The organism is Psychrobacter cibarius, from assembly GCF_016107535.1.
Taxonomy (GTDB): domain Bacteria; phylum Pseudomonadota; class Gammaproteobacteria; order Pseudomonadales; family Moraxellaceae; genus Psychrobacter; species Psychrobacter cibarius.
Genome location: NZ_JABASQ010000019.1, coordinates 1 through 57671, shown reverse-complemented (window position 1 = coordinate 57671; position 57671 = coordinate 1). Strand labels below are relative to the sequence as shown.

Here is a 57671-nt window from a genome sequence, read left to right as displayed (position 1 = left end):
CGACCGTGATACAGGCAATGCTTATAACAGCCTAGCGGATCTACCAAAGCAGCTAATCAACCAGTTAGAGTTCCATTTCAGTCACTATAAAGATCTGAAAAAACCAGGCACTACGGTCGTTGAATCTTGGGGCGATGTTGCAGAAGCAAAAGAAGTCATCAAAGAGTCTATCCAACGCTGGAAAGACCTATAGGCCATCAAAAATTGGTAGAAATACTAATAAATGATAACTATTAAAATACCGCAGTCATTATCGTGATTGCGGTATTTTTTTGATTGAATATTACTGCTGTAAAATGGTTATAATAATCAACACTATCGATGCCTATTTTTCATATCGCCATAAGGACAGTCATGTTTAACCCCGACCCTAGCTCAAAATCAGTCAACCCAAAGCTGCCAAGAGACGTCATCATGATGATCGAAAAAAACAATTTAGTGATGGCGATCAAAACTTTGGCGGCAGATGAAGGCATTAGTATGGATGACGCCAAGAATAGGATTGATGCCTATGAGACACAATTAAAGGTGAAGCAGCAGCAAAAACTCAACACTATCGCCAGCAAGCAAGGCATTCCTAACCATGCTATTAGCTTTGATAGAGAGCAAGGTGCTGAGGATGAAACTGGACAGCTGATAAAAAATCGCGTCAAAACGACTAAGCAAAGTCGAGGATTCAAGAGCCTACAAAATGGTGTGGACAGCCAGCTTAATGATTTAGGCTATAAAAAACCGCTGATGCCCTATTGGCTGAAACGGCTATTGGTGATTGCCATCATTATGGCTGGATTATTTTGGATATTATGGCGGGTATTTGGTTAAATAGGACAGGATGTTGTCGTGTTAAATTTTATATAGTCTGTTATAAGTGGTTTCATTATACCAGTCTATTTTAAGTGGTCTGTTAATAGATTTGAAGGGTGAAACGTCTGGTTCTGTTGGGGTATATGTTGCTTAAACAGTATTTATTTATTTTCTAAAAATATTTAAAATGTATATCACCTAATTCCAGCTAGTATCTGGCTAGGGCAAAGTGTCAACTCGATCTTCCCAACGTCTTGCTTGTTCAGCATAATCTAGATCAATGGTCTTTAACCGCCCGTATAATTCTGTTAATTCATTTGTAGCAACATAACTTCCTTGCTTGGAAAGATCTTCAAGCTTCTTAAGCTTTGGGTCTAATAGTTGGTGAATCACATCTACCGTGGAATCATCAAGCTTTCTATTCATTCGACTGATGCAACTCTTTACTAATATAGCCTTCGTATCTAAATGCCCTGCTTTGGATAGCAAATAAGCAGTCACAGCTTCAACACTACTCTCAGTCTCATGCTGTAAATTAATAGGGTTGTTATCACTGATATGTCTTTGTTTTTCTGTGATTGCTACCGCAACCATATAATTTAGTAATGGTGACACATCGTTAGGGCTAAAGGATTGATGGTAGTCAACCACATAGCTCATATACTGCACGGCTTTAGCATCATCTTTAGGTGTAAATTCGCCTAGATAACTATAAACCGCCATATAGATGTATATGTTTATGAACTTGTCTGGATCGTGCTTTTTCTGTTTTACTGGTTCTACGTTTTTAATTATTTGGTCAAGTTCTTCATTATCTAAACCTTTATATTTAGAGAAGCCTTCTGGTACATCACGAATAATTATCTCCGCTATCTTGTCTAAATCGTGTTCAAGTTGCTGATACAGCGCCATAGCCTCTTTGTCACTACTGAATGGCTTACTGGCTTTGCATGGTTGAAAGTCTTCCACTTGAAGATCTAAGTCATTTGAATGAACTTCAATACCATTTGGCGTTTGTGTGAGATTATTCAGATCAATGGGCGTATCAGACTGTTCAATGTGCTTGTAGATGTTACAACTTGATGAGCTGTCAGTAACGCTTGATACGTTAAAAGACTGGTTAGGTGTGCTTTGAGCGATTGCCATTGATGACAGCGTAGAAAGCACAGCAGCTGAGAATATAGATAAAATTGGGTTTAGATAATTATTAATATCTACTTTTTTGTTGTACATAGTGCACTTTCCAATATATTCGATAAAGTGAGTTGTGACCATATCTTATACTTTGCAGGTTAATAACTTAAATTTACAAAACAGGGAACATACCGCACTTTCTTGTTTACGTCTGATACATGACTAGCAATAATAGCGGAAAACTCAGCGTTATAGTTTCAGAATAAAGTGGTTCGCAAGATTTGTTCATTTCTAGCCCAATCTATGACTTTTATGAGCGGTCTACGGTCTAACTGCTGTACGGCTAGAAAGTAACAAAAAGCTAATTATAGTTATTTTATGCAAACAACTACCATGGTCAACTGTTCAATAAAATAATATTTAGTTGAGGAGCCAAGAAAAAGCTTTTAGACAGTGCTAAAAATCTTATTTTGTTATAATTGAGGAATATTAAAATTGGAATACACACGCACAAAGAGCAAAAATCGACTACTTGTGAATCCAGAAAATTGGGAAGTTAGTGAGAATACTTATGGAATAGCACCTAAATACTACTATGATTAAGATTATATCTAATTTACTTTATTTGCCCTGTTCAAGATCTTTTAGTATGGCACAATCGGCGTTTGCATCACCTGAGCAATGATCAGCAGAAACCTGTAATAAGCTCACCATATCTTGCAATTGAGCTATTTTTTGATTTAAAGTTGCGATATGTTGCAGTGTCAATTGTTTGACATCAGCACTCTGCCGATCTGTATTTTTCCGCAAATCAAGCAACTCTTTCATCTGTTTGGACGAAAAACCTAAATCACGAGCCTGTCTCAAAAAGCATAAGTCTTTTATATCTTGTTTAGAATATATTCGATACCCTGAATTTGAACGTTTTGCGGCAGCAAGCAACCCGATTTGTTCATAATAGCGGATCATTTTGGGAGAGATTCCCGATTGCTCTGACGCTTGACCGATATTCATAACTTTCCTCCTGATATAAAAAGGGTTAAAGCCAAACGGCTACTTTAACCCTATATTAACAGTATCTAAGCTTTAATCACGGGCACCTGAAAGTACTCTAAGCGTAAGGCATTACCTAATACGAAAAAAGAGGATAGTGCCATTGCCCCTGCTGCAAAAATAGGTGACAACAAAATTCCAAATGCTGGATATAAAACCCCTGCGGCAATTGGAATTAAAGCAATGTTATAGAAAAATGCCCAAAATAGATTTTGTCGAATATTTTTGATGGTAGCCTGACTTAAAGCAATCGCATTAGGAACCCCTTGTAAACTACCTGACATCAACACTACATCTGCGGCTTCAATTGCCACATCTGTTCCTGTGCCAATTGCCAGTCCGACATCAGCTTGAGCGAGAGCGGGCGCATCATTGATACCATCACCAACAAAAGCCACTCGTCCATATTGTTGCTGCAGTTGACGTATCGCATCTACTTTTCCATCAGGCAACACTTCTGCGATCACTTGATCAATATGTAATTTTGCGGCAATCGCTTGCGCAGTATGGCGATTGTCGCCTGTAATCATTGCTACTTTTAAGCCCAGTTGATGTAAACCTGCAATAGCGGCATAAGTGGTGTCTTTAATAGGATCTGCAACGGCAATAATAGCAGCCAATTTCTGATCAATCGCGACATATATGGGGGTTTTAGCTTCTTGTCCTAAGTGCGCGGCTTCGTCTTTAAAGGGAGTAACATCAAGTCCTAATTGCTGCATATAACGATCAGCACCAATATGAACGGCTTGACCTTCAACTTCTGCTTTGATTCCAAATCCCGTCACAGAATCAAAAGTGGTAATCGGTAATAAGCTAATATTCTGTTGCTCTGCGGCCTGAACAATGGCTAGGGCAATGGGATGTTCAGATTTTGCTTCAACCGATGCCACAATGCGCAAGACTTGGTTCTGTTCGAACCCTTGTTGGACATGAAAATCTGTTAAGGTTGGTTTGCCTTCAGTCAATGTACCAGTTTTATCGACCGCAATGACTTTCACTTCCTGTAAAGCTTGTAATGCTTCACCTTTGCGGAATAAGACGCCCATTTCTGCACCGCGACCTGTGCCAACCATAATGGAGGTAGGTGTTGCCAATCCCATTGCACAGGGACAAGCAATGATTAGGACGGCAACGGCGTTGACGAGACTAAACGTCAAAGCAGGGTCAGGACCAAAAATAAACCACACAGCAAAAGTCAGAGTGGCTAAGAGCATGACCATGGGGACAAACCACATAGTGACTTTATCGACCAATGCCTGGATCGGTAATTTAGACCCTTGAGCCTGTTCAACCATGCGAATGATTTGTGCCAATACTGACGATTCCCCGATAGCAGTCGCCCGAAAATTCAAGGTCCCATTCTGATTGACCGTGCCTCCGACCACTTGATCACCCACTTGTTTTTTGACAGGCACGGGTTCACCTGTAATCATGGATTCATCAATATAACTTTGACCTTCAACGACTTCACCATCGACTGGAACACGCTCACCGGGACGAATCTCAACAATCGTTTCTGTGGTCACTTCTGCAATCGGCACTTCAATCACTTGCCCATTGTGGTGAACACGTGCTGTTTTTGCTTGCATACCCACTAGGTGTTGAATGGCTTGAGAGGTACGTCCTTTGGCTTTTGCCTCAAAATAACGCCCCAATAAAATTAAGCTTACAATCACAGCGGCCGCTTCGTAATAAACATTCACAGTGCCTTCAGGTAGAACTTGTGGAATAAATGTTGCGACTAGCGAAAAACTATAAGCTGCCAGTGTTCCAACAGCCACCAATGAATTCATATCTGGAGCAAAACGCCATAATGCTGGAATACCTTTTTGATAAAAACGTCGCCCTGGAAAGATGAGTACCAGCGTGGTCAAAACAAATTGAATCAGCCAGCTTTGTTGCGTGCCGATATTATCCATGACCCACATATGAAAAGCTGGAATCATATGTGACCCCATTTCTAGAATAAAAACAGGCACGGCTAGAATTAAAGAGATCGCTAAATCTCGTTTCAGCTGCTGCTGTTCCGTGGCTTTTTTATCCTGTTGAACACTCACACTCTGCTCAATCTGCTTAGCCGTGTACCCCGCTTTTTTAACGGCTTGAATCAAATCGCTGCTCTGTACTTGAGCGTTGCCTTGTACCCATGCGCGTTCAGTAGCAAGGTTGACGTTTGCTTGTTGTACGCCCTCGACTTTTTTTAATGCTTTTTCTACCCGTCCAACGCAGGAAGCACAGGTCATACCTTCTATCGACAGCTCAATCGGCTGAGATGCCAAGATCTTATAACCGGCTCGTTCTACTGATTTGGTTGCTGCGATAAGATCTAAAGGTTGAGACGAGGAAATCATGGCTTTTTCAGTCGCAAGATTCACCTCAGCATTTTCAACACCTTCAACTTTTTTTAATACTTTTTCCACTCGTCCCACACAGGAAGCACAGGTCATACCCCCAATGGGTAATGTTTCATTGTAAAGATAAGACTTACTATTTTCTGAGTTCATAACACCCTCTATCATGTTCAATCTGTTATCAACAGCATAGAGGTTGACATAATGGTAAGGTCAAGCGTTTTTTTAAAATGTGTTTGACCTTACCATCATGACAAGGCTTAAGCTTAGTGATGAAATAAAAACTTATTTGGAGAAAGGCTATGAAACTATGGATTGTAAATATGAAATGTGGCGGCTGTGCTCGTGGTGTGACAGCAACCATTCACGATATCGACTCAAACGCCAAGATTGACATTGATTTAGTAGCCAAAGTGGTCAGTATCGAAACCATCGCAAGCGTTGAGCAGATGACGGCTGCTTTAGCAAAGGCTGGCTTTCCTGCACAAGTGCAATGAGTCAGTCTGATAGACGCGCAGTCTATACGATTAACAGAAAGGATTATGGGCTGAATCATTTTGAATTTATTGACCACGCGCGTTTGGTGATAGGTCTACTTTTACGTATGAAAAGTGGATAATGTTACCAAAATGAATACTTTACTTATGACAGGAGTTATCGGCAAGCGCATGCAATATTCCGCAGGATTCAGCTAGCGCTTCACTTGCGCATTTTTGCCGCAACGCTAGTAGATGTTGCTTTAATTGTACCAGCTCTTCCATACGTGTTTCTACCGCATCGATATGCTCATCCAATAGCACATTGACCTCACCGCAGTTTTCATCAGGTTTATCTCTATACTGAAGCAGGGTTCGTACTTCATCCAAAGTCATATCGAGCGTACGGCAGTGCAGGATAAATTGTAGACGCTCAAAATGCGCCTCATTGTACAAACGATAATTGCCTTGGCTACGCGCAGGCTCTGGTAATAACCTCTCTTTCTCATAATAGCGAATGGTTTCGACCGTCGCACCGGTGCGCGTAGCAAGCTCACCAATCTTGATAAGCATGTGTATCTCCTTAAATAGTATTTTCTATTATCTAAAACAATAAAGTAACTATAAGGTTTGCTGATAAAAAATCAAACCCCTTTGTCGTTAAAAGCCTTGACCCTAAAGCTACTATAGGGTCCATAATGTCTTCAATAAGAGGATAAATAACTATGCAATATCATATTGAAGGTATGGACTGTGCCAGTTGTGTTGGCAAAATTGAGCGGGCACTAACACGTATGCCTGGTGTCTCTGAGGTTCAGCTAAACTTTTCGACTCAAAAGCTAGAGTTAACCCTAGAACCTGATACAAGTACTAACGTTAAAGATATCGAAAAGACTATTAAGCGCTTAGGGTTTGGTGTATCAGCGTTAACAAGTCAACAAAATGAGATGGGTATTGATGGTGGTCAAGCAGCGGTAAACGATCAGCGCTGGTGGCAAACCATAAAAGGCAAACAGGTCGTTGGTAATGGGCTTTTGATGAGTGCCGCATATATGTTGTCTTTAATTTTCCCTGAATATGGCGCATGGGTTTTTATTGCCGCTGTGGCTATCGGTGTCCTACCATTTGCCCGTAAAGCTTTTGCACTGGCGTTAGTAGGTTCGCCTTTTTCAATTGAAATGCTCATGTCTGTTGCGGCTATCGGCGCCCTTATCATTGGAGAGGCAGAAGAAGCTGCTGCCGTGGTGTTCCTATTTTCGGTTGGTGAGCTATTAGAAAGCGTCGCAGCTGATCGTGCGCGCGCTGGCATCAGAGCGTTATCATCACTAGTGCCAAAGACGGCTATTTTATTGGACGCGCAAGGACAACAACGTCAGGTGGCAGCGACTGCATTACAGATTAACGATAAGGTGCTTGTGCGTCCCGGTGATAGAGTTTCTGCTGATGGGGTGATTATTCAAGGGATATCTAGCCTTGATGAGTCACCTGTGACAGGAGAATCTGTTCCTGTTGCCAAAACCATAGGCGATGAGGTCTTTGCTGGATCTATCAACGTTGATGGAGTACTACAAATACGCGTAGAAAAAACAGCGGCAGATAATACAATTGCGCGTATTATTGAACTTGTGGAGCAGGCGCAAGCGTCCAAAGCACCGACTGCACGCTTTATTGAGACATTCAGCCGCTACTATACGCCTATCGTGATGGCGATTGCGGCGCTGGTCATTATTATCCCACCTCTACTGATGGGAGCAGAATGGGGAATATGGTTATATCGTGGTTTGGCGCTATTACTGATCGCCTGTCCTTGTGCTCTTGTGCTGTCAACACCTGCCGCTATTGCCTCAGGTTTGGCTGTCGGCACGCGCCATGGACTGCTTATCAAAGGCGGGAATGTCATGGAGTTGGTGGGTCAGGTCAGTACTGTCGCTTTTGATAAAACGGGTACTTTGACTGAAGGAAAACCACGGGTAACCGATGTTATTGGTTTTAAAACAGCGCATACCGCTGCTGAGGGTCACGATAAACTACTGTCACTATTTGCAAGCGTCGATGCTGCTTCTAGTCATCCACTTGCTAGGGCTATTGTGGATCATGCCAAAGCCGCTAACGTAGTCATACCTGAATCCTCCAACGCCTTTGCTACGGCAGGCAAAGCCGTTCATGCCACTGTCGCTGGACGCTCTTTGGCCATCGGCTCACCAGTCTACGTCGCTGAGAACGTTATGTTGTCAGCTGAGCAGCAGATTCAAATTGAGATGCTACAAAATGATGGTAAAACGGTTTCTATTTTGTTTGATGAGCACACGAGGGAGGCGCTCGGATTGGTCGCTCTACGTGATGAGTTACGAGAAGATGCACAGCAAGCCATTGCACAGCTCAATAAGATGAACGTGCGCTCTGTCATGCTCACAGGTGACAATAGCCGTACGGCAAAAGCGCTAGCCAGTCAGTTAGACATAGAGTGGCAAGCTGAGCTGTTACCTGAAGATAAGCTACGTCTACTCAGTGAGATGCAAAGCAATAGTAAAATAGCGATGATTGGTGATGGTATCAATGATGCACCCGCTTTGGCAGCGGCAGATATTGGCATTGCGATGGGCAGTGGCACGGATGTGGCTATCGAAACGGCTGATATTGCCCTATTAAAAAGCCGCGTGATAGACGTTGCTAACCTTATTGCCTTATCCCGCGCCACCATGAGAAATATCCATCAAAATGTCATATTTGCACTTGGGTTAAAAGGCATATTTCTGATAACCACTGTGCTCGGCGTGACAGGACTGTGGATTGCTGTGCTAGCGGATACTGGTGCTACGGTACTGGTGACGCTGAATGCATTGCGTTTACTGCGTTTTAAAGGAGTGTCTTCCCGTTAATGACAGTTCAAAAATAAAACGGTTATGGCTACATCAGTGGCCGTTTTATTACATCTAACTCTTACCTATAAGCAGTCAATGTGCCTACCTTTAAAAAAATCATTACCTAAACCTATCACGCCTTATTCGTATTAAATCTACGTCGATACTCACTTGGTGTCAACCCAACAATGCGCTTAAATATTTTACGAAATGCACTGACATCACTATAACCCACTTTCCACGCTATTTGCTCAACAGGAGACGACGAGAACTGTAGAAAGTCTTTGGCACTGCCGATGCGTAACCGCTGATAATATTCCGTTGATGTCATGCCTGTTGCCTTATGAAAACGACGCAGAAAAGTACGCTCTTCTAACTGCGCGCAATTGGCGAGGGTGGATAAATCAATATCTTGTGCATTGGTTCTTTGTAGCCAATGCTGCACTTTTAATATGGCTGTGTCTCCATGGGTGAGGTTGGGTGAGAAAGCACTGTAATAACATTGTTCACGCCTTGAGGGGTCAATTAACAACATACGAGCGGTTTCATTCATCACCTGAGAACCAAGAAAGCGATCAACCATTCTTAATCCTAAATCTGTCCAGGCCATCGCGCCACCAGCGGTCACAATATCACCGTCTTCGATAATAATGCGATCGACATCAAGCTTCACATCAGGGAAACGCTGCTTAAAATCCTCTGCATAACCCCAATGCGTGGTTGTCTTGCGCTTAGATAGTAGTCCTGTTTCACCCAGTAAAAAAGCACCTGCACAGACGGATGACAATACCACACCTGTCGAATGCTGCTCTTTTAGCCATTCTAGCCAAGGTTCTGCCGCTTGCTTTGCAATCGGTGCTTCTAACGTGGGTGGAATGATGACGGCTGTTAATTTTCCTACGCTATCAAGATTGCTCGAAAAAGTGCGCTTAGGCTGCTGCTTAGCGCCGCTAATCTCCCAGTGACTTACTTGTAGAGGCAGATCGGTTGTATCTTGACGTTTGGCGGCGAGTTTACTGGCAACCGTCAGTAAATCAGTCAGTCCAAGGACAGCCGCCATTTGTGCTTTCTCATAGACGACCAACCCAATTTCAATCGTATCTTTATGACTCATATGTCGTTATTAACCTCTTATGTGTCGATGTAGCCACTCGTTAGTGTAGCACAGTGCTTGTAAAATATACGCCTATACAGTCACTTCCATAAATAAAGAGGCATTATTATGAACACACAAGCATTGATCGTTGTCGACATTCAAAATGAATATTTCCCACAAGGTAAACTCGCACTCGTAGGTATTAACGAAGCCGCTGATAATGCCGCTTTGGTGATTGCGTCTGCCAGAGAAAAAGGTCATACCGTCATTCATATCCGTCATGAGATGCCATCTGCTGACGCACCAATCTTTACGCCTGGTAGCGATGGTGTGGTGATCAATGAGAAGGTAAAACCTGTAGAGGGTGAAGCCGTCATCACTAAGCATTATCCCAATTCGTTCCGCGAGACCAATCTGAAAGAGCTATTAGATAAAGAAGGTATCAAAGAAGTGACTGTGATTGGCGCCATGAGCCATATGTGTGTTGATGCAACGGTTCGTGCTGCAGTGGACTTTGGTTATACAACCACTACCGTCCATGATGCCTGTGCCACGCTTGATCTTGAATTTAATGGTACGAAAGTACCTGCTGCTCAGGCTCATGCCACTATCATGGCAGCGATTGAGTTTCTATATGGCGAAGTGATTGATACTCAAACGTGGATTGCCCGTTAATCCAGAGTTGTTAATCAAATCATGATTTAGTCATGAAATAGACTCTTAAACCATATTCCCATTAAGAAGAATTTCCTCAATAAGGTAACTATTATGAATATCGCAAAATCGCTGACCGGCACCACACTGTTAAGTGGCATGATGTTGTTAACGGCATGTACCACCTTTGCCAGTCCAGCAGCAAATTCTAACGCTGTAAAACAGACAGCGACCAATACCGTTCAATTTCAGCAAATCCGTAATGCCACGATCAAGCTTAATTATGACGGGACTACATTTTTAGTGGATCCGATGCTAGCGGCTAAAAACGCTTATCCAGGGTTTGATGGCACAGTAAATAGCCAAATACGCTATCCAATGGTCGATCTGCCAATGTCTGTTGACGAAGTGCTTAAGGCTGATGCCATTATTTTGACCCACTTACATGATGATCATTGGGATGAAGCTGCACGTAACCTTGTGCCTCGTGACATGCCAATTTTTACCCAAGATGCAGCCGATGCGGCAATCGTACGTAAAGATGGTTTTACCGATGTCAGAGTATTAACCGAACAAGGCGTTGTGTTTAAAGGCACTAAGATCAATAAAACCATCGGACAGCATGGTACTGATGAGATGTACAAAGTGGCGCCATTAGCTGAAGTGCTGGGCAAAACGATGGGGATTGTATTCCAGAAACCAAACTACAAGACCGTCTATGTCGCAGGGGATACCATTTGGAATAAGGAAGTAGAGAGTACACTTACTCACTACAAACCTGATGCCGTCATCCTTAATGCAGGCTATGCCAAGCTGACTACCTTTGTGGATGACTCGATCATTATGGGGAAAGACGATGTATACCGTGCCTATAAATTCTCTCCTAATGCGCAGATTGTTAGCGTGCACATGGATACGGTCAATCATGCCACTCTCACCAAGGCAGAGCTGCGCCGCTTTATCGAGGAAAAACATCTGGATAAACAACGAGCGCTTGTTCCTGATGATGGGCAGCTCTATAAATTCTAGTACTTGATAGCTGGGTTTTTAAATCTTCCCTGTGTGGCAATACCCAAAGTGTGTTGTCATGCATCGTTAATACGGTAAAAATGAGATCGCTTATGAATATGCCAAATCATTCAGGTAGCGCCCCTTTCGTTCTTTCGGTGCTCGACAATGCCTTCACCGGCGTTGGTCACACGGCAGAGGACACCTTTCAAGAGATGATTGCGCTTGCAAAACTGGCGGATAAAAGGGGTTTTCAACGGTTTTGGATGTCTGAACACCATGCCATGCCTGGTGTTTCGGTGCCTTCACCGCAGATGATGGTGGCTCGGCTTACTGGGGAAACTGAGAACTTTAGACTTGGTGCAGGTGGCATCATGCTACCCAATCATGTGCCTTTGGTCATCGCTTAACAATTTGGTATGCTTGATGCGATGGCACCAAGGCGAATTGATCTTGGTTTGGGACAGGCACCGGGTACGGATGTCGTAACGGCTTCAGCTTTGCGTCGGCATCAGGCGGCGAACAATGAATTTCCTCAGCAAGTTGCAGAGTTGTTGGGCTTTTTAGAAGCTTCCCAAAAGACCATTTTTATAATGAGGTTCATGCGGTGCCAGGCTCATGGAAAGCCGAGTACCCCCATCGAAGACCGCTGCTGATGTTTGGATCTTAGGGTCATCGACTTACTCCGCGCATCTGGCAGGGGTAGACCTTATGCATTTGCTCTACAGTTTGGCAATGCTGATGTATTAAGTGCCATGCGCATTTACCGAGAGAATTTCCGTCCTTCAAAAATTCTAGCCAAGCCATATAGTTTGGTCAGTATTGGTGCGATTGCAGATGAAGATCCTGTAGAGGCACGTCGCCAATCAACATCGTCTGCCATGGCAATGTTAAGAATGTTCCAGCGCAAACCTTTTGCTTTGCTGCCTCCTGATGAAGTGGCGGCTTTTCAAGGCAATATGCAAGAGCGCCAGATTATTGAACAGTATACCGATCAAACCCTTCATGGTACTGCTGATGAGGTCGCAAAAGGTTTAGAGGATCTTCAGGAGCAGACAGGGGTGGATGAGGTCATGATGGTGGTTCAGGGCTATTCGCGCCGCGCCCAATCGCGCACTGTTGAGCTAATCGCAGATCACTATCGTATGCCAAGTCACTAGATCCTGTTGGGAATAACGATATTAAAAAGTTAGCAAAGCGCTTAATGCCTAACCATTAGGCTTGATTGGGCTCGTAAGCTACCCTTGATTCTTAGCTCAGATCAAGGTGCGATTGATCTGCTCATGCACATCTACCCAAATGCATTGCACCGATGTAATGACAGCGACACTCAAAAGACACCGATTCTCATCCAAATAGTAGTCCCTGTGTAGATAATGGCTTTTGAAGAAGTAGCGCATACAAGTGAAGTTAGCAACCAAGATAAGCCGTGATATAATGCCCCGATAATCGATATTTTATAAAAGGTTTACATTATGGCTCGTACAGCTAGCGCATTACACATTTTAGTAAAACACAAAGAACAGGCTGAAGATATTATTGCCAAGCTTCAAAAAGGCGCTAAGTTCGATGTGCTGGCGAAACGACATTCAACCTGCCCTTCAGGTAAAAAAGGCGGTAGCTTAGGTGAGTTTCAACAAGGCGACATGGTACCAGCATTTGATAAAATCTGCTTCAGCGGCAAACTCTTCACCCCACATTTAGTAAAAACCAAATTTGGCTGGCATGTGGTTAAAGTACTTTACAGGACATAAGTGTTAGAGGCGGAGCTTTCATTGTAAGCCGACTGATATATGCCTTAAAAATTATTCTGACTCATACAGGATCTAACATCATGGCAATCACGATTTGAGCTGCCATGATTGACTCATTTATGACCCGAAACGACTTATGACTTAATGTGAGTGCTAAATCTAAATTTGAGTTGAAGACACGTTAGTTCCCATAAGAGTGATTATGATAGACAGTTATAAATAGGTTTTGATCATAATAAAGCGTTAAGAACAAAAGGCTGCTACTGCCCTCTCTCCTATTTTGTATCAACATTAATAATTTTAAGGCATTAAAAAAGGACACCGCAGCGTCCTTTTTTATCCTAAATCAAGGCTCATACACAGCCTATTCTAATGATGCTCACCAGGAAGTATTCTGGCAAAGGCGCGCTGAGCAAGGTTTGGCTTCTTATCGGTAGTCAGTCCAGCGCGGGTGCTTGGAAAAATACGATAACCCATCGATTGAATACCAACGTTGATTGCTGGTGCCAGTGAATAAGTAGCTGACGCAAATTTACCCATGTTGCTGGCAATACTGTTTGGTTTATGGACAATCGCTTTGGCAACCATCATCGCTGCTTCATCAGGCATAAGCGCAGGCATGTAGCGGTACAACTTAGTAGGCTCAATCATAGGCGTACGCACCAATGGCATAAAAATATTGGTGATCGTCACATTATCGCCCTTCACTTCAGCAGCTAAGCAGCGGCTAAAGGCATCCAATGCCGATTTTGAGGCGACATAAGCGGCAAAACGCGGACTGTTTGCCAATACGCCAATAGAGGAAATATTCACAATTTGACCAGTTTGACGTTCAATCATCGTCGGCAAAAACCCAAGAACTATTTTAACCGCGCCAAAGTAATTGATATCCATAGTACGCTCAAAATCATGGAAACGATCAATAGACTCGTGAACCGAGCGCCGAATTGAACGACCAGCGTTATTGACCAAGACATCAACATGTCCGAAATCTGCCAAAATTTGCGTGCTAACTTTTTCGATATCATCCATATTGGTTAAATCACAAGGGTAATAACTGGCATTGCCACCAAGCTCCTCGATACTTTCTTTAACGGCTTTTAGTTTGTCTTCGGTACGTGCTAATAAGATAACATGCGCACCGCATTCACTGAGTAAATACGCTGTACGCTCACCAATACCGCTTGATGCCCCTGTGATAATGATATGCTTATCTTTGACCGCTTTGTTGATTTCTTTTTTTGAGGGATTGGCCATAAAAAATCCTTTTTGTTGTTTCTATGCCTATGAATGTTCGATTACAGCATAGCAAAAAATTATGGCTTAAAGTGAACAAAACCGCCGTCTCAGCCAGATAATTTGACGATTATAAGGATTGATAAACGTATAATCGCAGTATTGCTTAGACTTACGATTTCCACCGAACATCGATAAGGAGTATCTGTTTTGATTGCAACTCTAGCTCATTACATTGATTTAATTGCTAAGATAGTCGAGATCATTGGCGTACTTATTATGTTTTTTGGACTGTTTTTTGCTTTTTATCGAGGGATTCGCCTAACCAGTGGGTTTAATCACGAGACCTATATCGAAATCAGACAAACTGTGGGTAAATCTATTTTGTTAGGATTAGAAGGCAAATTTCCTTGGCAAAAAGAAAATACAGTGCTCAAAAAAGAACCACATACCGCTAAAGTGGACGAGCTTTAAAGCTTTTTTTGTCATTTAACAAACGCTTAGCATGAGCCGTTTGCTCACTTACTATTCGTGCGCCTGCAAAAAATCTTCGACCACGCGAAACTGTCCAGCGGTACTTTCTTCGCCATACATCGCTTGGCGAAAAGCATTAGAATTAGGAATGCCTGTGGTATACCAAGCAATGTGCTTGCGAGCGATACGGCAGCCAGAGTACTCACCATAAAAGTCATATAGCTCTTGCAAATGCGCCAGTACGATCTCTTTTATCTCACTGACGCTCGGTGCATCAAGACTCTCACCAGTGCGTAAGAAGTGCTCGATATCACGGAATATCCACGGTTGTCCTTGGGCAGCACGCCCAATCATCACAGCATCACAACCTGTCAACTCATAGACACGCTGGGCTTTTTGCGCGCTATCGATATCGCCATTGGCAATGACGGGAATATTGATGCTTTCTTTGACTTCGCGTATCAGCTCATAACGCGCCTCGCCAGTATACATATCCTCGCGCGTGCGCCCATGAATGGCAATCGCTGCAATACCTGCTTGCTCAGCACGCTTTGCCACACGCAAGATATTCTCACGACCATTTTCATAACCCAATCGCGTTTTTAAGGTCACGGGTGCATCGACAGCATTTACCGCCGCATCTAACAAGCGCGCAACCAAATCTTCGTCTTGCAACAGTGCAGAACCTGCCAGCCTACGGCAGACTTTTTTGGCAGGGCAGCCCATATTGATATCAATAATTTGTGCGCCATTATCAATCTGATAGCGTGCCGCTTCTGCCAATTTATCAGGTTCAGCCCCTGCAATTTGCGCTGAAATAGGTGCAATTTCATTGTCAAAATTGGCACGATACAAGGACTTTTTGCGCGCGTAAAGCGCCGTGTCAGCGATAATCATTTCACTCACTGCATGACCGGCACCAAATGATTTACACAATCGCCGAAAAGGATTGTCCGTAACGCCCGCCATAGGAGCAACCATGAGGCGGTTTTCAATCGTCAAGCCGCCGATATTCAATGGCTGCAATAATGGATGGCCAGATACTGGCAAAGACGACGGTAAAGCAGGAGAATCAGTAGACATAAAAAACGGCTTGCCATTAATTAAAATAAGATAATAAAAACAAGCCGTTATTCTAAGGAATCGTACGCATATTGCAAGCTATTAACGTGAATAACTTGCATTAAGAAACACGACTTTTTTAACAGTACACCCTTACTTATCAAACACACTGCCCTGCTCCAGTGTGATGTCCTCATCATGCTCCTGCATACGCCACGGCAAACTATCTGGCGACACATTTAAGAAGTGTAGGTATTTTTCGAACTGATCAATAATATCGTTAATCACCGACTCTGATTGATAGCCATATAAATCATAGGTTTGACCACCACGGCGCAAATACACCTCAGCACGATGATGGTGCTCTTGTGGTAATTCATTGGCCATATCTTCCGTATAATAATCAGGAATTTCATGCTCTGACAAACGAACTTCATACCAGAACTCTACATTGTCACCGCGTCTTAATTCCAATACAGCACGGTTATTGACCTCATCATAATTCACATCAGGCAACCAGCCTGTTTCGGCAAATTTCTCTGCCACCTCATGCATCGATGATAAAACCGTACCTTTGATATAACCCAGCACTTTTTCGCGCGTTGGTTGATTGGTGATATAGTCAATACGATCACGCCATGCGTCAAGCTTAAGTAGATGCGGCGGCAAATGATTGTCATTGGCTAGGCTTTGATTGCGATGTCCTTCAATACGTAGTGCACGCCACATACCAAATGTCGAAATTAATATAATGATTGCAAACGGTAAAGCACTAACGATAGCTGCTGTTTGTAGTGCACTCAGACCGCCTGCGATAAGTAAAACCGCTGCGACCGCCCCCTCGGTGACCACCCAAAACGAGCGCTGCCACCAAGGCGTATCACTACGCCCACCCGCAGCGAGCGAGTCAATCACTAATGACCCTGAATCCGATGACGTCACAAAAAAAGTAATAATTAACAGTACTGTCAATGATGAGACAATCTGCGTAAATGGTAAATTCTCTAGCAATTTAAATAACGCAATCGCTTGGTTGTTTTGCACTTCGCTAATCAGCGCGTCGTAACCATCGACCATAATCATATGCAGTGCCGTATCGCCAAACACTGAAAACCAAAAGAAGGTAAATAGCGTTGGCACTAACATGACGCCCAATACAAACTCACGAATGGTGCGACCGCGACTGATTTTGGCAATAAACAGACCCACAAAAGGCGCCCAAGCAATCGTCCATGCAAAAATAAATAGTGTCCAACTACCGATCCAATCACTCGATTGATACGCTTGCAAGCTAAAAGTACGCTCAACGATATTGCCCAGATAGCTGCCCGTGTTTTCCATAAAAGCATTGAGAATAAAGATCGACGGACCAACGATAAAGACAAATAACATGAGTGCCGTTGCCAATACCATATTTAAAATAGACAAGCGCTTGACGCCTTTGTCCATACCTGCCAACACGGACACCAAGGCAGCTGCTGTTACTAAGGAGATGATAATAACCTGCACCGTCGTATTAACTGGTACCATCTCTGGTAGCAAATAATTTAGTCCTGCATTAATTTGCGCCACCGATAGACCCAAACTGGTGGCGATACCAAACATCGTGCCCACGATCGCAAACACATCAACGGTATGTCCGATAGGGCCATAGATTTTGTCACCGATTAATGGATATAGCGTTGAGCGTACCGACAATGGCAAGCCATGACGAAAAGAGAAATACGCCAGCGACAAACCTACTACGCCATAAATCGCCCAAATATGGAAACCCCAATGGAAATAGGCAATTTGCATGGCTTCTTTGGCAGCTTCAATCGTCTGCGGCGTGGAAAGTGGCGGACTGGCAAAATGCAATACAGGCTCTGCTACGCCATAAAACAGCAAGGCTATGCCGTAGCCTGCGGAAAAAAGCATGGCGAACCATTCCAGAAACTTATACTCAGCCTCCGCATGGTCAGGGCCTAATTTAATACTGCCATAAGGCGAAAATGCCAAGGCGATGATAAACATCAAAAATATGGCGACTGCCAACATATAAAACCAGCCGAAAGTGTCGGTGGTAAATGCCAGCACTTTGCTGAACAGCTCGCCAGCAGCGTCAGGGTTGATGGCTGTACCGATCACCAATAACAGCATAATCGCTGCTGCCGGTACAAAAACTGGCAACAAAATAGTGGAGCGAGGTAATTTACTCATAGAAAGTGATATCCCCAAAAAGTAGCAATGAAAAATAATCTTCGATATCAAGATTAATAATCAAAAGGAGCAGTGCCTTTTTTATAAAAATTGACTCACAAAGGCGAAAATGCATCAGTTATTGTTAAACAAATATAATTTTTATCACACTATGTTCAAAAACCCCAGACAAGCGCCCAACTTGTAACATGACTTTAACGATTGTTACATGACTATTACCAAGTAATAAAAAAGGCCGCTTGTTAGCGACCTTTTTATTTTATTCTGGAACAATTTATGTTTTGCTTGTTAATTCGATAAACATCTCGGTTTTTTATTATTAAACAGTAATGGCAGCAGCAAGTTGCTTTGCCGTTTCAGCCAGTTCTGTGTGATCAGCTTGGGTCACTGCATGTCGACCGAGCTGATGAATACTCGATGGAATGAGATGCACGTGATAATGAAAAACGGTTTGACCCGCCTCGCTACCATTTAATTGCATCTGAATAATGCCTTCACGCGCAAATACTTGACGCTGTGCTTGCATGACTTTTTTAGCGGTCATTAACACCGCTGCGGCATACTCTGGTTCAAGATCCGCCAAATCAACGGCTTTTTGCTTAGGAATCACCAGCACATGCCCCTCTGCTTGTGGCATGATATCCATAAAAGCAAGGGTTTTATCATCTTCATAAACTTTGTGATAGGGAATGTCACCATTTAGCATTTTGGCAAAGATATTGTTATCGTCATACGCGGCTTGCTCATTGGCTTGGGTCATTATTTTTTCCTTTACTTGTTTGATTATTGGTTACTCGACAGCTTTTAGAAGGGATGGAATAGCCTGTAATATAGTGGACGAAATGTCGTTTAAGCACAAGTTGCTATAGCACTCGTTATTAAGAATTAGCAATACATAAGCTAATCGCGGTAGCTCACCAATTTGGTTGGCGAGTCAGGCGCTTTAAATGTTATATTAACCCTCTACTTTAACAACACTACGTTTATGGATTCGTCTACTTTGCCGACTCAATCAAATATGAGTAACATTTATACAGAACCTGCTCAAACAGCGCAAACGTCTGTCACAGCTGGCTCTGTATTCAATAATGAAAAAGAACCAAGCAGCGCTGAGACTGAAAATGAGACTCAAGCCCCCATTCAAAGCATTGAGCCTAGCGCGCTCATTCTGGCCGAAGCACTGAGCGACAAGACGATTGGTTGGAAAATACACAATTGCAAAATCACTAAAAAGACAGTGACACAGGATTTACCACTACCGTTTTTATATCATTACGACAGTTTAAATGATGCGATTAAGCAAGCAAATCCGCTCACACCTGCCCTACTGTCACAGTTCAATACGCCCATGAGCGCTCGTGAAGCAGCCAAGCTGATTGGTATTAGCGAAGCACTAATCACCAGCCCTTGGCATGTCAAAATCATCGGGTCATTGGTGGTGTTTAGCGAAGCGTTGCAGTTAGCCGTACGCTTGCATTGGACCAATACAGGCAAAGACACCCAACAACTTTATACCCAGAATGAAGCAGACGCTATTACAGCCGCTTTTAAAGATTGGCAGTTTTTTGGTCGCATCGATGTACTCTACAAAAATAATAAGCAAACCTTAATCAGTATAGATGAACAAGCTGAAGGCAATGAGCAACTACTTCGTATTGAAGCAAACGCTGATTATCAATGCTTGCCAGCGACTCATGCGTTAGTGGTTATCGCTAAATTGGAAGCGGACAAAACAGAGCTACCTTGGTTTGAGACGGCGATAGTAGAGCGCGTCGAATAACATCTTGTCTTCCAATTATTTACGATGTTATGACTACTATTGACTTGGCATTATCAATGAATAGTTTTCAGTGATTCATATCTAATGGTATGGTAACGACCTAGTATTATTCACTAGTCCTCGCATTTTATAAAAAGCACACTATCAATATTAAAATTGAGGATGCACATTTTCACAAACCTCGCCTATTTGTAAGGAATATCACATGGATTATCGCTCAAAAACCTCTACTGGCGGCCGTAATATGGCAGGCGCGCGCGCATTATGGCGTGCGACTGGCATGACTGATGGCGACTTTGGTAAACCAATCATTGCCATTGCCAACTCGTTTACCCAGTTCGTACCCGGCCATGTGCATTTAAAAGACTTGGGGCAACTGGTCGCACGTGAGATTGAACAAGCAGGCGGCGTGGCTAAAGAGTTCAATACCATTGCGGTCGATGATGGTATTGCCATGGGTCATAGCGGTATGTTGTACTCACTGCCAAGTCGCGATTTGATTGCCGACTCTGTAGAATACATGGTCAATGCCCATTGCGCAGATGCCTTAGTTTGTATCTCCAACTGCGATAAAATAACGCCGGGTATGTTGATGGCAGCCATGCGCCTCAATATTCCAGTAGTGTTTATTTCAGGTGGTCCAATGGAAGCGGGCAAAATCTTAGCCAGTACCGTTGGTAAAAGCCATAATACCGATGGTAGTGACAGTAGTGCCATTCGCAAACTTGACCTCGTTGATGCGATGATGGATGCCGCTGATGACAGCATTAGTGATGAAGATGTAGCCGCTATTGAAGCCTCTGCCTGCCCAACTTGTGGTTCGTGCTCTGGTATGTTTACGGCCAACTCAATGAACTGCTTAACCGAAGCGTTGGGCTTGGCATTACCGGGTAATGGCTCGTTACTCGCCACCCACTCGCTACGTCGCGAGTTGTTTTTAGAAGCAGGACGCACCATTGTCTCACTTGCCAAACGTCGCTATGAGCAAGATGATGATTCAGTATTGCCACGCTCCATCGCTAGCAAAGCAGCTTTTGAAAACGCGATGACCTTAGATATCGCAATGGGCGGCTCAACCAATACTATTTTGCATCTGTTAGCGGCTGCTAACGAAGCAGAAGTCGATTTCAAAATGTCAGATATCGATCGTCTAAGTCGCGGTGTACCTTGCCTTGCAAAAGTCGCCCCTGCCTCGCAGAAATACCATATGGAAGATGTGCATCGTGCTGGCGGGGTCTTTGCGTTATTGGCCGAGCTTGATCGTGCTGGATTACTGAAGACTGACGTACCGACCATCCATAGTCCAACGATGAAAGCCGCGATTGATAAGTGGGACATCATGAATCCTGATAATCAAGAGGCACGCGCGCGCTTCCTTGCAGCACCGGGTGGCGTACGTACCACTGAGGCATTTTCGCAATCAAAAGAATGGTCAAACCTCGACGTCAACCGCGAGTCAGGTTGCATCCGTAGTGCCCAACATGCCTATTCTACAGATGGTGGTTTGGCCGTATTGTATGGCAATATCGCTGAGCGTGGCTGTGTAGTCAAAACCGCAGGTGTGGATGACAGCATCCTAGTATTTACTGGTCGTGCTCGTCTATTTGAGTCACAAGATGATGCTGTCGCTGCGGTATTGGCCGACGAGATCGTGGCAGGTGATGTGGTCATTATCCGTTATGAAGGCCCTAAAGGCGGTCCTGGTATGCAAGAGATGCTCTACCCAACGACTTACCTCAAGTCAAAAGGCTTAGGCAAAGAATGCGCCCTACTCACCGATGGTCGTTTCTCTGGTGGTACCTCAGGCCTATCAATCGGTCATGCCAGCCCAGAAGCAGCTGAAGGCGGCGCAATTGGTCTGGTTGAAGAAGGCGATACCATCCATATCGACATTCCTAATCGTACGATTAACATGCAAGTCAGTGATGCCGATTTGGCCACTCGCCGCGAAGCGATGGAAGCTCGTGGCCGCGATGCGTGGAAGCCTGTAAGCCGTGACCGTCATGTGACCCCTGCGCTACGTGCCTATGCTGCCATGACGACCAGTGCCGATACCGGTGCGGTACGTGACGTGAGTCAAGTTGAGCGCTGAGCCTTCAATTATTAATTGTTAAAGTATATTGGTAAAAATCTATTAAGCCTGCGCTATGCAGGCTTTTTTTTCACCAAAAAACAACGCATATGTCGTTTTGATAACGATTTTTTGCGGTAATCATTATTTTTTAGCGTCATTATAATGGACTAGTAAATATGGTCTTATTCTAACTTTTTAAGATAAACATAACAGCGTGCACCTACCTTATGATTGAAAACTACAATTTATTTTTATTGGTCTGCGGTATCGCTTTTTTACTGGGGGCGTTGTTCCCCATTATATTTAAGCGCACGCCTATCTCTTTGCCTATGTTGCAAGTCAGCTTTGGGCTGCTGATGGGCTACTGGTGGACGACCTTATCATTCTTAGACCCTATGAATAACGGCTTAATTATCGAAAAATTAACCGAAATTGTGGTGCTCGTATCCTTGGTTGGTGCTGGTATTAAAATTGATACGAAGCTGTCTTGGCAATTGTGGCGACCGACCGTACGTCTGTTACTTATTACCATGCCGATTGGCATCTTTGCGATGGCGGTGCTAGGCTACTATGCATTTGGTCTCAGTCTGGGAGCTGCTATATTGCTGGGCGCAGTACTGGCTCCAACCGATCCCGTATTGGCTTCTAGTATTCAAGTAGGGCCACCCAACACAGGTCGCGAAGACACACCGCGCTTTACTTTGACGTCAGAAGCAGGATTGAATGACGGACTGGCTTTCCCATTTGTTTATTTGGCCATAAAAATAGCGGAAGCTTTTAGCCAAGGCAATTCCTTTACCCTCGAGATGCTCTGGTCATGGTTCACTCATGATGTCTTATGGAAAATTGGTGCTGGGCTGGTGGTTGGGATTGTCGTTGGTAAAATTATGGCTAAGCTGGTATTTTCAAAATACAGCCAAAACACCACTATTTCTCAAGGCTATGTGGTCATTGCGCTAACGTTAATGGCTTATGGACTTGCCGAATTTGTACATAGTTATGGCTTTATCGCTGTATTTATCGCAGCATTTGCCTTTCGCCGCTCAGAACATGAGCACAGCTATCACCACAAGCTCCATGATTTTGCAGAACAATCAGAAGGCTTACTCATGTCTCTAGTGCTGGTCACTTTCGGCATGTTTCTTGGTCAAGGATTACAGTCGGGCGTTGAGCTCACATGGCGTGTTTACATCGTCAGCTTCACTTTCCTCTTGTTGATACGTCCCATTGGCGGGTTTATTGCTTTATCAGGACTAAACATGCCACACACTGAAAAGTATGCCATCTCTGCTTTGGGCATCCGTGGCATTGGTACGCTATATTATTTATCTTATGCGCTCAACCAAGGTTTTTTCGGTGATGAAGATGCGCTTAAGCTGTGGGTCGTCTGTTCGATTGTCATTTTGGCGTCAATCTTTATCCATGGTCTTAGCGCCACAAGGTTGCTTAAAATGACGCCGAATAAATCACATTAACCTTATCGATAGAGCTATTTAGCGCTTTCAAAGCTCTGAATCGACTAAGTTAAGTACCGCTTCCGTTAGTGCAAACTGACGGACATCATTCAGCATCGTGGTGTCAAAATTATGGATAAAGGCAAATGACAATTGACGCTCTGGGTCACACCAAGCAACCGAACCGTTATAGCCCATATGCCCAAACCCTTGCTTGTTTGCATCCACTTTTTCACTGTCTGTATGCTGACAAAGACTAAATAACCGATGATAACCCAAGCGCCAATCCATGTTTGCTGGCATGACGGCATCTATCCCTGTGACTTGCGGTTTGGATAGTTGCTCAAAAGTGGCGCTATTAATAAATGTGTGTCCTTGCCATGTTCCGCCGTTGGCTAACATGGCATAGATGGTGGCCAATGCCTGAGCTGAAGCGACACCATTTGCTGCTGGAATAATGGCCTGTAATGTCTCACGACTGTGATAATCGATCGCTTGTTTGCCAGCAGGTATGAGTGCCGCCTTATAATTTTTTAGATTAAGCTGACTGCTATTGAAATACAAACGATTAATATGAGCCGTGTCTAGTATCGGTAAAGTGTTCTGCTCATCATCTGAACTTAGGTCTGCCGCTTGTATATCGACTAAGGCGAGCTGCTGCCAACAAGTGTAGCTAGGCAGATTGGCATAAGTACGTAAAGTACTTTGTGAGTCGGCTTTTAGGGTTGGCTTATGACGTTTATTACGCAGTTGTGAGCCAGCCTCATTTGATGCTTCGAAGTCTTTGGCCAGTCTTGCGACTTGGTTGACTTTATTTTCTGGTACACCAAAATAGCAACTATCAGCAATACCTAAAGGCTCAGTGAGATAATGGCGCAATGCCTCAGCTAAAGACATTTCAGTAACGGCTTCTATCAGACCGCCCAACACCCAACCATAGACCAGAGCACTATAAGCGCTGTCATATAGCTCGCCATGGTCTGGTGCTGTGATTGGCATGGCAGCAACTTGATTGAGCATTTGAGCCCAATCAAGCAAAGTTTCGCTATCCGCATCGATACTCTGAATTGAGAATAAGTTGGCTTGATGTGACATCACGCTACGTAATGTAATATTCCCTTTATTCTGTGCAGAAAATGCGGGCCAATAATGGGCAATAGGTTGGTCATAATCAAGCATCTGCTGCGAAACCAATATATGTACAAGCGTCGCCAATATACCTTTACCCGTCGAAAAGTTAATCGCCAAAGTATCAGGCTGCCATGGCATCTCTGGACGTGCCATCCCCACACTCGCCTGTGCAATGCATTCTCCTGCCTGATAAACAACCACGGCACCCCCTGCTGGTGCAGCATCAAGCTGTAAGTCGGTGAGTATTTGTTGCAAACGTTGTTGCAACGTTATATTTATCTGATGATCAAAAATCTGCGTGGTTTTATTATTATTGTCGATCATGGCTACCCTGCTCCATTTCTATAAAACAGCTAAACGGTAAAAAACTATTTAGCCCCCAATATTAAGTATTCATATGATAAAAAATACATTATTTGCTAAGGCGTAACTGTTCAATATCTCAATATTAGCAATTTATCTTTTCGTTTGCTTAGGGCGTGTCCTCATTTTTAAAAATAACAACGCACCTTAATAAAAAAGGCAACCTAGTGGTCGCCTCTCAGTCATTCAATGCTGCCCAATAATACGTTGTCATCCTTATGGTCTTAACGCGGTACCAACAGACGATTATGAACTTCTTGCTCAAGCTTCGTTAAACCATGACTGCGCCCACGTTCCATAGCGGTGTCCATTTTACGTCCCCGTAGCCATCCTGCGCGTAGCGCCATTGCGGCACCCACTCTATTGCCTGAGCCACAATGCACTGCCGTTTTTTTGCCATGATGTTGGCGCAATATGTTATCAAATGCCAATATATTGAGCTGCTTTAAGTCTGCAGCACCATTAATAGGCAGATGCTCATAGTCCATGCCAGCTCGCTCGACCGCTGCAGCTTCATCAAAGCTCAATTCATCATCTGGCTGTAAGTTAATCACTAACTCAACCCCAGCGTTCGCTAAGGCAACCACTTTTTCGTCATTGAGTGCACCGCATACAATGGTAGTGTCATCAGGACGAAAATAAGGCTCAAGAACAGTACTAAGATCAACGCCATTGTCTAAAACGTTATTGCCAGCATTCGATACTGTGTCAATAGCTACTGAATGATTCAGTTGATCTGGGTTTGGTACGGCGGTATGTGAAGTCATAATTATAAATTTGTTCGTTATATTTACTATGGTCAATTCCAGTTAAAATAAGTACAAAGCAACCGCGTGTCGATGTATAAGCAATACTTCAAGCGAGGTTAACGCTATTACTTTTCTATCACGAATCGACCATATTGAGATATTTTTTAGTTAAATGACAGTCGTTCTACTGGCTTTTACTCATTGCCACTCTGTAATTTAACCGTACCTGCCAAATGCGGCTTGTCATTTTTAGAGCTAAATAAACCAAACTCACAGGTATCGTCTGTGTCTTCAAGTGCAGCCACCGGATCAGCGATAAGCTCTACTTCGGCTGGCAAAAAGATAGGCAGTTTAAATGACACATCAACCGTACAAGCATCTGGCAACTCGTCCATCATAGCAAGGCATTTGGCCTTTGACCACATACCGTGAGCAATCGCTTTAGGAAAGCCAAACGCACGCGCAGATAATGGATGGAGATGAATGAGGTTAAAGTCACCTGAAACAAAAGCATAACGACGACCGATATCTTCTGGCACTTCAAAGATACTATGCACGCCTTCTGGGTTGACTGATGGCTTGACCGTTATTGGACGTGGAGTGCTTTTTTTGTCTTTGCTGCTGATTGGTTTTTTGCTGCGTGACAGATACGTCGAAGTACCTTCCCAAATCACCTTATCTTCTGACTTGACCGTCGTCACAAAATCAAACTGCTGACCCTGAGCATGGTCACGCAAATTATCAAAGGTAACTGACATAGCAACCGTTTCACGCTCACCGATAGGACGATACTGAGTCACACTATTATCGACGTGCACTAGACCCAACATAGCAAATGGAAATGGCTCTTTGACCATCATATTCATTTGCAGCGTCTGAGACAGCACTGAAAAGTAAGTAATAGGTACTTTGCCATTATCTGCAAAACCACAAATTTTACGATAATCGTTTAAGTTACTTTGGTCAATGTGCAAATCGTCCACATAGTAAGTCGCTTGCGGCAATTGGTCTTTACTGATTTTGCCGTTATTACCAATAGGCAATAAACTTTTAACAATATTGGCATAGGTCGTATGCGCTTTCGGCAACGCATCATAATGTTTGTCTGACATAATAAATCCTAAGTGGGGCTTGAGCAAATTTTCTTGGTGTATCTAAAGATGCTATGACATTATTGGTTACAGCCTATCATTGAGCAATGCCACCAGTATTATGCCTAAATTAGGCACAATTCATAGGCGTGGTTTTAGACAATGTAAGCAACTCTCACAGCAAAAAACAATTTGGCTACTGGTTCTCTGTGTTTTTATCATAAAAAAGCCACCCTTGGGCAGCTTTATTACGATTTATAAGCAATTTTTTCGTAAGCATATGTGAGGAAAATTAAAAATAATGATTAATATCAGCTATTTATCATTATCTAAATCATCATTTATACTTACTTATAATTGACACTGACTTATAAAGTGATATTAAGCACCCAATAAGCTTTGACCACAAACGCGAACGATGTTGCCATTTAAGCCACCAGAAGCAGGTGATGCAAACCATGCGATGGTCTCAGCCACGTCTACTGGCAAGCCGCCTTGGCTCATAGAGTTCATACGGCGACCCGCTTCACGAATAGCAAATGGAATGGCTTCGGTCATTTGCGTTTCAATAAACCCTGGAGCAACGGCGTTGATCGTCATGCCTTTGGCGTTGTCTTCTAACTGCTTGGCAGTGACATTCACCAATCCAATCACCCCTGCTTTAGAGGTGGCATAGTTGGTTTGACCCAAGTTGCCAGCGATACCTGAAATCGATGACACACAAACGATACGTGCATTGTCTTTTAATACGTCGTTGTCTAGTAAATAGCGGTTCAGCCTAGCAATACTACCTAGGTTAATATCGATAACCATGTCCCACTTTTTCTCGTCCATGTTTGCCAATGTCTTATCACGAGTGACGCCAGCATTATGGATGATTGAATCTAATCCGCCACGCTTTTGTGCAGCTTCGGCGATTTGCTTACCAGCGTCATCACTGGTGATGTCGACGGTCAATACTGAGCCACTAATTTCGCTAGCGACTTTTTGTAGGTCTGCTTGCTGCTGCGGTACATCAAGGCAGATAACGTGAGCGCCTTCGCGAGCCAATACACGAGCAATTGCTTCACCAATACCGCGGCTTGCGCCAGTCACCAGCATGGTTTTACCGCCAAGAGGCTGTGTCCAATCGACATCAACATTGCTACCTTTACTAACGCGTACCACTTGTCCTGAGACATAAGCTGAACGAGCTGAGGTGAAAAAGCGCAAAGTCGAATCTAAGTTTTGCTCTGCGCCGTCTTCCACATAGATAAGCTGTGCCGTAATACCTCGTTTGAACTCTTTACCAACAGACTTCACAAAGCCTTCAAGCGCGCGCTGAGCCAAAGCTGTATCAATGTCAGTGATATTTTCTGGTGGGCGACCAATGATAATGACGCGACCAGACTTTTCTACACGACGAGCGACAGTATGGAAGAACTCATACACTTCTTTTAATTGATCGGCATTGCTAATATTGCTGGCATCAAACAACAAAACTTTAAATTTATCATCGCCGCCCGTATTGGCTTTTGCTTCCACGCCTGCATCAGCAAGGGCATCTTTGATATCATCACTGCTGTTTACATAAACATCAGCATGTACGTCTGACAAAATTCGCGCCACAGACTCACTGACGCTTTTATCCTCGCCATTAGCACGACCAACCAATACGCTACCACGTACTAAAGGCTCACCGCTTTCGAAGCGATCAAGGGTAACAGGTAACGGTAAACCCAAATTTTTGGCCACTTTTTTGCCAATAGAAGACTGAACAAAATCACCATAACGGTCTGACATAATATAATCCCTATAACTAACGGTTAGAATAATAGTAATAAATGTAATGTGCCTATTATATAGACTCAATAACCTCATAATTATTGATATTTAGTAAATGAGTCTAAAGCTCGCCTAACTATACACTGCCATCTTAAACAAGTCCAAAAACCGATAATGTCTACAACAATCTGTAAACAACTCAGTATACAAGACGGTCACTTTTTCTGGATTTAAAAATCACCACATTGTGCTAAAATCAGACCTATAAGTTATAGCAAATGAAATTATCGATAACAATATATTATCAAATCTATCGTTATGCAATGCCAATAATCGATACTAGCCAGTATACGAAAGTCATATTGATGTCTTTCAAAGCTGATACCGACCTTAGATAAGCGTCACATAGTTTGCCAAAGATATACAGTAAGGTCGTAAAAACGTCTTATCATAAACAGTTATGCTGCGTAATAAGTGATAATATTTGCTTCTTGTTTATTTTCGATTATTGATTTTTTAATGTAATCATTTTTATTATTAGCTTTACTATTGTTACCCTCTTTTCTTCTGCCCATATTTTTTAAGGATAATATTATGAGTAATAAAAACAATCACCCTGATAGCCCTGTTGTTGAAAGTACAGTGGTAAAAGCCAGTGCGTCAAGATCTACTGATAATAAATCAGACAGCGCCAAAACAGAAACGGCTGTTAAAAAAGCTAAAAGCACGACAGCTACAGACACGTCTAATAAAGAGTCTTCTAGTAATAAAGAGTCTTCTAGCACCACAGAAGCAAATGATAAATCACCAGCTTCTACTACGAAAAAGCCAGCATCTGCTGCCAAAAAAACTAGCAAAACCAAAGCCGTTGCTGGTCAAAATCGTGTGGCTATCTTAGGTGGCAACCGTATTCCGTTTGCACGCTCGAACGGTTCATACGCTGACGTTAGCAACACCGACATGTTGACAGCTGCATTAGATGGCTTGATTGAACGCTATAACCTACAAGACGAAGTGTTGGGTGAAGTGGTGTCTGGTGCCGTCATGAAACTAAGCCGTGACATCAACCTAACTCGCGAAGCCACGCTTAACACAGCGCTCAACCCACATACGCCAACTTATGATATCTCACAAGCTTGCGGTACTGGCTTGCAAGCGACTTTTGCTTCTGCCAATAAAATCGCACTGGGTCTTATCGATTCAGCGATTACTGGCGGCGTAGACACGACCTCTGATGCACCGATCGCGATTGGTGATGGTCTACGTAAAGTACTGATCAAACTGGGTGCGGCTAAAGACAACAAACAACGCCTAAAAGCGCTAATGGGTCTAAATCCAAAAGACTTAATCGATTCGCCACAAAACGGTGAACCACGCACTGGTCTATCAATGGGCGACCATCAAGCCATCACCACACTTGAGTGGAATATCAGCCGCGAAGCACAAGATGAGCTTGCTTTTAACAGTCATCAAAACCTAGCGCGCGCTTATGATGAAGGATTCTTTGACGACCTAATCACTCCATACAAAGGTCTGACGCGCGATAACAACTTGCGTCCTGATACCACTTTGGAAAAACTGGCTAAATTAAAGCCTGTGTTTGGTAAAAAGAACGCCAATCCAACGATGACAGCAGCCAACTCTACCCCATTAACTGATGGTGCCTCTTGTGTCCTATTAGGAACCGATGAGTGGGCAAAAGAGCGTGGTCTTAAGCCATTGGCGTATATCGTTCATCAAGAAACGGCCGCCGTTGATTTCATTGGTAAATCTGGCACCACAGAAGGCCTATTAATGGCACCTGCTTATGCCGTACCGCGTATGCTTGAGCGTGCAGGTCTAACACTACAAGATTTCGATTTTTATGAAATCCATGAAGCCTTTGCATCACAAGTGTTATCAACACTAGCTGCTTGGGAAGATGAAAAATTCTGTGAAGAGCGTCTAGGACTAGATGCACCACTAGGCTCTATCGATCGTAGCAAGCTAAACGTGAATGGCTCGTCGTTAGCTGCCGGTCATCCATTTGCCGCAACGGGTGGTCGTATCCTAGCCACTGCAGCGAAGCTATTGGATCAAAAAGGCTCAGGTCGTGCACTAATCTCTATCTGTGCAGCTGGTGGTCAGGGCGTGACTTGTATCTTAGAGAAATAACTCTTTGACTGCTATTATTTAATTGCTATTACCAGTCAATAGTTAGCATGAATACTTTAAAGCACTCTTTAATCGATGGATTAGAGGGTGCTTTTTTATGCCCATTCACTACTCAAAACTGGATGTTAGTCATGGTCTTGCTAACAACACAATAATGAAACGTAGCCAACGCATAGCTCTATCGGTAGTTATGCTAAAGTAAGAGAATAACCAATAAAAATCATAACAACACTGATTAGGAGTTTTTTATGGGTAAGATACCTTCGTCCATCAATCCCAAATCCCTCACGCCACAAGAGCGTCAGGAACTTAGCTCACCTGAGCAACACAGTTTTATCGAGCGTATGGATAAAGAGGTTTTTAATGATCAGTTGCGTCGTAAGATGCACGAAGACCTCATCGATACTTATGATGAAGAGCTAGAAAATGAGATAGATGATTATGTGCGTGACTTTCGTTTTGATGGGCGCGAAATGAGTGAGCAAGAAAGACTTGATCGGCGTATGTACTTTCAAGAGTTGGTAAGGCTACAGCGCGAGCTTATTAAGTTGCAAGACTGGGTCGTTGATCGCGGTGAGCGTATCGTCGTCATATTTGAGGGTCGTGACTCAGCGGGTAAAGGTGGCGCTATCAAGCGTATCACGCAGCGCTTAAACCCTCGTGTGTGTCGAGTGGCTGCCCTACCTGCACCGACGGAACGTGAGCAATCACAATGGTATTTTCAGCGTTATGTCGCCCATTTGCCTGCTGCTGGTGAGATTGTTCTGTTTGACCGCAGTTGGTATAACCGTGTGGGGGTTGAGCGTGTGATGGGTTTTTGTACCGATGCACAGTATGAAGAATTTTTTCAGTCAGTACCTGAGTTTGAACGTATGCTAGTGCGCTCAGGTATTCGCTTGGTGAAGTATTGGTTTTCGATCACTGATGATGAGCAGCATTCTCGCTTTATGAGCCGTATTCATGACCCGCTCAAGCAATGGAAGCTCTCAGCCATGGACTTACAATCACGCCGCCGTTGGGAAGACTATACCAAGGCTAAAGAGACCATGTTTGAGCGAACGCATATCCCTGAAGCACCTTGGTGGGTGGTTGAAGGTAACAATAAAAAACGCGCAAGGCTAAACTGTATTGCTCATCTACTTGAACAAATTCCTTATAAGGAAGTGCCACGTGATGAGGTCGAATTACCCGATCGTAAACGTGATGACGAATACTACCGTGAGCCTATTCCAGATGATATGTATGTGCCACCGCGCTATTAAAAGATATGCTGGTTTTACGTAAGCCGTGTCCTCAATTCAATCGATTGTCCTCTAAATTGGCTAATAATGGCTACATTTTGCCAAGGATAGTCAAACAGCTTATTGATATCTCGATATTATTGGCATTACCTTCATTGTTTGACGGCAATTTTTATCACCATTTTTAAAATGAAGACACGCCCTAGTCTTATGCTCATAAAAAAAGCCGCCTTATCGATATATAAGGTGGCTTTTTTTATACTGTTTGTTGAATAATATTAGTCTAACATTCATCAAAACCATTACAAGTACAATAAATAATTACATGGTATAGGTGGACTGCAAACCATCTATTTTACCCGCCAATAATCGCTCAACTTCGTTTTTAATTCTTTGACCTGCAATATCAGTTCCAATCTGTACCGCAAAACCTGCCGGTCGACCACCTTGAGTTTTGGCGTTAATCCAAACCACTTTGCCATTCATAGGCAAACGCTCGCTAGAATTGGGTAAAGTGATGGCGATAAATACCTCGTTACCTAGCTGCTGAGCGTCATTGGATGGCACAAATAATGCGCCATTACTGACAAAGGACAAGTAGCTGGCATATAACATTTCGATATTTTCAATGTGGCAGGTTAATATCCCGCCGCGTCCTGGCATGGCCATAGTCAGCTTCCTTCATTAAGTTTGGTATTTTTATTTGCTATCAAGGCAGATTTTCTTATAAACAAGCCAATTCTTGCATTAGCTTATCATAGGCAAATTTTTCTTGCACATTTTGTTGCAGAGCGATTTTTTTCTGCTGTAAGCTATTAGAAAAAAGTGCGAGGCCATTATTATCAGGTGGATATTTTTCTAAGGCAGCGGATAGATTGACATCTTTTTGAAGCTCATTAAGCCCTAAGTAAAGACGGCGCATATCAAGTAGCATCAGCTCAGAAAGCTGAATAAATTCCGTGATACTCAGTTGGTTTTGCCAATAGTCACTGGCTGCCACACTACTACGTTTACCACTACGCAATGCCTGCCACGTCGTCAACCATAGCGCACGTTTGCTATACCATGGCGCTTGTGCCATGGCTATCGCTGCCAAAGGTGCGCCATTTGCCAATTGGATAAGCTGCTCAATCGCAGCCGTTCCGACCGCTTCACGATTGACCGTAGAGCCAAGTGCCTGTGTCACATAGTCAACGGCGATCATAGGCTGAATGGTCTGTAATGGCAACTGCTGCACCCGACTTTTAATGGTGGGCAGTAGTTGTGCTGGAGTATCGCTGATCAAAAACAAATGGACTTTAGCTTGTGGTTCTTCCAAGGTTTTGAGTAGCGCGTTGGCCGCAGCAATCGTCATTTGCTCTGCATGGTCTAACACACAGATACGCATCCCTTGACCACCTTGGTAGATAAAAGGCTGCAAGTTGCGGATATCATCCACTTTAATCTTAAGAGCACTGTTATTGGCTGTTTTGGATGATTTTTTATCCTTTGCAGCGTTACTTAATTTTTCTTGATTATCAGCACTATCTGCACTATCTGCACTGATCGGCATACTGATCAGTGGCAATACCTGTAAGCTTGGATGCGTGCCAGATCTTAGCCATTGGCAACTTTCACACGCGCCGCAAGCCCCTGTGGGATGGCTATCACGCTTACGGCATAATAGCCAAGCGACCAAACGCCATACAAAAGCCCGCTTGCCCATACCCTGCATACCAGCAGCTAATAGCGCATGTGGCAAAGATTGCTGTGATGTCAAAACTCGCTTGGTCAATTGCGACCACAGATTTTTCTGCCATGGCAATAACGCGGCGAAATAAATGTGGTCTGTAGTATCCATTGTGCCTGTATTTTGCGTCTTATCACTCATAGCTAACGTCCTATCACTTCGCTTGATTATTCAGGATATAGCGTGTTCATGACGCTTTAGATGAAATATTTTTGCTTAGGCTATCTATCCAATGGGGCTCTGAAATTCAGTCAAACTCATGGCATTTAAGCGGTCTAAATCTTCTTGGGTATCGACCCCTGCAGGTAGATGACAAGCGGCAACTGCAATAGCAATCTGCGCTCCATTTTCTAAAACGCGTAACTGCTCTAGGCTTTCAAGTGTCTCAAGTGGCGTTTGCGGCCAATGCACAAACTGCTGTAATAAACGGACGCGATAAGCATATAACCCTAAATGACGATAAGCATTTTTTGGTGGGTTTCTATGATTATCATTGGACAATACGACATCACGATCACAAGGAATGGGCGCTCGGCTAAAATAAAGCGCACGTTGCAAGTCATTAGCGTGTTGACTGACAACCTTGACCACTGATGGACGCATAAAGGTCTCATAGTCATCGATAGACTCACACAAAGTCGCCATCACGCTATCACTGTCTGCGACCAAAAGCGCCTTTACCTGCTCCAATAACAACGGTGGCACTAACGGTTCATCGCCTTGCATGTTGACCACGATATCATGGTCAGCCCACCCTTTGATGGCGGCAACTTCTGCCAAACGGTCAGTGCCTGAAGCATGCTCGCTACTGGTCATCACCACATCGAACCCTGCATCCATGCATATCTTGGCAATATCGTCATCATCCGTGGCAATACACATATCATCAGCGAAGTGCGCTGTTTGCGCCTTTTCAGCAACCCAAAGAATCATCGGCTTACCATGTATCTCTAGTAATGGCTTGCCGGGCAGCCGCGTGCTCTTAAAACGAGCAGGGATAACAATATGAGTTTTGGCGGGCATAATCACTGACGACATGGGGTTTCCTATAGCAATTTTTATACGGTTTAAAACATCATCTGTTATTAGTATTGGTACTGTTATCGTTTGCGATATCAATACCTAGCTTTTTTAGCTGCTGCTGCAGATTATCATAACAGCTGTCAGAGAGTTCGGCGGTTACTGGCAGTACCCATAGTCTGTTTATCAGCGTTTGATATTCATTATTCAGCGCTTTATCAGTAGTGGCTTTCGATAGCAACGCTCTCATTTTTACCGCATCTTTACTGGTGACTACGATTGGATATTCGGTATACTGCAATAATTCCGCCAACTCAAAATCATAATGATCAGGATAAGCATGTCCAACGACATCGAAGCCTAGCGAACTTAAAGTATCAAAAAACCGCTGCGGATAACCAATACCGCTCACCGCATGCACTCTACAACCCTTTTTAGGCGCATCAATTTGAGAATAGGATAAAGTAGGCTGCCATAAGAGTTGCAGAGCATTCGCCTCTAAGTGCATTGTCAAACGATGGGCTCGGTACAGATTGCTATTATCTTTTTTATTGTCCACTGAATCTGTTGTTAGTGGTTCATGGTAGATGACAGTTGCACCTTGCAACCGCGACATGGGTTCACGTAAAAACCCTGTTGGCAGGAGTTGCTGATTACCAAAGCCCCGTGCTGAATCGACCACAATCCATTCAATGTCACGTTGCAGTGCATAATGCTGCAAGCCATCGTCGGCAATAATGAATTGCAAGTCAGGATGAGCAGCTAACAAGGTTATAATCGCTTGCTTACGATCAGGACATACTGCCGTGGGTGCATTTGTCATATTGACAATCAAACAAGGCTCATCCCCTACCACGTTTGGCAAACTGGCGCCATCGACCAAAGCGGGCATTTGACTGGTGTCGCCACCGTAACCACGGCTGATAACCCCTACCTTTATTCCGCGTTCTTGCAAATAATCAACCAAGGCAATAATCAATGGTGTTTTGCCACTACCGCCCACGCTAATATTGCCGATCACCATAACAGGAACAGGCGCACGATAACTTGCTAACAGCCCAGCTTTATAAGCTTGACGACGCAGCGTGGTGATAAGTCCGTACAACCAACTAATAGGTAGCAATAGCCATAGCCAAGCGGCTTGACGTTGCCAGGCACGCGTCACTGTCGTTTCAATACTCATGATAATTGACCACTTACCTATTCAGCTAAACTTTAACTTAGCACGATTTGAACGTCAAAGCTGCTCAAAGAATAGTCCGATAATTTTATTCAAAATCGCGTTCATACATTTGCGCATAATGACCTTGCAATTGCATAAGCTCATCGTGCGTGCCTAACTCGACGATTTGACCGCTGTCTAACACGGCGATACGATCGGCTGATTCAATGGTGGTCAGTCGATGTGCAATGACTAACGTGGTACGATCTTTCATCACATTATCAAGTGCTTGCTGAATGTAATACTCTGATTCATTGTCTAACGCACTGGTTGCTTCATCTAAAATTAGAATCGGCGCATCTTTTAATAGCGCACGAGCAATCGATAAGCGCTGACGCTGCCCGCCAGACAGCTGCAAACCTTCAGCACCGATTTCACTTTGATAGCCGTTTGGCATTTTCATAATAAAATCATGAGCAAAGGCATCTTTTGCGGCGCGCTCAACCTCAGCCTGGGTTTTATTGGCTAAGCCACCATAAGCAATATTGTTAAATACCGTGGTATTGAACAGAACTACTTGTTGATTGACCATCGCAATCTGCGCCCGTAAGCTCTCAAGCTTAATGTCTTCAATCGGTATACCATCCAAGGTAATTTGCCCAGAAGAGGTCGATAAGGTGCGCGTCAGTAAATTTACTAAAGATGACTTACCAGCACCACTTCGCCCTACCAATGCAACCGTCTCACCCGCTCTTACATCTAACGTAAAGTCACGCAAAGCGACCGTTGAGTCAGGATAAATCAGACTGACATTGTCCAGCTTGATTTCGCCCGTCAGAGCAGGGCTAAGCACACCAGTATCTGTTTCTTCTGGCTCATCTAACAAGGCAAAAATAGACTCACCTGCCGCGATACCTTTTTGCAGTTTTTGATTGATGTCAGTCAATGAGCGTACCGGCTTGCTGAGCAAACCTGCAGCCGCGATATATGAGATAAACTCACCCGCTGAGATATTGTCTATCACCGATGGGCGTAGTGCGAGCCACACCACAACTGACATGGCGACAGCCATTAGCAGCTGTACTGCTGGCGTATTGATACTGTTGGTCACCACGACCTTCATGCCTTGGCGTAAGTTCTTTTTCGATGTTTTATCGAAGCGTGCGGCTTCGTATGCTTGACCGCCATAGTTTTTGACAACCTGATAGCCACCAATCACTTCATTGGTAATATGGCTGACATCACCCATCGTCTCCTGAATACCTTTGGACAATTTTAGATAACGCTTTGAGGCGATGCGAATAAGCCACAATATTGGCGGTAGCACAACGAATAAAATCAACGTCAAACGCCAATTGCTATAAAGCAAGAAACCTATCAAAGCGACGACTGTCAGACCATCCCGCAGTAGCGTCTTCATAGAGTCTGTACTAGCTGCGGTGACTTGCTCAACATCAAATATCAGCTTGGATGAAATGGTACCAGCAGGATTGGCTAAGTAAAAAGAGCTTGGCAGACGAAGCAATTTATTAAAGACTTCCACTCGCAGCTCATATACCAAATTACGTGAGACCAGAGCAGAATAATAATTACCCAAAAAGCTACCAACACCGCGGACAAAAAACAGACCAATGATCAATAATGGAAATAAATCCTGTTTGCTTTGATCGTTCTGATTAATGGCATCGGTGATGTATTGAAGTAATTTGGCAATCCAAATCTCTGTCGCCGCATTAATTGCAAAGCCCAACACAGTAAGCATTAATGCCCACCAGTATGGTTTTAAATAACTCAGCAAACGCAGCAAGGTCTTATGTTTAGGTATGTTTGACGGCTCTGCTGATAATTTTTTAGCAGCAGTTTTTGCAGAGTCAGGTTGATATGCTTGGCTCATAAAAGCCTCAATTTGGGGGTCATAACATGAATGGACTGCGTTAAAATCACAGTTTTATAAGAGCATCTATCAATGGCACTAAAGTAGCTATAGGCTACTGCGGTAACGGCTGACCAAGTGGCACGACCGTACTGATATTAAGATTCAAAAATCCCAGTTTACCCGCAATGTCCATCACTCGCACAACCGATTGATGGGTGGCATTGGCATCCGCAGCAATAACAAATAGCATGTCACGATTACTACCAGCTTCTTGTTGTAGCATACTGGTCAACTCTGCCTCATTACTACTGGCAAGCGTAATACCGTTCACCAGATAACTGCCATCTTCTTGTACTGCCACTTCGATACTGTTTTTCTCTTCTGTCAGCGCGACACCTTCAGCTTCAGGAAGAATAATATTTAAACGACTAAAATGATTAAACGATGTTGCCAGCAGCAAAAACACAATCAAAAACAACAAGCAGTCAATCATCGGGGTCAAGTTAATTTCGAGCGGCTCAACAGTCGGTTTTCTAAAGCGCATATCACTCTCTTTAATTTACTGAATACTCATGTGCTTGATGGATTATTAGGGCGTGCTGAACAGTCACAAATACTAAGAAGTGACGGCAACACCATTATTTGAGCTTAATGCATCCTCGTGATCTACAACGTCATCCGATGGCGCACGATGTGCAGGCACATTCAAACCAGCAGTAGACGTATTTTCCAGCAAATGATAATCATACAACTCTTGAATCATGAGTCCCGCTTGCGTCTCAAACTGGGCATTAATATCGATAATACGGCGCTGAAAATAACGATAGGCAACCAGTGCTGGAATAGCCACGATCATACCAGCAGCAGTCGTAATCAACGCTTGTGACACACCAGCAGCAAGCATCGTTGGGTCTTGCATCGCCCCATCGGTAATCGCCAAAAACGACGAAATAATGCCTAACACCGTGCCTAACAAACCGAGTAGTGGCGCAATCGCCCCTATGGTCCCAAGCATATTTATGTTTTTTTCTAACTGATGCACTTGTACGCTAGCACGGTTTTGCATATGCATCGTCATCGAGTCTAAGCCATATTGACGATACAGTAGCCCTGTCGCTAAAATATCTCCCAAAGGTGTTTTTTCTTTGACATTCATCAACTGTGTACGACCAATATCCCCATTCTCACGTAATCGCGTGATTAGCTGTTCGCGCAATCTACTCGGGGCAACTTTATTAAACTGTAAGGTATGACTACGCTCGATGATGATAACCAATGCCAATATTGAGCACACCACGATAGGTGTCATCAACCAACCACCCGCTTTTACCAACTCCCACATATTGACTCTCTTTTATATTTTTATAAAAATAGCGGTTATCAAAATATCTTAAATTTACAGCATCATGACAAACTCATTAGCGATATCAAGCCTGTGCTTCTATGTGCTTAATTAAAGCTGCTAACTGATCTTGGTTATGGAAAAATATCTCAACACTACCTTGACCATCTTTTTTGTGTTTGAGTTTGACTTCAGCCCCTAACATATCTGTCAGTCTTTGCGTCAAGCGCTCAACCTCACGAGATTGCGTTTGCTCAGCACGATTGGCTTTCGGTGCAGGCTGCAAGATCGATTTAACCAACTTTTCAGCGTCGCGTACCGTCATACCGCCGTCGATAATTTTTTGCGCGATAATCGGCTGCTGCTCAGAGGATAATGCCAAAAGCGTGCGCGCATGACCCATATCTAGGGCGCTATTTGCCAAATGATCTTTGACGGTATCATGCAGCTGATTGAGACGCAGCAGGTTCGATACGGTGGTGCGCGCCTTGCCAACGACTTCGGCAATCATCGCATGACTCATACCAAATTCAGTATGAAAACGTTGTAATGCGGCGGCCTGCTCAATCACAGACAAGTCTTCACGCTGGATATTTTCAATCAAGGCCAGTGCGATGGCAAGCTCATCCGATAAAGCACGTTCAATCGCTGGAATGACAGATTTTCCTGCCATTTTTGCCGCACGCCAGCGACGCTCACCAGCGATGATCTCATGGGTAACGAATGCTTCACTCTTGTCTTCATTGGCCAATAACGGACGGATAACGATCGGTTGCATGACACCGTGCTGCTCAATCGAAGACGCCAGCTCTGCAAGCGCTGTTTCACTCATATCACGGCGTGGCTGATACTTACCCGCTTGCAAACGCGTGACATCTATTTGCACCAAGCTGATCTGGTCTTCAGAGGCAATGGCATCTGTTCCATTAACACGACTTTTATTAGCCGTACCTTTGTTTATCGTGCGCGGCGACCGTGTGGTTCGACTGCTGGCAGTGGTGTCAGAGGCAATAGGTTTGGTCGTTGGTTTTTCACTGGTCTCATTACTATCAGATTTAGCAGGTGTGCTAATATTTAATCTATCAGCGTTAAGCGTTTCAGCTGGCAAAGTACTCTCACGCGCCGCCATGTCGTCTTGCAAGGCAGAGGCGGTGATTTGCTTTTCTTTTTTGATTGACCCCAATAAGGCATCTAAGCCTCGATTGGCAGCCAACCCTCTTTTCTTCGCCATGATTACCTATCCTCTAACGCTAAAATAAAAGCCAAATAATTATTAATACAGCTTACTCATTACTCATAAATACAATATTCAATGTTCAACATCTGTTTGCACGATTTTTCTTGCAGTCTATCATTGGTGCTAAAAAACATGCATACATGCATGCATATTAGTCACTTTGTTTCATGACTTCAGCCGCCAATTTTTGATAAGCGCGCGCACCTTTTGACCATCTCTCATAAGCGATAACTGGCAAACCATGTGCTGGCGCTTCTGCCAAGCGAATATTTCTTGGAATATGAGTTTTATACATAATATCGCCAAAGTGCGCTTCAAGCTCGGCAGACACATCGCGAGCCAGTGTATTGCGTGCATCAAATAATGTTCTCACCACGCCGCGGATATATAGCTTTGGATTCAATTCCGTCAAGCGCTCAATCGTCTGCGACAAATCAGCCAAGCCTTCTAGTGCATAGTATTCACACTGCATCGGAATAATGACGCTGTCTGTAGCAACTAACGCATTAATCGTCAGCAAATTCAAGCTGGGTGCACAGTCTATAACCACATAATCGTAAGCAGGTTTGTTAGCAGCTAGCTGATCATTGACCAATGCCACCATTGCTGTCTTAAACAGCTCATGACTATTGGTCTTGTTCATTAGGGTGATATCCATGCCTGCCAAATCACGATTGGCACCGATCACATCAAACCCCGCCGGACTGGTAACAATAGCATCAGACAGCGACACCCCATCCAATAATACGTCAGCGATAGTTAGCCCAAGCTCGTTTTTATCAACACCCGTACCACTGGTCGCATTACCCTGTGGGTCTAAGTCAATCAGCAGTACATGCTTGCGCTTCGCAGCCAAGCTGGCGGTCAAATTTACTGCCGTCGTGGTTTTGCCCACGCCGCCTTTTTGATTCGCAATTGCTATGATTTCCATACACTCACTCAATTTAATTAGGGTCTATTACTGTTATTTTACTTTTGGCTTACACAATCAATTTTTCGCTAAACTTTGCATAGCATCATACTCATAAGCGTAAACAATACGAGTACCTCTATATAATTAGCGCGATCTGTATCACCATATTTTGAATATCTTGCCATTCAAATATCAACAAAACCATGTGTCACCGACATGTATCACTTAAAAGGTGTTCATAGCTTAGACATTTTTATAGGACAATTCAATTAAATGACGACTATCGTGTAAACGAGGCACTTTAAGTTTAATCGTCTTAACATGCCAGTCATTGTCCAGCGCTTGTAGTTCTTCGTCGCTTGGCGCTTTGCCTTTCATCGCGCATAGGTAACCGTTATCTGCTAAGCGCGGCTGAGCCACTTCGACAAAATCGATCAAACTGGCAAAGGCTCTAGAAGTCACAACGTCATAGCTGGCTTCATGCGCCTCGATACGAGAAGCAATTGGCTGCATATTATTCAAGCCAAGCTCACTGCTGATTTGCTTAATAAAACGAATTTTTTTCTGATTACTATCAAGTGCGGTGCATTGACGCTCTGGCTGACAAATCGCAATAATAACCGCTGGCATCCCTGCTCCTGTGCCAATATCTAACAGTGACCCTGACGGTAAATGCGTTATAATAGCCAAACAATCAATTATATGTTTGATTAAAGCCTCTTCTGGATCAGTGATGGCGGTCAGATTATACGCTTTATTCCACAACAAAAGCTGGTCTAAGTACAATAATAATGTGCGCTGCTGCGTCTCACTCAAGGATAGCTTGAGCTCATTGATCGCTTGTGCCAAGGTATTCGCCAGCGCTGGCAACTGTGCGCCAAGCTTTACAAAGCCAGTCGGATCAATACGGATATTGCCCGTGTTAGCAGAGGATGAAGATGTTTTAGTAAAGTCTGACATACAACGAGTTATCCAGTTTTGACATGTGAACCGTCTATTTTATCATGCAGTCTGCCCATTGAATAGTTGCAGATTGCGCCAATGTGAGACATCTTATACTATCTGAGCCTATATTGAGGCGTTATTGTTCTTTAATCGCCTTAAATGGATAATGAATGATTGCTTATATAGGCGTTTTTAACAAAGCCTGCTAATGATACAAAACGGCTTTTAATGATTTATTTAAAATACCGTTTTATCTTGTAAGATGTTTTTATGAACGATGCAAATTAACTAGAAAAAACTAAGTATTAGCACTCATTAGTAAACTTAATAACACTTAATAGCACTTAATAACCACGCCACTTTCCACAAACGATATAATTTATACCTATGACCAAACAGCCACACATCCCTACCTCTCAATTATCAAGAGACGCTAATAAAAAAGACGCTAATAATATGGCAACACCCATCATTGAATTAAAAAGTACCAAATCAGCAACACCGAATACACCGCATCCATGCTTTATTGATATCAAGCAGCGCTGCCTAGTCACCGCTGAGCAATTAAAGCGCTATAGCGACCCTGATGAATTGCCCTCGGATACCCGCACGGCACCAGATCTAGACGTTGGCTTTGGTCAACAGCGTGCACTAAAAGCCTTACAAACAGCTTTAGATATCAAAGCCAGTGGCTATCATGTGTTTGCTGCTGGTGAAAATGGCTTGGGCAAACGCACCGTCATCAGCCGCTTGCTAACGCGTATTGCCGCCGATGCACCCACACCTGACGACTGGGTATATGTGCATAATTTCACCGATCCACGTACCCCTTTAGCGCTGCGACTACCTGCGGGGCAAGCCTCCTTATTGCAGCAGCAAGTCAATCATTTATGGCAACAAGCCAAAAAAAGATTGAGCCAACGCTTTCGTAGTGACCAATATCAAAGCAAAATCGAAGCCATCAAAAATGACACACATCAAAAAGAAAGTCAGGCTTATGATGTGCTCAATGCGGAAGGCAAACAATATGATTTGGCATTGACGTTTCGCTCCTTTGATAATAAAGCGGTGTTTGTACATCCCAGTCAACTTGCGACAGAAATTAGTGGTAGTGATGACAAATCATCTGCTAGCTATAAAAGTAAATCCGTGAGCGATGATAGTAGCAAAGCGAGCATTCCTAGCACCGAGTATAACGATCCTACGAATGCAGAGCAGGATAAAAACAATACTGAATACGGCAATAGTGAATACGAAGCTGAGTTAAATAACTTTGTTCAAAAAAACCATATGCAAAAACGCTTAAGTCAGTTGACCATCGCGTTAGAGCAGTTAGAGGACGAAGCCAATGATGCGATAGAAGCCCTACATCGCAATATTGCACGTCGTGCACTGCAACCTTTATTTGCCCCTGTTTATGAGCAATTTGCCAGTCACCCACTGGTCATTGACTATCTCAAGACCGTATTTGCCGACATGGTTACGCATGTCGAGCGCATCGTCAATGGTGATGACGAAGAATTTGTGACAGCAGTTTTGGCCACAACCCCAAGTCGCTATGCGGTCAACGTCATTGTCAGTCACACGCCGGACGACGGTGCACCCGTCATCTTCGAGGACTTGCCAACGCATTTGAACTTGTTGGGTCATGTCGAGCAAATCACCCAATTGGGCACGGTCACCACTGATGTCAGTATGATTCGAGCAGGTGCTCTGCACCGTGCCAATGGTGGTTACTTACTATTAGAAGCGAGTCACTTACTTGAGCATCCGTATGCTTGGCAGGGTCTCAAGCGCGCGCTACAATCACGCAAAATCAAACTCTCAAGCCTTGAACAAATGCTGACCTTAACAGGCAGCTTATCGTTAGCACCTGCCCCCATTGACCTTGATGTTAAAGTGATTTTGCTTGGTGAAGCAGATTTATATTATGAGCTGTTAGAGCTTGAACCTGAGTTTGATGCGGTATTTAAAGTACGTGCAGATTTTCACGATGATGTGCCTCGCAGCAGTGAACACGAATTGGCGTTAGTCGCAAAAATGGCTGACATCATTGACTACGCCAATCTCTACCCGTTTGATCGTAGTGCGCAAGCTGCCCTACTTGAGCATTTAAGCTTACAAGCAGAAGACCAAGACCGCTTAAGCTTGCACAGTGATTTATTAATCAAGCTATTGCATGAGTCTAACCGCCACGCGCATTTAAGCGGAAAAAACATTGTTAATGCCTATCATGTCACACAAGCCATCGATGATATGGACGAGCGTTCAGGATACCTGCGTGACCTCTATTGGGATGAGCTCAAAAACGGTCAGCAGCTTATTCAAACCACAGGCAGCGCTGTCGGACAAGTCAATGCACTGACAGTGGTCAGCTATGCCGATAGCGAGTTTGGCATGCCCGCCCGCCTGACTGCCGTCATTCAACCAAATATCGGTACGGGTGAGATTCTCGATATCGAGCGTGATGTAGATTTGGGCGGTAGTTTACACGCCAAAGGCATGCTGATTATGACCAGCTATTTGCGCGCATTATTCAGCCAACATCATGCACTCAACTTTAGTGCTTCACTCGCTTTTGAACAAAGCTACGCCCATATCGATGGCGATAGTGCTACCGTCAGCGAAGGCTGTGCGCTGCTATCTGCCTTAGCAAACGTACCGATTGATCAATCATTTGCCATTACTGGCTCTATGAACCAATTGGGCGAAGTGCAAGCGGTTGGCGGTATCAACTCTAAAATCGCCGGATTCTTTGATGCATGCCGCGAGCAAGAATTGACTGGGCAGCAAGGCGTGGTCATTCCAATGGCCAATGTCAAACAGCTCATGCTGCGTGACGACATCATTGCTGCCGTCAAAGCGAACGAATTTCATATTTATGGTGTCTATACACTGAGCGAAGCATTGACGCTGATGACTGGTTTGCCTATCGATACCCTGAACAAGAAAGGTCGCTATCGTAAAGACACGTTGTTTGGCAAAGTTTTAAGTCGTCTGATGTTATGGGATGAAAATCAAGATAACAATGACGATGGTATTGATGATAAAAAGTCCAAAAAGAAAGATAAAAAAAAGCAAAAAGAAAAACGTCAAAAAAAATGGGACAAGAAAAAAAAGGAAAAACACAAAGACAAGGCGGAGCACAACGAAGTCGTTATAAATGATGATCAAGGCATCAATCAGGGTATTGATAACAATGCCACTAAAACACCCATTGACGCCATATAAGCTGATTTATAGTGAAATTTAACTGTACCAAAACCAATCAATAAATCAATGTAGTAATTGAAGACATGTCCTAGACGCTACGATGCTTTTCTGCGATGATGAATGGTTAATATTCCGCTAAGCTATACAAAAGCCAACTCGTAATTTCATAAAGGTTATTGCTTAATGACTGTACATTCGACTGACGCCGACCACTCCCATGCTCAAATAAACTCTGTTGAGCAAGCTAATACTGTAGCGGCAGCGGACAGTCATGTCTCAGGAGATAACAACGATAATCGCCATGGCGCGGCGACGACGGCGCGCCAGTGGCAAGTACTATCGCAACTACAGCGCAACCGCTGGGTGGGCACAACCCATATCTACGAGCAGCTGATGATGGCAGGCTTTGACATCAGCTTGCGTACTGTTCAACGCGACTTAAATGCGCTGGCAAAACGCTTTCCCATAGAAAAAAATAACGCCAACCCACAAGGCTGGCGCTGGCGTGATGACGCGCCACTCCAAAGCTTACCGCACATGAATCTATCGCAAGCAGTCGCCTTTAATATGGTTGAAGCCAATCTAACTCAGCTACTACCACCCGTTATTTTAGATGAATTATTTCCATGGTTTGACTTGGCAAGGCGGCAGCTAAAAAACAGTAAAGTCACCCATTCATGGATCGACAGAGTGCGTATCGAGCCTGCCACTCAGCCACTAATCGCACCGCATATTGACTTGGATAGCAAAGACAATATTTACCATGCGCTATTTTATCAATTACAAATCAAAGCCAGCTATACCCGCAGCAATAAATCACAGGCCAGTGAATATCTTTTGAATCCCATCGCTATTATCCAGCGCGGTGTGATTATTTATCTGCTGGCAACTCGTACTGATGATCCAAAATTTACCATTCGTACCTTTGCCCTACATCGATTTGCTAGCGTTGACATTCTCGAAAGCGCCGCACAAACACCTGAGAGTTTCCAACTCGATACTTATTTGGATGCTGGTGGTATGGGCTTTAGCCACCCCTTATTCGGTGAGCTGCCTAATCATGGCAAAAACACCGCTATTGAGCTACAATTCACCAAACAAGCGGGCAAAAGCCTGACTGAAAGCAAGCTCAGTGACGATCAAACTGTTACGTTGGATGATGACACGCTGACCATTCAAGCCACCGTTAACCTAACTTCACAACTGGTTTGGTGGTTGCGTGGTTTTGGCAATGGTTTATTGAATGCCAAACCAGCATTGTTACATCAAGCCGTATTGGATAAGTTTTTTGATCATAAATAACAACTGCGAGTAATGGTGCTCAAATTTAACCGTATTCAGACGATTACCACTATTTAAAAATAAAGAACGAAAATAGATAAGGAATGTTATGCCGACCACTGCCTCATTGCCGTTACTGTCAGACAGTTTAAGAGGACTGGGCTTAGACGCGGGAACCTTATTTTTTGCGCTAAACTATGAATTTACCAAGATTGAGCCAAAAGGCATGTTTAAGCGCTTTAAAAAAAACCAGAGTGCTATTGATATTGATTTGGCTTGCGTACTATATGACGACAATTGCACCATCAGTGATATCGTTTGGTTCAAACAATTGCGCGATAAAGCGGAATCAGTGAAACATCAAGGCGACAGTCTCAATGGCAAAGATCGCGGCGAACAAGCGATGTATTTGGCGCCTCTTGACCAAGAGCAAATCAGGCTTTACTTAGAGAAAATTCCAGCACATATCACCCACATTGCTATGATAGCCAACTCTTACCACGGTCATCCGTTTTCAAGAGTCAAAAAAGGCGAGATTCATCTAAGCGATGATGAAGGCAATCGATGCTTTGAAGTCAATCTAAAGCAACTGCCACGTGATTGCACGACGCTGTGGGTGGCACATTTACGCCGAGAAGTGGATGATTGGCATCTCACACTGCAAAACTTACCCCTTTCTGCCGAAGATTTAGCAACGGCGGCGCAGCAAGTCGCCCATGAATTGGCACGTGCACTACCCATTCCACAAGCTATCTAAATACCATAAAATATCTGTTTATTGCTAATAAAAAGGGTGCAACGTTCTGATAACGTTGCACCCTTTTCTTACATATCCATTTTTTGAAACCTAAAGTAATCACTATAAAAGACTTACAGTGGCTCACCGCAATGTGGGCAAAAGTTCTTTTGTCTTTCTTCCACTTCTCTTTCGCGGCGCTCAAGCTCTTGTTCGCGTAATACCTGCAATACGATATTTTGCGCCTGCTCTTTATCCAGTCCCAGCTCACGGCGAATCTTATCGATCATCATCTGATTTTTTACCAAATCAAAATCGCTATCAATCAACTGTGCTCGAAAGTCCTGTTCAAGCTCTTCACGGCGCTGAGCAAGCTCATTTGCCAAACCAGTCGCTAAAATACCTGCAGGTAATGCCGCCAGACCCACACCTAATATGGTAATAACCGCACCCAATATTTTACCCGCATTGGTAATCGGCGTGACATCGCCATAGCCCACCGTCGTTAGCGTCACCACCGCCCACCACATCGCTTTAGGTATCGACTCAAACTCTTCTGGCTGAGCGTGGTTTTCAACCAAGTAAATGCCACTAGATGCCGTCACAATCATAATTATTAAAATGAAAATAACCGCTTGGAACGAGCCTTTTTCTTTGCTGATGACCACCAATAAGATGCGTAACGAAGCAAAATAGCGTGTCAGTTTGAGAATTCGGAATAAACGTAAAATACGTAAGAAGCGTAAATCAATCGTAACAAAGAAATTCAGGAAAGCTGGCGCAATGGCGACTAAATCAATCAACGCAGAAGGACTTTTCAACCACTCCCAGCGCTGACGCCAAGTAGTGTCATCTGGTTTTTCCTCGGCCACACTCCACAAACGCAGCAAATACTCAATAGAAAACACCACGATAGAGAAATTTTCAAACCAAGTAAAATACTCCTGATAAGGGTAATACCAACTATCAACCGACTCAGCAATGACCGCTGCTACATTGGTCATGATTAAAAATATTAAAAAGTAGTCAACGCAACGGCTAAACAGCGTATCGTGCTCATCATTTTGCAGAATATCGTAAACGAAAAGACGCAAGCGCCGTATAGATTGGAATAGCATGCCGTCCCTATGCGGTGAAACACCGGTCTTATATTAATATAATAAAGCAGTCATCACAGAATATGACATTAATGCTCGGTCACCATCAGTATTTCATACCTATCACTACTTGACGATGTAATGCTCTTAAAGCATTACTAGTGATAGGACTGGCTTATTTAGTATGAATCATGATCGGTGATTATACTAAATTTAAATAATACATGTAGGCAAACAAAATTAGCACCAGCACAATGGCGATGATAGCGAAGCGTAAGAATCGTTCGTCAGCGCGTAATTGCTCACTGATATCTTGAGCAGGCAGCAAAAATAAGTTGCATTCAGGACAGCAAGAGTCCATCCGATCTAATATCGTTACAGAACGTGCGTTTGTGCAGCGTAGAGGAGAATTACTACAATAGCCAAGCATAATATATTACCCCTCTTTTCCCACTCTCATTATTCATTCGAAAAGTAATGAGACTATCATTACCGACTCTAAGCTTTTGACATTTTAATATTCTGAAAATATCAGCGAGAGTTTAGCATCATTGACTATCGACCAAATTCTAACGCCGTACCTCTGTATAACATCAGCATGACAGAATCTAAGTCCTGCCTCACAAATGCTAACTGTTCTAAGTAATTTTTAATTACCTCGACAAATATACCTTTTACGGTAAATTTATGCCATAAAAGCCATTAATATGCGTTTAAAACCTTACAGTAAATATGGTTTTGTATTATAATGGCGTTGTAATGTTACAGGTTAGTCAATAATCATAACATTGTGTATCGGTACCTAATGTCATCCCTCGTTAGATAGCCACCGATAATCTTCTATCACGTTAAGGAATCAAATGATGAAACTACAATCCCTAGTTTTAGCCACTGCTGCTGCACTTACTATGACCACAGCATTTGCTGTACCAGCTGGTACTTGGTCTGTCGCTGCTGGCGCTCACATGGTTGATCCAAAGAGCGATAACGGTACTCTGGCAGATGGCACTATTGGTGTCGACGTAGACAGTGATGTTCAACCAACCATTAGCGGCGAATATTTCGTTGCCAATAACATTGGTATTGAATTACTAGCGGCTACACCATTCCATCATGACATTACCTTAACTGCTGGCGATGCTACTATCGATGCTAAAACTCAGCATTTACCACCGACTCTATCGGTACAGTATCACTTCGATGGCTACAACATGCCTATGAATGTGAAACCATTTGTTGGTGTTGGTGTGAACTATACAACTTTCTTTAAAGAAAAAATCTATAGCGATGCTTTCGAAAAATTAGAACTTGATGATAGCGTCGGCGTTGCTGGTCACATCGGTCTTGACATACCTTTTGCCCCAACTGAATACTTCCGTATTGATGCTCGCTATATGGACATCAAAACAGACGCCAGCGTAAAAGCTAATGGTGAGACCATTGAACTTGGTGAAGTTGACATCAGCCCTTGGGTATATGGCGTTGCTTTTGTTAAGACGTTCTAATATAACATAAAGCAATGTGAATAAAAAAAGCTGGCTTAATCGCCGGCTTTTTTGTGCTTGAAGTTTAAGCGGCAATGATTATAGATAAAAAGATTATAGATAAAAACGATTGTGCTAAAGTCATTAACTGCTAAAAATCTGGCGACCATTAGTGTCAAATTTTAATCATAAAAAAAGACCATCCTAAGACAGTCTTCTTTTTTCAGATCCTTTTAGTACAAACGATTCTTACAGCAAAATACGGCGCGGATCAGCCAGCAATGTTGCGATATAGCGGGTAAATACGGCAGCATCTGCGCCATTAATCACACGGTGATCGTAAGACAGTGACAATGGCAACATGAGACGCGGCTCAAAGCTTTGCTTCTTAGCATCCCAACGTGGCTGCATGCTTGCCTCAGACACACCTAAAATACCCACTTGAGGCCAATTTACTAATGGCGTAAAGGCAGTGCCACCCAAGTTACCTTGGCTTGATATGGTAAAGCTTGCGCCTTGCAAATCTTTAGTAGTGAGTTTTTTGTCACGCGCTTTTACCGCAAGCTCACCAATTTCAATGGCGATTTGCTTCAAGCCTTTATCCTGCACATTCTTGATAACAGGTACGATGAGACCATCATCCGTTGCCACCGCGATGCCCATATTGACACTTTTACGCAAGATAACTTGCGTATTATCGTCGCTTAAATGACTGTTAAAACGTGGATGCTGTGTTAAGGCATAGGCCGTCGCTTTGACCACGAACGCTAAAATCGTGAAGCCGATACCTTCTGCTTTCATGCTAACTTTTAACTCGCCGCGCAGTTTTTCTGTCTCAGTGATATCAGACAAATCAAACTGGGTCACTTGTGGCAACAAGGTATTGTAGTTGAGCTGCGGTATCGAGACTTTTTGTAGACGGCTAAGGTCTTGGGTTGCTGTTTCACCCCAAATCTCAACGTTGCTCATGTCAGGTAAGCTTGGCAGGCTAGCGCTGGCTACATTGCCACTGGCAGGTGCCGCTTTTTGAGTGCTTAAGCTTTCTTTAACATGCGCAAACAAGTCTTCTTTTAGAATACGATCATTTAGCGCCGAACCATTCACTTGGGTGATATCGACACCTAACTGACGCGCCAGCTTACGTACGGCTGGACCTGCATATACGTCAACCAACTTTTCATTGACCTGTGCTTCAGTCAATTTATCAGCTTGCTTACTAGCGACCGCATTAGGCGCTGACGATTTTTCTGCCTGTTTTGGCTCACCCGTTGTTTTAGCAGCAGCTTTCTCTTCTGCTTTGGCTGGTGCTGAAGGCTTTGGCTCAGCGCTATCTGATGTAGACTCACTTTCAGCAGCAGCAGCATCTGCACCACTACTTATGATAACGATAAAGTCTTGACCATTGGCAACCATATCACCAGTCTGAACTAAGATTTTTTCAATCTTGCCCGCAACTGGTGCGGGCACTTCTACCGATGCTTTATCAGATTCAATCAATAGGATTGATTGATCCGCAGTCACGATGTCACCAACACTGACCATAATCTCAGAAACTTGCGCTTCATCAACACCTAGATCAGGCAGTGCATAGGTCGTTGCCTTACCAGCGTTAGACGCAGGTTTTACACTAGACTTTGACTCAGTTGCAGCAGGCTCAGCCTTTGTTTCTGGCTTAGCATCTGCTTCTGTATCACTTGCTTGTTGCTTGTCATCAGCAGCGCTATCGTCATCACTTTCCGCACTGTCTTCTGCACTCTCAAGCTCAATCAGTACCATACCTTCGCTGACTTGATCACCAACAGCAACGCTGATTTTGGTGACTTTCCCAGCAGCGGAACTTGGTACTTCAACCGAGGCTTTGTCAGATTCTAATAGAATGATGTTGTCATCTTTTGCGATGACATCACCCACTTCTACCATAATTTCGCTGACTTCGGCGCTATCAACACCCAAATCGGGGGCTTTAATATCCATGATTTATCTCCTAGTCTTATGATTATTATTCTTTGACATCACCGTTATTAAGTAAAGTCGCATCCGCTTGATCTTCAGCTCGACCCTCATTGCTGATTTCATCATCATCTTCAGCGACAAATTCAGGGACAGGATTGGGATTGACATTACCAGGTGCTGGTGCATCAGGAGAATGATCATAATAAGGCTGTTGTTGCCATGCAGGTGGCTGATCCACATCGATGCCTAAGCTTGAAATAGCATCTTTCACCAAACGCATCTCGACTTCACCCTCATCCGCTAGGCGTTTGAGCGTCGCAACCACGATATGTGCGGCATCAACGTTGAAGAAACTACGCAAATTTTCACGGGTATCAGAACGACCGTAGCCATCTGTGCCTAAAGTCGTATAAGGACGATTGTCTGGCAACCAAGCACGGATTTGCTCCGAATAATTGCGCATATAATCCGTCGCAGCGACGACGATACCTTCATGCGGCGCTAACTGCTCAGTGACCCATGGCACCCGCTCTTCATCCATTGGATGCAAGCGATTGTAGTCATCACAGACCATACCGTCACGAGTCAACTCGTTAAAGCTGGTCACGCTCCAAACGTTGGAGGTGATATTGAACTCATCTTTTAGAATCTGCGCCGCTTTTTGTACTTCACGTAAAATAACGCCAGAACCCAATAGCTGAACTTGTGTTGAACCATTGTCTTCGAGCAAATACATACCACGCTTGATACCCTCTTCCGCGCCTTCTGGCATCTCAGGTTGCTCGTAGTTTTCGTTCATTAGCGTTAAGTAATAATAAACGCGCTCGCCTTCGCCATACATACGGCGTAGACCATCATGCATCACAACCGCTAGCTCGTAACCGAAGCAAGGATCATAAGTCACACAGTTAGGCACAACGTTAAATAGAATCTGTGAATGACCATCTTGATGCTGCAAGCCTTCGCCGTTCAAGGTGGTACGACCAGCTGTTGCACCCAGTAAGAAACCTTGTGCTTGACAATCGCCTGCCGCCCAAGCCAAATCACCCACACGTTGGAAACCAAACATCGAGTAATAGATATACATCGGAATCATCGGTAGCGCGTTCACAGAATAACTGGTTGCCAACGCAATCCACGTACTCATTGCGCCCGCTTCGTTGATACCTTCTTCTAGCATGTGACCGTCGATGGCTTCTTTATAGCCCATCAATGCTTCACTGTCTTCTGGTGTATATTTTTGACCAACCGCAGAGTAGATACCCAACTGACGGAACATACCTTCTAGACCGAAAGTACGTGCTTCATCAGGTACGATTGGCACGACACGGTCTTGGATGTCTTTGTTTTTTAGCATGGCTGACAATAAGCGCACAAATACCATGGTCGTTGATTGCTCTTTACCATTGCTGCCTTTTAATACCCGATCAAACATTGACAGTTCAGGAATATTCAATGGGATATGCCCACTGCGGCGATTTGGCAAATGACCACCTAGCGCTTCGCGGCGACCTTTAAGATACTTCATCTCTGCCGACCCTTCTTCAGGGCGATAGAATGGTAGCGTCTCTAGCTGCTCGTCAGTAAATGGTAAATCAAAGCGATCACGGAAATACATCAACGCTTCTTGATCGAGTTTCTTAATCTGATGTGATTTATTAACCGCTTGTGTTTGAGCTGATAAACCATAGCCTTTAACGGTTTTGACTAAAATAACGGTTGGCTGACCTTTGGTTTTCATCGCTTCACTGAATGCAGCATAAACTTTCATTGGATCATGACCACCACGATTCAATCGCGAGATATCCTCATCAGATAGCGCATCAGCCATCTCTTCTAACTCAGGATATTTACCAAAGAACTCTTTACGAGTGAACTCAGCTGTACGGGCTTCGTATAGCTGATACTCACCATCGACCACTTCTTCCATACGATGTTTGAGCACGCCCGTTTTATCATTGGCAAGTAAGCTGTCCCATTTACCACCCCAGATAACTTTAATCACTCGCCAGCCAGCCCCGCGGAACACAGACTCTAGCTCTTGGATAATTTTACCGTTACCACGGACTGGACCATCAAGACGCTGTAAATTACAGTTGACGACCCAGATTAGGTTATCTAGCTTTTCACGACCAGCGAGAGAAATAGCCCCTAAGCTTTCTGGCTCATCCGTTTCACCATCACCCAAGAACGTCCAAATCTTACGACCTTCTTTCTCTAGCAGACCGCGGTTTTCCATATAGCGATGTACATGGGCATGATAAATCGACATGATCGGACCAAGTCCCATCGATACGGTTGGGAACTGCCAATAATCTGGCATGAGGTACGGATGCGGATAGCTTGATAAGCCTTTGCCGCCGACTTCACGACGGAAATTATCCAGCTGATCTTCGGTCAATCGACCTTCTAAATAAGAACGCGCATAAATACCGGGTGCGGAGTGACCTTGATAATAAATCATGTCACCACCGAAATGATCGCTGGCAGCACGGAAAAAATGGTTAAAACCTGTCTCGTATAGCGTGGCACTAGAAGCGAACGTCGCTAAGTGACCACCCAAATCGTCATCATTTTTATTCGCGCGCATGACCATGGCCAATGCGTTATAGCGAATCAAAGCACGAATTTTGCGCTCAATGGTTAGGTCGCCAGGGTACATCGGTTCATCTTCAACGGCGATGGTATTGATATAAGCGGTATCAAGACGATTGAACGGCAGATCTTCTTGAACTGCCATATTGTATAAAGCTTTTAGCAGAAACTGAGCACGATCTTTGTCTGCATGTTTGATAACAGATTCAAACGCTTCCAGCCACTCTTGGGTTTCGGTGCTATCAGCATCCTTATAATAATTCATCACTATTGTCCTTTTTTATCAGTCAGTCCTGCCCGAAGACAGGATATTATTAAATCAAAGTGTTACTTCAATATTGTCGTGCGGGAATAATTTTCTCAATGACTTCCTTGTTAATTTTAAGAAGTGAGATTTATAGTAGGGTGCGGTTATGCAGCAGTATTTGACCGACTCATCATCTGGAGCAGCCTCACATAGCCAAAATAAAAACAGCGCTACTATCTATCGCATATGAACTGAGTATTTAAAAGTGGTTAGATAATAAAATGCCAACCCAAATTTTATAGTCAATTATCAAATGATAATAACTCTTTATTATAGGCTCTTATGCTGCAGTTGTTTATAGCTGTAAAGAAATGGTGATATGACAAGTATTTTTGAAATAAATAATCATTAGTTTTTTTAGAAATGTTTCAAAGAAATATAAGGATTGTTTGCTAACGAGCTAACATCTATAACCAGATATTGTAGCTGGTCATGAAATATCTGCCATTCATCCATTTCGTAGGACTTTTACGAAATTATTGCTTAATATGTTAAGTTACGTAATATATACATTAGTTTAGTTAGTGAAATAATTGAGAACTAGTTAAACGCTTATAGCAAGTTTTAGCTTCTTATAGGGATAACCATATGCATAAAATGCCATACGTTCTAAATTCAATAATTTCACAACTATTCAGTGAACATATATATCGGGTGCTGGCATTGATAGCTGCGACGGGCTTGATGTTGGCAAGTAATGTCGCATTTTCGGCTGAAGCTAGTCCCACCTGCCCCGCAGATCATGCAATGTATTATGTAGGGTCCAAAAATTTTAGCCCTGCACCTGCGGCAGCTAATAAATTGGCATTGAGTTGGACAGGAGGTGCGGGAAACACTAGCACTACCTATAACTTCAACAACAATCTCGAATTCAAACTGTCTTTTTCTGAGACTAATTTTTTAGCTGCTGGTTATCCAGAAGCCAGTAGTTTCGGTGGCGTAACTACAAATGCTATTAATATGCGCCATAGCAGCCAGTACCTTAATATAAATCACAAACTTACTGCTACTATTAACAAGCCAGTATCGAAGTATGGGTTTGTTGTGCAAGATTTAGACTCAAATGAAAATGGAAGATATACTGAATCAGTATCCCTCTTTAGCGCTGGCGGTGCTTTTAGTAACATTCTTACTGCAAACCACACATTATCAAATTCGAACCGCACCATTACAGGCAATCAATGGCCGAACTGTAGTCCTACTAATCCATGTAATTTCAATGTTGATTGGGGCTCTCAATCATTAAACACACCTTTTGTTATAACTCATGGGAACACTTATAGGTCTGCATCTACTACGACATCTACTGGCGACCATGTAGTGGGCTACTCAGACTTTTATTTTTGTCTAGCACCACCGAAACTCATTGTGAAAAAAGTATTAACTGGTACTCGTTTTAACGACAGTGATACTAAGCGTGACCAATTCAATATTAAAGTAGCTGGTGGAAAATTAACTCCTGATAGTCAAGGCTCTACAGCGTCTTTTACAACAACAGGGGCAGGTTCGACCATAACTAATGGAAGCACTGTTACCCCATTGGAATTAGCCCCAAGTACAACCTATACCATATCTGAGAATATAATAAATGGTGATGCTACTAACTATAATACTAGCTATGTCTGTAGCAATGCAACGACTGGTAGCAACTCAAGCACGCCTTCTGGAAACACAAGCTCTTTTACGTTATCAAACTTAAATTATGGTGACGAGATTACTTGCATTATTACCAACACACCAAAATCTTATAGCTTTTCAGGTGTTGTGTTTAACGACAATGGTAAAATCACAAACCCCACTAAAGATGATGTATCCGATAAATATCTAAATAACCCTCTTTACTTCAACGGTAAATACGATTCACCAACTGAATCTGGTATTCCTTTTACTACAGGTCATACTATCACCCTAAACAAATGTGCAGATGATACAAGTACAAGTACGTTTACATCTCAAACTGTGAATATAAGTGATGATGGAACCTATAGTTTCACTTTGACGCCTGCGCAGCTTGGAAGCAATACGAAGCTCTGTGCTACTCAGAATGAACCTAATAATTATACATACTCTGTGGATACTACAAGCAATTTGCGACAAATAAATATTACGACTAATACATTTAACTATCCTGATAATAACTTTGGTGATGTTATTCAAGATAATGCAGCTTTAGTGCTCTTCAAGAGTCAATATACTCACAACTGTAGCTTGACCGACCTCACGACCATTAATGTTAATTATATGGGTAGCGCCAGTACTGCTTATAGTACAAATTCCATATCTGAGATCATACCAGGACAATGTATCGCTTATAGGATTGAAGCGGTTAACCGTGGTAATGTGCCTTTGACAGATATCATTATTCGAGACACCTTACAGAAAAAAGGAGAAAATGGTGCTCTTGTAACGTCTACTTTAGCCACGCCTACACCTATCGGAGAAAACAGCGGTGTACCTTCTTTTTCTAATAGTTCAGTATCGATTGGTAATAATGGTCAAGTGCTAACTAATGGCTTCCCGCTAGGAATTACTAGCTCCGATCGCCGTCGAGCTATTCGCTTCAACACCAAATACGGCGCTACTGTGAATCCTTAGTAACTATTCCCCCTTGCTATATTATCAACTCTAAAGAATATTTTTTACTGACAAAAGCCCTATCTCTATAGATAGGGCTTTTACCGTTTGTGTACTCCAAAATACCATTTGTCGTTTTTGTGGTGAATATTTGTATTGTTTGCGTGACAATCACATTAAGGAACAATTTGAACCGCCCCGACTTTATCGGAGGCTGGTTTACTTTAGTCAGGCAGCAATGCCT

General features: G+C 43.4%; 46 protein-coding genes (1 of these 46 running past the window's edge). 20 read left to right on the top strand and 26 right to left on the bottom strand.

Going from position 1 to position 57671, the window contains the following annotated elements; genetic code table 11:
• Positions 1 to 193: the 3' portion of an inorganic diphosphatase gene (locus JFC08_RS10665; protein ID WP_198330670.1), read on the top strand. 338 nt of this gene lie to the left of the window's left edge; 193 of the gene's 531 nt are visible here — the last part of the coding sequence; its start codon lies beyond the left edge, outside the window; its stop codon occupies positions 191 to 193.
• Positions 194 to 354: 161 nt separating this feature from the next.
• Entirely contained in the window at positions 355 to 822 is a 468-nt protein-coding gene (locus JFC08_RS10660; RefSeq protein WP_198330669.1) for a hypothetical protein, read from the top strand.
• A gap of 201 nt (positions 823 to 1023) precedes the next feature.
• Here the strand turns inward: JFC08_RS10660 and JFC08_RS10655 are convergent, their stop codons facing one another.
• The 3 genes from JFC08_RS10655 to JFC08_RS10645 all read right to left on the bottom strand — a co-directional run bounded on the left by JFC08_RS10655 (position 1024) and on the right by JFC08_RS10645 (position 5495).
• Positions 1024 to 2037, bottom strand: a complete 1014-nt coding sequence (locus JFC08_RS10655) for a hypothetical protein (RefSeq protein ID WP_198330668.1) — start codon at positions 2035 to 2037, stop codon at positions 1024 to 1026.
• Positions 2038 to 2559: 522 nt separating this feature from the next.
• Positions 2560 to 2952: a Cu(I)-responsive transcriptional regulator gene (cueR, locus tag JFC08_RS10650; RefSeq protein ID WP_198330667.1), complete on the bottom strand. Its 393-nt coding sequence runs from the start codon at positions 2950 to 2952 to the stop codon at positions 2560 to 2562.
• A gap of 65 nt (positions 2953 to 3017) precedes the next feature.
• On the bottom strand, positions 3018 to 5495 hold the full coding sequence (locus JFC08_RS10645; RefSeq protein ID WP_198330666.1) for a heavy metal translocating P-type ATPase: 2478 nt from the start codon (positions 5493 to 5495) through the stop codon (positions 3018 to 3020).
• Positions 5496 to 5644: 149 nt separating this feature from the next.
• Between JFC08_RS10645 and JFC08_RS10640 the strand changes: the two genes are divergently transcribed.
• Positions 5645 to 5839 (top strand): heavy-metal-associated domain-containing protein, encoded by a 195-nt coding sequence (locus tag JFC08_RS10640; RefSeq protein ID WP_060490875.1) that lies wholly within the window; start codon positions 5645 to 5647, stop codon positions 5837 to 5839.
• 141 nt (positions 5840 to 5980) lie between these two features.
• Here the strand turns inward: JFC08_RS10640 and cadR are convergent, their stop codons facing one another.
• On the bottom strand, positions 5981 to 6391 hold the full coding sequence (gene cadR / locus JFC08_RS10635; protein WP_087814386.1) for a Cd(II)/Pb(II)-responsive transcriptional regulator: 411 nt from the start codon (positions 6389 to 6391) through the stop codon (positions 5981 to 5983).
• Between the two features lie 152 nt (positions 6392 to 6543).
• On the opposite strand from cadR, the gene JFC08_RS10630 reads away from it, so the two are divergent.
• Positions 6544 to 8697 (top strand): heavy metal translocating P-type ATPase, encoded by a 2154-nt coding sequence (locus tag JFC08_RS10630; RefSeq protein WP_087814385.1) that lies wholly within the window; start codon positions 6544 to 6546, stop codon positions 8695 to 8697.
• Positions 8698 to 8812: 115 nt separating this feature from the next.
• On the opposite strand, the gene JFC08_RS10625 is transcribed toward JFC08_RS10630, so the two are convergent.
• Entirely contained in the window at positions 8813 to 9793 is a 981-nt protein-coding gene (locus tag JFC08_RS10625) for a GlxA family transcriptional regulator (RefSeq protein ID WP_198330665.1), read from the bottom strand.
• Positions 9794 to 9901: 108 nt separating this feature from the next.
• On the opposite strand from JFC08_RS10625, the gene JFC08_RS10620 reads away from it, so the two are divergent.
• From JFC08_RS10620 to JFC08_RS10605, 5 genes are all read left to right on the top strand, one after another.
• A complete protein-coding gene (locus JFC08_RS10620) occupies positions 9902 to 10450 on the top strand; it encodes a cysteine hydrolase family protein (protein ID WP_198330664.1) in 549 nt (182 codons plus the stop codon).
• A 93-nt stretch (positions 10451 to 10543) separates the two neighbouring features.
• Positions 10544 to 11458 (top strand): MBL fold metallo-hydrolase, encoded by a 915-nt coding sequence (locus tag JFC08_RS10615; protein ID WP_198330663.1) that lies wholly within the window; start codon positions 10544 to 10546, stop codon positions 11456 to 11458.
• Positions 11459 to 11550: 92 nt separating this feature from the next.
• The gene (locus JFC08_RS13900) at positions 11551 to 11847 is read left to right on the top strand and encodes an LLM class flavin-dependent oxidoreductase (RefSeq protein WP_244656508.1); all 297 of its coding nucleotides are present in this window, start codon (positions 11551 to 11553) and stop codon (positions 11845 to 11847) included.
• A gap of 249 nt (positions 11848 to 12096) precedes the next feature.
• Complete coding sequence (locus JFC08_RS13895) at positions 12097 to 12597, top strand: LLM class oxidoreductase (protein WP_244656507.1); 501 nt, start codon at positions 12097 to 12099, stop codon at positions 12595 to 12597.
• A 315-nt stretch (positions 12598 to 12912) separates the two neighbouring features.
• Positions 12913 to 13191 (top strand): peptidylprolyl isomerase, encoded by a 279-nt coding sequence (locus JFC08_RS10605; protein ID WP_060490868.1) that lies wholly within the window; start codon positions 12913 to 12915, stop codon positions 13189 to 13191.
• Between the two features lie 369 nt (positions 13192 to 13560).
• Here JFC08_RS10605 and JFC08_RS10600 read toward each other — a convergent pair whose 3' ends face one another.
• Complete coding sequence (locus tag JFC08_RS10600; RefSeq protein WP_198330662.1) at positions 13561 to 14448, bottom strand: SDR family NAD(P)-dependent oxidoreductase; 888 nt, start codon at positions 14446 to 14448, stop codon at positions 13561 to 13563.
• Positions 14449 to 14637: 189 nt separating this feature from the next.
• Between JFC08_RS10600 and JFC08_RS10595 the strand changes: the two genes are divergently transcribed.
• Complete coding sequence (locus tag JFC08_RS10595; protein WP_198330661.1) at positions 14638 to 14901, top strand: hypothetical protein; 264 nt, start codon at positions 14638 to 14640, stop codon at positions 14899 to 14901.
• Between the two features lie 51 nt (positions 14902 to 14952).
• Here the strand turns inward: JFC08_RS10595 and dusB are convergent, their stop codons facing one another.
• From dusB to JFC08_RS10580, 3 genes are all read right to left on the bottom strand, one after another.
• The gene (gene dusB, locus JFC08_RS10590; RefSeq protein ID WP_198330660.1) at positions 14953 to 15984 is read right to left on the bottom strand and encodes a tRNA dihydrouridine synthase DusB; all 1032 of its coding nucleotides are present in this window, start codon (positions 15982 to 15984) and stop codon (positions 14953 to 14955) included.
• Between the two features lie 132 nt (positions 15985 to 16116).
• The gene (locus tag JFC08_RS10585; protein WP_198330659.1) at positions 16117 to 18162 is read right to left on the bottom strand and encodes a BCCT family transporter; all 2046 of its coding nucleotides are present in this window, start codon (positions 18160 to 18162) and stop codon (positions 16117 to 16119) included.
• Between the two features lie 319 nt (positions 18163 to 18481).
• Complete coding sequence (locus JFC08_RS10580) at positions 18482 to 18922, bottom strand: HIT family protein (protein ID WP_198330658.1); 441 nt, start codon at positions 18920 to 18922, stop codon at positions 18482 to 18484.
• A gap of 258 nt (positions 18923 to 19180) precedes the next feature.
• On the opposite strand from JFC08_RS10580, the gene JFC08_RS10575 reads away from it, so the two are divergent.
• The 3 genes from JFC08_RS10575 (at position 19181) to JFC08_RS10565 (ending at position 23491) form a co-directional block, all read left to right on the top strand.
• Positions 19181 to 19942 carry a hypothetical protein gene (locus tag JFC08_RS10575; protein ID WP_227697736.1) on the top strand — a complete coding sequence of 254 codons (762 nt, stop codon included), beginning with the start codon at positions 19181 to 19183 and terminating at the stop codon, positions 19940 to 19942.
• 205 nt (positions 19943 to 20147) lie between these two features.
• A complete protein-coding gene (ilvD, locus tag JFC08_RS10570) occupies positions 20148 to 22034 on the top strand; it encodes a dihydroxy-acid dehydratase (protein ID WP_198330656.1) in 1887 nt (628 codons plus the stop codon).
• Between the two features lie 209 nt (positions 22035 to 22243).
• Positions 22244 to 23491: a cation:proton antiporter gene (locus JFC08_RS10565; protein WP_198330655.1), complete on the top strand. Its 1248-nt coding sequence runs from the start codon at positions 22244 to 22246 to the stop codon at positions 23489 to 23491.
• Between the two features lie 27 nt (positions 23492 to 23518).
• Here JFC08_RS10565 and JFC08_RS10560 read toward each other — a convergent pair whose 3' ends face one another.
• The 4 genes from JFC08_RS10560 to JFC08_RS10545 all read right to left on the bottom strand — a co-directional run bounded on the left by JFC08_RS10560 (position 23519) and on the right by JFC08_RS10545 (position 28586).
• The gene (locus JFC08_RS10560) at positions 23519 to 24925 is read right to left on the bottom strand and encodes a serine hydrolase domain-containing protein (protein WP_198330654.1); all 1407 of its coding nucleotides are present in this window, start codon (positions 24923 to 24925) and stop codon (positions 23519 to 23521) included.
• A 263-nt stretch (positions 24926 to 25188) separates the two neighbouring features.
• Positions 25189 to 25731 carry a protein tyrosine phosphatase family protein gene (locus JFC08_RS10555; RefSeq protein ID WP_198330653.1) on the bottom strand — a complete coding sequence of 181 codons (543 nt, stop codon included), beginning with the start codon at positions 25729 to 25731 and terminating at the stop codon, positions 25189 to 25191.
• Between the two features lie 176 nt (positions 25732 to 25907).
• Positions 25908 to 26825 carry a MaoC family dehydratase gene (locus tag JFC08_RS10550; protein ID WP_198330652.1) on the bottom strand — a complete coding sequence of 306 codons (918 nt, stop codon included), beginning with the start codon at positions 26823 to 26825 and terminating at the stop codon, positions 25908 to 25910.
• Between the two features lie 360 nt (positions 26826 to 27185).
• Positions 27186 to 28586, bottom strand: coding sequence for a 3-oxoacyl-ACP reductase (locus tag JFC08_RS10545; RefSeq protein WP_198330651.1), 1401 nt, complete (start codon positions 28584 to 28586; stop codon positions 27186 to 27188).
• A 576-nt stretch (positions 28587 to 29162) separates the two neighbouring features.
• Here JFC08_RS10545 and JFC08_RS10540 point away from each other — a divergent pair.
• A complete protein-coding gene (locus JFC08_RS10540; protein WP_198330650.1) occupies positions 29163 to 30722 on the top strand; it encodes an acetyl-CoA C-acetyltransferase in 1560 nt (519 codons plus the stop codon).
• A 248-nt stretch (positions 30723 to 30970) separates the two neighbouring features.
• Positions 30971 to 31984, top strand: coding sequence for a polyphosphate kinase 2 (gene ppk2 / locus JFC08_RS10535; protein ID WP_228139068.1), 1014 nt, complete (start codon positions 30971 to 30973; stop codon positions 31982 to 31984).
• 300 nt (positions 31985 to 32284) lie between these two features.
• Here ppk2 and JFC08_RS10530 read toward each other — a convergent pair whose 3' ends face one another.
• The 10 genes from JFC08_RS10530 to rsmG form a co-directional block, all read right to left on the bottom strand.
• The gene (locus JFC08_RS10530; RefSeq protein WP_045446052.1) at positions 32285 to 32632 is read right to left on the bottom strand and encodes a PilZ domain-containing protein; all 348 of its coding nucleotides are present in this window, start codon (positions 32630 to 32632) and stop codon (positions 32285 to 32287) included.
• Positions 32633 to 32687: 55 nt separating this feature from the next.
• Positions 32688 to 33833, bottom strand: coding sequence for a DNA polymerase III subunit delta' (locus tag JFC08_RS10525; protein WP_198330649.1), 1146 nt, complete (start codon positions 33831 to 33833; stop codon positions 32688 to 32690).
• Positions 33834 to 33917: 84 nt separating this feature from the next.
• Positions 33918 to 34730, bottom strand: a complete 813-nt coding sequence (gene kdsB / locus JFC08_RS10520; protein ID WP_198330648.1) for a 3-deoxy-manno-octulosonate cytidylyltransferase — start codon at positions 34728 to 34730, stop codon at positions 33918 to 33920.
• 37 nt (positions 34731 to 34767) lie between these two features.
• Positions 34768 to 35895, bottom strand: a complete 1128-nt coding sequence (lpxK, locus tag JFC08_RS10515) for a tetraacyldisaccharide 4'-kinase (protein WP_198330647.1) — start codon at positions 35893 to 35895, stop codon at positions 34768 to 34770.
• 85 nt (positions 35896 to 35980) lie between these two features.
• Complete coding sequence (gene msbA, locus JFC08_RS10510; RefSeq protein WP_227697735.1) at positions 35981 to 37768, bottom strand: lipid A export permease/ATP-binding protein MsbA; 1788 nt, start codon at positions 37766 to 37768, stop codon at positions 35981 to 35983.
• Positions 37769 to 37862: 94 nt separating this feature from the next.
• The gene (locus tag JFC08_RS10505; protein WP_025651795.1) at positions 37863 to 38294 is read right to left on the bottom strand and encodes an ExbD/TolR family protein; all 432 of its coding nucleotides are present in this window, start codon (positions 38292 to 38294) and stop codon (positions 37863 to 37865) included.
• 72 nt (positions 38295 to 38366) lie between these two features.
• Positions 38367 to 39092: a MotA/TolQ/ExbB proton channel family protein gene (locus tag JFC08_RS10500; RefSeq protein ID WP_198330646.1), complete on the bottom strand. Its 726-nt coding sequence runs from the start codon at positions 39090 to 39092 to the stop codon at positions 38367 to 38369.
• An 85-nt stretch (positions 39093 to 39177) separates the two neighbouring features.
• Positions 39178 to 40323 carry a ParB/RepB/Spo0J family partition protein gene (locus JFC08_RS10495; protein WP_198330645.1) on the bottom strand — a complete coding sequence of 382 codons (1146 nt, stop codon included), beginning with the start codon at positions 40321 to 40323 and terminating at the stop codon, positions 39178 to 39180.
• Positions 40324 to 40480: 157 nt separating this feature from the next.
• Positions 40481 to 41260 carry a ParA family protein gene (locus JFC08_RS10490; RefSeq protein WP_198330644.1) on the bottom strand — a complete coding sequence of 260 codons (780 nt, stop codon included), beginning with the start codon at positions 41258 to 41260 and terminating at the stop codon, positions 40481 to 40483.
• A 225-nt stretch (positions 41261 to 41485) separates the two neighbouring features.
• A complete protein-coding gene (gene rsmG, locus JFC08_RS10485) occupies positions 41486 to 42202 on the bottom strand; it encodes a 16S rRNA (guanine(527)-N(7))-methyltransferase RsmG (RefSeq protein WP_198330643.1) in 717 nt (238 codons plus the stop codon).
• A gap of 372 nt (positions 42203 to 42574) precedes the next feature.
• On the opposite strand from rsmG, the gene JFC08_RS10480 reads away from it, so the two are divergent.
• The 3 genes from JFC08_RS10480 to JFC08_RS10470 all read left to right on the top strand — a co-directional run bounded on the left by JFC08_RS10480 (position 42575) and on the right by JFC08_RS10470 (position 47438).
• Positions 42575 to 45418: an ATP-binding protein gene (locus JFC08_RS10480; RefSeq protein ID WP_198330642.1), complete on the top strand. Its 2844-nt coding sequence runs from the start codon at positions 42575 to 42577 to the stop codon at positions 45416 to 45418.
• A 165-nt stretch (positions 45419 to 45583) separates the two neighbouring features.
• Positions 45584 to 46702: a helix-turn-helix transcriptional regulator gene (locus JFC08_RS10475; protein WP_198330641.1), complete on the top strand. Its 1119-nt coding sequence runs from the start codon at positions 45584 to 45586 to the stop codon at positions 46700 to 46702.
• Between the two features lie 88 nt (positions 46703 to 46790).
• Positions 46791 to 47438: a TerD family protein gene (locus JFC08_RS10470; RefSeq protein ID WP_198330640.1), complete on the top strand. Its 648-nt coding sequence runs from the start codon at positions 46791 to 46793 to the stop codon at positions 47436 to 47438.
• A 113-nt stretch (positions 47439 to 47551) separates the two neighbouring features.
• Here the strand turns inward: JFC08_RS10470 and JFC08_RS10465 are convergent, their stop codons facing one another.
• Positions 47552 to 48535 (bottom strand): ion transporter, encoded by a 984-nt coding sequence (locus JFC08_RS10465; RefSeq protein ID WP_087814355.1) that lies wholly within the window; start codon positions 48533 to 48535, stop codon positions 47552 to 47554.
• Positions 48536 to 49377: 842 nt separating this feature from the next.
• Between JFC08_RS10465 and JFC08_RS10460 the strand changes: the two genes are divergently transcribed.
• Positions 49378 to 50019 carry an OmpW/AlkL family protein gene (locus tag JFC08_RS10460; protein ID WP_109590148.1) on the top strand — a complete coding sequence of 214 codons (642 nt, stop codon included), beginning with the start codon at positions 49378 to 49380 and terminating at the stop codon, positions 50017 to 50019.
• A gap of 228 nt (positions 50020 to 50247) precedes the next feature.
• Here the strand turns inward: JFC08_RS10460 and JFC08_RS10455 are convergent, their stop codons facing one another.
• Both JFC08_RS10455 and aceE read right to left on the bottom strand, forming a co-directional pair.
• Positions 50248 to 51972: a 2-oxo acid dehydrogenase subunit E2 gene (locus JFC08_RS10455; protein WP_198330639.1), complete on the bottom strand. Its 1725-nt coding sequence runs from the start codon at positions 51970 to 51972 to the stop codon at positions 50248 to 50250.
• Positions 51973 to 51997: 25 nt separating this feature from the next.
• A complete protein-coding gene (gene aceE / locus JFC08_RS10450; RefSeq protein WP_198330638.1) occupies positions 51998 to 54811 on the bottom strand; it encodes a pyruvate dehydrogenase (acetyl-transferring), homodimeric type in 2814 nt (937 codons plus the stop codon).
• Positions 54812 to 55441: 630 nt separating this feature from the next.
• On the opposite strand from aceE, the gene JFC08_RS10445 reads away from it, so the two are divergent.
• Complete coding sequence (locus JFC08_RS10445; protein ID WP_198330637.1) at positions 55442 to 57448, top strand: prealbumin-like fold domain-containing protein; 2007 nt, start codon at positions 55442 to 55444, stop codon at positions 57446 to 57448.
• The last annotated feature ends 223 nt before the right edge of the window (positions 57449 to 57671 follow it).

Coding starts and splice junctions, on each gene's coding strand:
- JFC08_RS10660 (WP_198330669.1), top strand. CDS start 355: ATGTTTAACCCCGACCCTAGCTCAAAATCAGTCAACCCAAAGCTGCCA.
- JFC08_RS10655 (WP_198330668.1), bottom strand. CDS start 2,037: ATGTACAACAAAAAAGTAGATATTAATAATTATCTAAACCCAATTTTA.
- cueR (WP_198330667.1), bottom strand. CDS start 2,952: ATGAATATCGGTCAAGCGTCAGAGCAATCGGGAATCTCTCCCAAAATG.
- JFC08_RS10645 (WP_198330666.1), bottom strand. CDS start 5,495: ATGAACTCAGAAAATAGTAAGTCTTATCTTTACAATGAAACATTACCC.
- JFC08_RS10640 (WP_060490875.1), top strand. CDS start 5,645: ATGAAACTATGGATTGTAAATATGAAATGTGGCGGCTGTGCTCGTGGT.
- cadR (WP_087814386.1), bottom strand. CDS start 6,391: ATGCTTATCAAGATTGGTGAGCTTGCTACGCGCACCGGTGCGACGGTC.
- JFC08_RS10630 (WP_087814385.1), top strand. CDS start 6,544: ATGCAATATCATATTGAAGGTATGGACTGTGCCAGTTGTGTTGGCAAA.
- JFC08_RS10625 (WP_198330665.1), bottom strand. CDS start 9,793: ATGAGTCATAAAGATACGATTGAAATTGGGTTGGTCGTCTATGAGAAA.
- JFC08_RS10620 (WP_198330664.1), top strand. CDS start 9,902: ATGAACACACAAGCATTGATCGTTGTCGACATTCAAAATGAATATTTC.
- JFC08_RS10615 (WP_198330663.1), top strand. CDS start 10,544: ATGAATATCGCAAAATCGCTGACCGGCACCACACTGTTAAGTGGCATG.
- JFC08_RS13900 (WP_244656508.1), top strand. CDS start 11,551: ATGAATATGCCAAATCATTCAGGTAGCGCCCCTTTCGTTCTTTCGGTG.
- JFC08_RS10605 (WP_060490868.1), top strand. CDS start 12,913: ATGGCTCGTACAGCTAGCGCATTACACATTTTAGTAAAACACAAAGAA.
- JFC08_RS10600 (WP_198330662.1), bottom strand. CDS start 14,448: ATGGCCAATCCCTCAAAAAAAGAAATCAACAAAGCGGTCAAAGATAAG.
- dusB (WP_198330660.1), bottom strand. CDS start 15,984: ATGTCTACTGATTCTCCTGCTTTACCGTCGTCTTTGCCAGTATCTGGC.
- JFC08_RS10585 (WP_198330659.1), bottom strand. CDS start 18,162: ATGAGTAAATTACCTCGCTCCACTATTTTGTTGCCAGTTTTTGTACCG.
- JFC08_RS10580 (WP_198330658.1), bottom strand. CDS start 18,922: ATGACCCAAGCCAATGAGCAAGCCGCGTATGACGATAACAATATCTTT.
- JFC08_RS10575 (WP_227697736.1), top strand. CDS start 19,181: ATGAGTAACATTTATACAGAACCTGCTCAAACAGCGCAAACGTCTGTC.
- ilvD (WP_198330656.1), top strand. CDS start 20,148: ATGGATTATCGCTCAAAAACCTCTACTGGCGGCCGTAATATGGCAGGC.
- JFC08_RS10565 (WP_198330655.1), top strand. CDS start 22,244: ATGATTGAAAACTACAATTTATTTTTATTGGTCTGCGGTATCGCTTTT.
- JFC08_RS10560 (WP_198330654.1), bottom strand. CDS start 24,925: ATGATCGACAATAATAATAAAACCACGCAGATTTTTGATCATCAGATA.
- JFC08_RS10555 (WP_198330653.1), bottom strand. CDS start 25,731: ATGACTTCACATACCGCCGTACCAAACCCAGATCAACTGAATCATTCA.
- JFC08_RS10550 (WP_198330652.1), bottom strand. CDS start 26,825: ATGTCAGACAAACATTATGATGCGTTGCCGAAAGCGCATACGACCTAT.
- JFC08_RS10545 (WP_198330651.1), bottom strand. CDS start 28,586: ATGTCAGACCGTTATGGTGATTTTGTTCAGTCTTCTATTGGCAAAAAA.
- JFC08_RS10540 (WP_198330650.1), top strand. CDS start 29,163: ATGAGTAATAAAAACAATCACCCTGATAGCCCTGTTGTTGAAAGTACA.
- ppk2 (WP_228139068.1), top strand. CDS start 30,971: ATGGGTAAGATACCTTCGTCCATCAATCCCAAATCCCTCACGCCACAA.
- JFC08_RS10530 (WP_045446052.1), bottom strand. CDS start 32,632: ATGGCCATGCCAGGACGCGGCGGGATATTAACCTGCCACATTGAAAAT.
- JFC08_RS10525 (WP_198330649.1), bottom strand. CDS start 33,833: ATGAGTGATAAGACGCAAAATACAGGCACAATGGATACTACAGACCAC.
- kdsB (WP_198330648.1), bottom strand. CDS start 34,730: ATGTCGTCAGTGATTATGCCCGCCAAAACTCATATTGTTATCCCTGCT.
- lpxK (WP_198330647.1), bottom strand. CDS start 35,895: ATGAGTATTGAAACGACAGTGACGCGTGCCTGGCAACGTCAAGCCGCT.
- msbA (WP_227697735.1), bottom strand. CDS start 37,768: ATGAGCCAAGCATATCAACCTGACTCTGCAAAAACTGCTGCTAAAAAA.
- JFC08_RS10505 (WP_025651795.1), bottom strand. CDS start 38,294: ATGCGCTTTAGAAAACCGACTGTTGAGCCGCTCGAAATTAACTTGACC.
- JFC08_RS10500 (WP_198330646.1), bottom strand. CDS start 39,092: ATGTGGGAGTTGGTAAAAGCGGGTGGTTGGTTGATGACACCTATCGTG.
- JFC08_RS10495 (WP_198330645.1), bottom strand. CDS start 40,323: ATGGCGAAGAAAAGAGGGTTGGCTGCCAATCGAGGCTTAGATGCCTTA.
- JFC08_RS10490 (WP_198330644.1), bottom strand. CDS start 41,260: ATGGAAATCATAGCAATTGCGAATCAAAAAGGCGGCGTGGGCAAAACC.
- rsmG (WP_198330643.1), bottom strand. CDS start 42,202: ATGTCAGACTTTACTAAAACATCTTCATCCTCTGCTAACACGGGCAAT.
- JFC08_RS10480 (WP_198330642.1), top strand. CDS start 42,575: ATGACCAAACAGCCACACATCCCTACCTCTCAATTATCAAGAGACGCT.
- JFC08_RS10475 (WP_198330641.1), top strand. CDS start 45,584: ATGACTGTACATTCGACTGACGCCGACCACTCCCATGCTCAAATAAAC.
- JFC08_RS10470 (WP_198330640.1), top strand. CDS start 46,791: ATGCCGACCACTGCCTCATTGCCGTTACTGTCAGACAGTTTAAGAGGA.
- JFC08_RS10465 (WP_087814355.1), bottom strand. CDS start 48,535: ATGCTATTCCAATCTATACGGCGCTTGCGTCTTTTCGTTTACGATATT.
- JFC08_RS10460 (WP_109590148.1), top strand. CDS start 49,378: ATGAAACTACAATCCCTAGTTTTAGCCACTGCTGCTGCACTTACTATG.
- JFC08_RS10455 (WP_198330639.1), bottom strand. CDS start 51,972: ATGGATATTAAAGCCCCCGATTTGGGTGTTGATAGCGCCGAAGTCAGC.
- aceE (WP_198330638.1), bottom strand. CDS start 54,811: ATGAATTATTATAAGGATGCTGATAGCACCGAAACCCAAGAGTGGCTG.
- JFC08_RS10445 (WP_198330637.1), top strand. CDS start 55,442: ATGCATAAAATGCCATACGTTCTAAATTCAATAATTTCACAACTATTC.